Genomic DNA, 55,973 nt, shown 5'->3' with positions numbered 1-55,973 from the left:
AGGATGGCGCCTGCCGCGCGCAGCCGGCTGACCACGGTGGCATCCTGGTCCGGCATGTACGCAAAGTCCGGGCAGGCCGCCGTGGTGGGCCAGCCAGCGGCATCGATGTTGTCCTTGATGGCGAACGGCACCCCATACAAGGGCAAGCGCGCCAGGTCGCCGCCAGCGGCTTCCAGCAGCCCATGCAGGGCATCGAGCTGCCGAGCCAGCATGGCGCCGTCCACGCGTTTGATCCAGGCGTTGTCTGACGGGCCGCCGCGTTCGGCCCACGCGGCCAGCAAGGTCTCGGGCGTGGCGCCCTCCTCGCGATAGGCAGCCTGCCACTGCGCGATCGTCCAACCTACCGGGCCCTTCAGCGTTGCTACGGCGTTCATGCTGGAATCCTTTCTTGTATACAAGTACGGATTCCCAAGCAATCGGCGTGCCATGTTGGCCGACGCCCGGTGCTTGCCCCTTGTTCTCCCGGCGACGCCGCGCCCCGCGACCATCCGCGCGCATGCCGCCATCCCGCCCGCGCACCGCCAGCGGGCGGGACGCGCACCCATGTTGTGCACGCGGCACCACATCGATCCCTGCCGCCCGGGTTCCGCCACCGCCCGCGCGCGCACGCCGGACTGCCCCTTCCTATAGCGATCCCCGCCAGCTTGCGCGGCTGGCATGCCTTTTGCTTTGAGGTCCTTGTTGTCGGGTGTTGTTCAGATCGTTCTCGCCGGCCCAGCCGGCACATTCCATTCAGGAGTCACCATGAAACGCAGACTAGCCCTTAAGCAACTGACCGCCGTGAGCCTGTTGGCCATGTCCGGATGGATGCCGCAGGTACTCGCCGCCGAGGACACCATCAAGGTCGGCATCCTGCATTCGCTGTCGGGCACGATGGCGATCTCGGAAACGTCGCTCAAGGACGTGGCCCTGATGACCATCGACGAAATCAACGCCAATGGCGGCGTGATGGGCAAGAAGCTGGAAGCCGTGGTGGTGGACCCCGCGTCGAACTGGCCGTTGTTCGCCGAGAAGTCGCGCCAGTTGCTGTCCCAGGACAAGGTTGCGGTGGTCTTCGGCTGCTGGACCTCCGTGTCGCGCAAGTCCGTGTTGCCGGTGTTCAAGGAACTGAACGGCCTGCTCTTCTACCCCGTGCAATACGAGGGCGAAGAGCTGGAGAAGAACGTGTTCTACACGGGCGCGGCGCCCAACCAGCAAGCCATACCGGCGGTGGAATACCTGATGAGCGAGGACGGCGGCGGCGCCAAGCGCTTCGTGCTGCTGGGCACCGACTACGTCTACCCGCGCACCACCAACAAGATCCTGCGCGCGTTCCTGCATTCCAAAGGCGTCAAGGACAGCGACATCGACGAGGTCTACACGCCCTTCGGCCACTCCGACTACCAGACCATCGTCGCCAACATCAAGAAGTTCGCCACCGGCGGCAAGACCGCCGTCATCTCCACCATCAATGGCGACTCCAACGTGCCCTTCTACAAAGAGCTGGGCAACGCCGGCCTGAAGGCCACCGACGTGCCGGTCGTGGCCTTCTCGGTCGGGGAAGAAGAACTGCGCGGCGTGGACACCAAGCCGCTGGTGGGCCACCTGGCCGCGTGGAACTACTTCCAGTCGGTCAAGAACCCGGTCAACGAGGCCTTTATCCAGAAGTGGAAGGCCTATGCCAAGGCCAAGAACCTGCCCAACGCGAATACGGTGGTAACCAACGATCCGATGGAAGCCACGTACATCGGCATCCATATGTGGAAGCAGGCGGTCGAGCAGGCCAAGACCACGGACGTGGACAAGGTCATCGCGGCGATGGGCGGCCAGACCTTCAAGGCGCCGGACGGCTACACCATCGAGATGGACAAGACCAACCATCACTTGCACAAGCCGGTCTACATCGGCGAAATCAAGGCGGACGGCCAGTTCAGCGTGGTGTGGAAAAGCAAGGGCCCGATCCGCGCCCAGCCCTGGAGCCCGTACATCCCGGGCAATGAAGGCAAGCAAGGACTCTAACGCTCTCGGGACAAGCAGCCATGCGCATCGCGGCAATCACACTGTACTTGCGTCGTTTCCTGCTGGCATGGCTGTTGTCCGTGCCGCTCGCGGCCGCTCCGGCGGCCGCGGCGGGCGTGGACCCGGCCTTGCTTGCGGCGCTGGCCGGCGACGATACGGACGCCAGGCTGCAGGCGATTGCCGCGCTGGGGCAATCGCCCGACCCGGGCGCCGCCCAGGTGCTGCAGGCGTTGGGCGAAGACCGGCTCTATGCCACCGATGACGGCCGCGTGCTGATCGGCGACGGCGGCACGCGCGCCACCGACGCGGCGACGGGCGCCGCCGCCGAGCTGCCCGCGGGCACAGGCACCATCGGCATCAACAACCGGCTGCGCCGCGCTATCGAAGCCGCCCTGGCAAGCTCGCGCCTGTACTCCGAGCAGCCCGCCGAACGCCTGGCCGCGGCCCGCCGCCTGCAGCAGACCGGCGACCCCGCCCGCCTGCCCATGCTGGAAAAGGCGCTGGCTTCGGAAAAGAACGACGCCGTGCGAGATGCGCTGCTGATCGCGCAGGCCAATCTCGAACTCAAGAGCAGCGACCCCGCCAAACGGCGCCATGCGGTGGAGGTGCTGGGCGCCACCCGCAATGCCGCGTTCCGCCCCACGCTGGCCGCGCTCACGCAGGAGCGCGACGGCGTCCATGCAGAGCCCGATGCCGGCGTGCGCGAGGCCGCCGCGCATGCGCTCAAGCAGATCGACCGGCACCTGGCCACCATTGAATGGGCCGGCAACCTGTTTTACGGGATCAGCCTGGGCAGCGTGCTGCTGCTGGCGGCGCTGGGGCTGGCCATTACTTTCGGTTTGATGGGCGTTATCAACATGGCGCACGGCGAACTGCTGATGATCGGCGCCTATGCGACCTATATGGTGCAGACGGCGTTCCGCGCCTGGCTGCCGGGATGGCTGGACTGGTATGTGCTGGCAGCGCTGCCGCTGGCCTTTGCCGTGACCGCGCTGGTCGGCATGGCGCTGGAACGCACCGTCATACGCTGGCTCTATGGCCGTCCGCTGGAAACGCTGCTGGCGACCTGGGGCATCAGCCTGATGCTGATGCAAGGCGTGCGCACGCTGTTCGGCGCGCAGAACGTGGAAGTGGGCAATCCCAGCTGGATGTCTGGCGGCATCACCGTGCTGGGCGGGCTGGTGCTGACCTACAACCGCCTCGTCATCATCGGCTTCGCGTTCTTCGTGGTATTCCTGGTCTGGGCGTTGCTGAATCACACGCGCCTGGGCCTGTTCGTGCGCGCCATCACACAGAATCGCCGGATGGCCGATTGCGTGGGCGTGCCCACCGGCCGCGTCGACATGCTGGCCTTCGGGCTGGGTTCCGGCATCGCTGGATTGGCCGGAGTCGCGCTATCTCAATTGGGCAACGTGGGGCCGGACCTGGGCCGCGGCTACATCGTGGATTCGTTCATGGTGGTGGTGCTGGGCGGTGTGGGCCAGCTGGCCGGCACCGTCATCGCCGCGCTGGGCCTGGGCGGCGTAAATAAATTCCTGGAGCCCTATGCCGGAGCCGTCATGGCCAAGATCACCATCCTGGCGCTCATTGTGCTGTTCGTCCAAAAGCGGCCACAAGGCCTGTTCGCCCCCCGTGGCCGGAGCGTCGAATGAAACAGAACGCGCTGACTGACCTGAATCTGCTGACCCGCCGCCCGCTCTTCTCGGGCCGGGTCTGGACGGCCCTGGCGGCGGCGGTGGCCCTGCTGGCGCTGCTGCCCTTGCTGAATCTCGTTTTCCCGCCGGGCCATGCGCTGCACGTGTCCGCGTATGCCGTGGCGCTGCTGGGCAAGTTCATGTGCTACGCCATGGCGGCGCTGGCGCTGGACCTGGTGTGGGGCTATGCCGGCATCCTGTCCCTGGGCCACGGCCTGTTCTTCGCGCTGGGCGGCTATGCGCACGGCATGTACCTGATGCGCGCCATCGGCCGCGACGGCGTCTACCAGAGCGACCTTCCGGATTTCATGGTGTTCCTGGACTGGAAGACCTACCCCTGGTACTGGTCGTTCACGGAACACTTCTGGTACGCCATGCTGCTCGTCGTTCTGGTGCCCGGCCTGCTGGCCTTCGTGTTCGGCTACTTCGCGTTCCGTTCCCGCATCAAGGGCGTGTACTTTTCGATCATCACGCAGGCACTGACCTTCGCCGCCATGCTGCTGTTCTTCCGCAACGACACGGGCTTCGGCGGCAACAACGGCTTTACGGACTTCAAGCGCATCCTCGGCTTCGACATCACCGCGCCGGGCACGCGGGCGGCGCTGTACTGGATCACGCTGGGCGCGCTGGCCGGCGCGCTCATCCTGGCGCGCGCGGTCACGCAGAGCAAGCTGGGCCGGGTGCTGACCGCCGTGCGCGACGCCGAAAGCCGCCTGCGTTTCATCGGCTACGACCCGCTGGGCTTCAAGCTGTTCGTATGGACCCTGTCCGCCGTGCTCTGCGGCATCGCCGGCGCGCTCTACGTGCCGCAGGTCGGCATCATCAACCCCAGCGAAATGTCCACCGAGACCTCGATCGAAATGGTGATCTGGGTCGCCACCGGCGGGCGCGGCACGCTGGTCGGCCCCATCATCGGGGCAGGCGCGGTCAACGGACTGAAGACCTGGTTCACCAGCGTGCTGCCTGAGTTCTGGCTATACGCGCTGGGCCTCATCTTCGTGCTGGTGACGCTGTTCCTGCCCACCGGCATCGTCGGATTGGCACGCCGCGCCGCCGCCCGCCTTTCCGTCCGCTCCCAGGGGAAACAAGCATGACCAGCACGCACATCGAATCCGCCGCGCTCGACGGCGGCCCCAGCGGCGAGGCGGGCTACGGCCGCGTCAGCCCCAAGGGCCTGGACACGAGCCACGGCGCCATCCTCTACCTGGAGGGCATCACGGTCAGCTTCGACGGCTTCAAGGCCCTGAACGATCTGACGCTGGACATCGGGGTGGGGGAACTGCGCTGCATCATCGGCCCCAATGGCGCGGGCAAGACCACGATGATGGACGTCATCACCGGCAAGACTCGGCCCACGTCGGGCACGGCCTACTTCGGGCAGAGCATCGACCTCACCACGCTGAACGAAGCGCAGATCGCGCACGCCGGCATCGGCCGGAAGTTCCAGCGGCCCACGGTGTTCGAACAGCACACCGTCTTCGAAAACCTGGAACTGGCGATGAAAACCGACAAGCGCGTGCGACCGACGCTGTTCGCCCGGCTGAGCGGCGAGCAGGCCGACCGCATCGGCGAAACGCTGGACCTGATCCGGTTGCGGCCGGAAGCGGCCCTGCCCGCGGGGCTGCTGTCGCATGGACAGAAGCAATGGCTGGAGATCGGCATGTTGCTGATGCAGGAGCCGCAATTGCTGCTGCTGGACGAACCGGTGGCCGGCATGACCGATGCCGAGACCGAACGCACCGGCGAACTGCTCAACGAGTTGCGCGGACGCCACTCCCTGATGGTGGTGGAACACGACATGGACTTCGTCAACCAGATCGCGGGCGACGGCAAAGTCACGGTGCTCCATGAAGGCTCGGTGCTGGCCGAAGGGCCGATGAGCAAGGTACAGGCCGATCCGCGCGTCATTGAAGTCTATCTGGGGCGCTGACATGCTGGACGTGAACGCGATCGACCAATACTACGGTGGCAGCCACACGCTGCGCGGCGTGTCGTTGGCGCTGCGCCAGGGCGAATGCCTCGCGCTGCTGGGCCGCAACGGCGTGGGCAAGACCACCTTGCTCAAGTGCGTGATGGGCGTGCTGCCCGTGGCCCGCGGCCACATCGCCTTCGATGGCGCCGACGTCACGCGGCTGGCGCCGCACCAGCGCGCCGCGCGCGGCATGGCCTACGTGCCGCAAGGCCGCGATATCTTCGCGCGCCTGACCGTGGAAGAGAACATCCTCATGGGCATGGCGGCCAAGCCGGCGGCGCGCGCGCGCCGCATCAAGGAAGAAGTGTACGAACTGTTCCCGGTGCTGCGGACCATGCTGTCGCGCCGCGGCGGCGACCTGTCCGGCGGGCAGCAGCAACAGCTGGCCATTGCCCGCGCCCTGGTGGCCGAGCCCAAGCTCATCATCCTGGACGAACCCACCGAAGGCATCCAACCCTCCATCATCAAGGACATCGCCCGCGTCATCCACATGTTGCGCCAGCGCGGCGACATCGCCATCCTGCTGTGCGAGCAGTACTTCGACTTCGCCCGCGAACTGGCGGACCAGTTCGTGGTGCTGTCACGCGGCGAGGTGGTGGCGCGCGGCGACCGTGGCGCGATCGACGGGGAAGACGTGCGCCGCCACTTGTCGGTCTAGCGCCTCCGGCGCGAGGGCTGTTTTTATTGAGCCGCCTCTGGACGACGAGCCCATCTGCTCCGATATAATCGAGCGCCATGTGCTCCGCTGCCTTCCTGACCCGCCCCGCCCTGTGGATCGCGCTCCTCGCGATCCTGTGGGCGTCATTGGCGCCGTCGTTGGCCCATGCGCTGAGCCTGTCTCCCGCCAGCCACAACGCCCATCGCGTCAGCGTCGACTTCTGCACCACCGAAGGCGCCGCGCAAGCTTCCCTGACTCTGGACGTGCCGGGCAAGAGCGATGATGGCACGCAGGCCGCCGACCATGGCGACGGCCATCACTGCCCGCTTTGCCGCAACCCCAATGCCGACGTGGGCATCCTGCCCGCGCCCGTGCCCGTCGTGCCGGCCCCCCTTGGGCGCGCCATCACGTATCCGCCGCTGTTCTTCCTGGCGGCACACTCCCTTCATGCCTGGAGCGCGGCCCAGCCGCGCGCGCCGCCAGCAGCCTGAGCCGGCGCGCCCCGCCGCCTGAGCGCGGTTGGTCTGCGTCCGCACGCCGTTATTGCACCGCCACGTCCCGTCCGCGCCTGCCCGCGCGTGCGGATGCGTGCCGTCATTCAGGCTTGACGCGCCCCCTGCCCGCCTCCGTGGGCGGGCATCCGGGCGCGCGGGCCGGACCACCGGTTTCAGACATGAAGACAACCACGATCCACTCCCTGCTGCTGGGCGCGCTTGCCAGCGGCCCCGCCCTTGTGTTGGCCGCGGAACCCGCCGTGCCTACCCTGGCGCCCACCACTGTGCATGGCGCCGCAGCCGAAACGCCCGCGCCCAACGGCCCCATCGATCTGAATATCCGCGACACCACCGGCAGCCGCCTGGGCCTGACCCTGCGCGAAACGCCGGCCAGCGTTACCGTGATTTCGCGCGAACAGATCGAAGCGCGCGGATCCCTGAACACACAGGAAATCGCCCGCGGCATCCCGGGCGTGGACAACGCGTCGCCTCCCGGCAACGCCGGCGCGGTCAGCTACCGCGGCTTCTCCGGCGGCCAGGTCTCGCAGCTGTTCAACGGCATTTCCGTGCAGTACGACTCCATTGCCGCGCGGCCCGTGGACAGCTGGATCTATGACCGGGTGGAAGCGATAGGCGGCCCCTCCACCTTCCTGTTCGGCGCGGGCGCCGTGGGCGGCGCCATCAACTATGTCACCAAGCTGCCCGAGCGCGACACCTTCTACGATGGGCAACTGCGGCTGGGCTCGTTCGACAGCCGCCAACTGTCGATGGGCCTGAATCAGCAACTGGCCGGCGAACCCGGCGGCCGCGGGCACTATCTGCGCATAGACGCCAACACCGGATCCAGCCACGGCTGGGTCGACGGCAACCATTCCCGCGCCAGCCAGGTCGCCGCCTCGCTGCTGTCCGACCTGGGCGCGGACGTGACCCAGACGTTTGCCTTCGAGTATCAGCGTGAACAGGTCGACCGGCCCTATTGGGGCACGCCGCTGAAAACGGATGCAAATGGCGTGGTGCAGGGAACCGGACGCATCCTGGATGGCACACGCTTCAAGAACTACAACGTCAACGACGGCCTGTATGAGCAGGAAGTGCTGTGGGCTCGATCTCTGACGGAATGGCGCGCGGGCACCAACCTGACCTTCAAGAACACGCTCTACTACTATCGCGCCGAACGCGACTACCGCAACCTGGAGAGCTACCGCCTGAACGCCGGCAACAGCCTGGTGCTGCGGTCCGGCGCCCTGCTGCAACGCCACGAACAGAGCCTGATCGGCAATCGCGTGGAGGGGCTGTACCGCTCCACACTGGCCGGCCTGCCCAGCGATTGGTCCTTCGGCGTGGACGTCAGCCAGAACAAAATCACGCGCTATCCCACCAGCCTGCCGGGCCAGGTGGACGCGGTGGATCCCTATGACTTCTCTGCCGGAGACTTCTACGACATACCCGGCATGACCCGCGGCCACGTCGCCGACCGCGACAACCGCATCCGCACGCTGGCGCTGACGATGGAAAACCGCACCACGGTGCTGCCGGGCGTGGCCATCGTATCGGCGCTGCGCAAGGACTTCATCGACGTGGACCTGACCAACCGCCGCGCCGTCACGGCAGCCTCGCCCGCGAGCGCCCAGCGCAGCTACTCGCCGCTGACCGGCCGCCTGGGCGTCAACTGGGAGCTGAGTCCCGAGGCCTCGCTATATGCGCAGTACGCCACTGCGGCCGACCCTCCTTCGGGCCTGCTCGCGACCGCGTCGTTCGCGGACGTCCTGAACAATGACAAGCTCACCACCGGCAGACAGGCCGAGGTGGGCGGCAAGTTCAACTTCTGGGACGGCCGAGGATCGGCCACGGTGGCGGTCTACGAGATCAAGCGCAAGAACATGGCCACCTCGGATCCCGACAATCCCGGGGTCAGCGTGCCCGTGGGCGCGCAATCGGCGCGCGGCATCGAACTGGCTGGCGGCCTGCAGCTGACCTCCCAGTTGTCCCTGCAGGGCAACGTGGCCTTCGTAGATCCCAAGTACGACGACTTCTCGCAGTCCGTGGGCGGCGTAGCGGTTTCGCGCAATGGCAATGTGCCGACCAACACCCCGCGCCGTCTCGCCAATGTCTGGCTGGATTATGCCTTCCTGCCTGACTGGACGGCGAGCATGGCCGCGCGCTACGTGGGCCGCATGTACGCGGACGCCGCCAACACCGTCTGGACACCGTCCTACACCGTGTTCGACGCGGCCCTGTCGCACCGGATCAACCGCAACCTGAGCGTGACGGCGCGCGTGCGCAACCTGACCGACAAGGTTTACGCGGCAAACGCGACGCCCACCATGTACTACCTGGGCGCGCCGCGCTCGGTGGAGCTCACGCTGCAGGCCCGCTTTTGAGCGGCGCGCCAGGACAGACCACCATGAACACGACGCTACCCTCCTCGTCCCGCCGTCGCGACGGGCCGCCACTGTCGGCGCGCGCCAAGCGCTGGCTGTACCTGATCCATCGCTGGGCAGGAATAGTGCTGTGCCTGTTCTTCGCCATGTGGTTCATCTCCGGCGTGGTGATGATGTACGTGGGCTATCCCAAGCTCACGCCGCAGGAGCGCCTGGCGCACCTGCCCGCGCTGGATTCCGCGGCGATCACCGTCACGCCCGCGCAGGCGCTGGCCGCGGCAGGCGCCCAGGACTCCGCCGGCATGATCCTGGCCGCCGCCCGCGGCGGCGCGCCGGTCTACCTGGTGCCGGGCGAGGCTCGCCGCGCTCCAAAGGTGGTGGACGCCGCCAGCGGCGTCCTGCTCCCTTCGGCCGATGCCGCGACCGCGCTGGCTACCGCGCGCGCCTGGTCCGGCGGCCAATACACCGCCCGCTACCAGGACACGGTGGAGGAAGACGCCTACACCCATTCGCGCGCGCTCGGCCCCGACCGGCCGCTGCACCGGGTGGACCTGGACGATCCCGCGCAGACGCGGCTCTACATCTCGTCCGCCACGGGCATGGTGGTGCTGGACGCCACGCGCGCCGAACGCGTGTGGAACTATGCGGGCGCCTGGATCCACTGGCTGTATCCCTTCCGCGGCAACGCGCTGGACGGCTGGTGGCACGACATCGTGGTATGGCTGTCGGTGGCGGGCGTGCTGCTGGCGCTGACGGGCACGGTGGTCGGGATCCTGCGCTGGCGCTTCTCGCGGCCCTACGCCAGCGGCAGCCGCTCGCCCTATCGCGAGAACATGATGCGCTGGCACCACCTCAGCGGCCTGCTGTTTGCCGCCATCACGATCACCTGGATCTTCAGCGGGCTGATGTCGATGAACCCCTGGAAGGTCTTCGCAAGCGGCGCGCCGCCCTTGGCCCAGGCAGCTTATGCAGGCAAGCCCGGGACGACGCTGGCCCCGCCCCGGGACTTGATCGCGGCCTTGCCCGCCCCGCCACGCGAATTGCGCTGGGCTCGTGCCGACGGCCATGACGTGGTGCTGGCGCGCAGCGCGGCGGGCGCGCCCGGGGTGTTGTCCGCCCGCGATGCCCGCCCTCATGCCTACGACCCGGCAGCGCTGCGCGCCGCCGCGGCCCGCCTGGTTCCCGGCGCGCGGCTCGCCAGGATCGAAACACTGGACGCCTACGACTTTTATTACTACGCCCGCGATGAGCATGCGATGCTGGGCCATGTCGAAAAGCCCTTGCCGGCATGGCGGCTGATCTATGACGACCCGCACTCGACCTGGGTCTACCTGGATCCCCGCACCGGACAGATCCTGAGCCGGCAGGACAGCGGATCGCGCGCCAGCCGCTGGCTGTTCGCCTTCCTGCACAGTTGGGACTGGACCGGACTGCTGTCGCGCCGCCCGCTATGGGACGCCCTGCTCGTGTTCCTGAGCCTGGGAGGCGCGGCGCTCAGCCTGACCGGCGCGGTGATAGGCTGGCGGCGGCTGGGCAGGAAGCTGCGCGCCTGAACCGCCGGCGCGGATGCACTATGCTCACAGCCTTGCATGACGATCTACCGGAAAGAGGAGCTTCCATGTCCGACGTAACCATCTACCACAACCCCAAGTGCGGCACGTCCCGCAATACCCTGGCGATGATCCGCAACGCCGGCATCGAACCCGAGGTCGTGCTGTACCTGGAAACGCCGCCCTCGCGTGCCACCCTGAAGGCGCTGTTCAAGAAAGCGGGCATCAGCGTGCGCGACGCCTTGCGCGAGAAGGGCACGCCCTACCAGGAACTGGGGCTGGACGACGCGTCCCTCACGGACGAGGCGCTACTGGATGCGATCGAGCAGCATCCCATCCTGCTGAACCGTCCCTTTGTCTCCACGCCCCTGGGCGCGCGCCTGTGCCGCCCGTCGGAGCTGGTGCTGGACATCCTGCCGGCCCCGCAGCAAGGCGCGTTCAGCAAGGAAGATGGCGAAGCCGTGATCGACGCGCAAGGCAAACGCATCCAGAAGTAAAAGAGCGCGCGCCGGCGCCTTTTGTAAGCGGACTGACGGCTGGGGTCATTACCATCGCGGCAATTGCTTTATTACGCGGTGATGACAAGCCATGAATTCCCTGGAAAGCCTCAACCAGTCCCTTTTTCTGCTGATCAACGCTGATCCGGCCACCCCGGTCTGGCGCATTCACGCCGCCATGCTGGTGGCCAACCGCTTGATCCTGCTCGTGCCGGCGGTGCTGGCCGCCCTGTGGCTGTGGGGCGGCCGGCCGCAGCGCGATCTGGCGCTCAAAGCGCTGGCCAGCATCGCCGTGGCGCTCTTCGCCAGCTATCTGTGCGGCGCGCTGTGGCCACATGCCCGGCCCTTCGTTCTGGGCCTGGGACAGGCGTTCTTCCCGCACAAGGCGACATCGTCGTTCCCCAGTAACCACACCATCATCATCGCCACATTCGCGTTCGCGTTGGTGTTCGACCGGCGCTGGGCGGGCTGGGGCTGGCTGGCGCTGGCCACCTCCGCCATCGTCGGCGCCTCCCGGGTCTACCTGGGCGTGCACTTTCCCATGGATATCCTGGGCGGACTCCTGCTGGCGCCCCTGGCCGCGGCCCTGACCGCCACGGCATGGCGCCGTTGCGGCGAGCCCCTGACTGGCATGGCCCAGGGCCTGTACCGCAAGATACTGGCCCTGCCCATCGCGCGCGGCTGGATCCGCGCCTGACCGCGCGGCGCTCAGTTGATCGCGACCTTGGCGTCCTTGACCAGCTTGGCGTAGTTTTCGGTGTCGGCGCCGATGCGCGCCTTCATCTCGGCCGGAGTATCTCCGATCGGCACCGCGCCGATCTCCGCCATCCGCCGCGAGAAGTCGGGCGAATGGATGATCTTCACCATCTCTGCGTTCAGGCGCTGCACGACGTCCTTGGGCGTGGCCGCGGGCGCCAGCACGCCGAACCAGGTTCCCATGTTGAAGGGCTTGAGGCCGGCCTCCTCCATCGTTGGCACGTCCGGCAGCGCGGCCGAGCGTTGATTGGTGGTGACGGCCAACGCGCGCAGCTTGCCGCTCTGGATATGGGCCAGCACCGGCGTCACGGTATCGAACGACATGTCGATCTGCCCGCCCAGCAGGTCGGTGGTCAATGGGCCGCTACCCTTGTAGGGCACGTGCAATAGCTGCACATGCCCTTCTTTTTCGAACTGCGCGCCGATCAGGTGCTGGCCCGTGCCCATGCCGTTCGAGCCATAGGTCAGCTTGCCCGGCGCGGCCTGCGCCAGTTTCAGCAACGACTTCACGTCCTGGGCCGGCAGCTTGGGATTGACCACCAGCACATTGGGCACCAGCGCCACCGTGGTCACGGGCGCGAAATCCTTCTGGAAGTCGTAATGCAGGCTCTTGTAGACACTGGTGGCGATGGTATGGTGCACGGCGCCCATCAGCAGCGTGTAACCGTCAGGCGCCGCCTTGGCCACGTAGTCCGCGCCCAGCGTCGAGCCCGCGCCCGGCTTGTTTTCAACCACCACCGGCTGGCCCAGGCTCTTCGCCAGTTCTTGCCCCAGCGCCCGCGCCAGCACGTCGGTGGTGCCGCCCGCCGGAAACGGCACCACCAGGTTCACCGGCCGCGCGGGATAGGTCTGCGCCAACGCGCCGCCGGCGAAGGACAGGCCCAGCAGGCCGGCAACTGCCAGTACGCGCGCGGATGTTGTTCTCTTGTGCATGCTTGTCTCCTCGGTACGAATGGAATTCGCTTCTTGTCGTCGAGCCCGCCGCAGGCCGGGAGTCTGTGCCCCGGTCCTGCCACGCGCCTGCTTCGCCTAGGCGGCCTTGGCTCTCGCCGAAGCCGCCAGCTTCGCGCACACCGCCGCCGTCACCTGTTCCGTCGTGGCGTTGCCGCCCAAGTCCCTGGTGTGCAGCGAGGGATCGGCCGTCACGCTTTCGATGGCCTGCATGAGGCGCGCGGCGGCCTGGGTCTCACCCAGATGCTCCAGCAGCATGACCACCGACCAGAACGTACCCACCGGGTTCGCCAGTCCTTTGCCCATGATGTCGAAGGCGGATCCGTGGATGGGCTCGAACATGGACGGATAGCGGCGTTCGGGATCGATGTTTCCCGTGGGCGCAATGCCCAGGCTGCCAGCCAGGGCGGCCGCCAGGTCGCTCAGGATATCGGCGTGCAGATTGGTGGCGACGATGGTGTCCAGGGTCGCGGGACGGTTGACCATCCGGGCGGTAGCCGCATCGACCAGTTCCTTGTCCCAGGTAACGTCCGGGAACTCGCGGCTGACCTCCAGGGCGATCTCGTCCCACATCACCATGGCATGGCGCTGCGCATTCGACTTGGTCACTACCGTGAGCAGCTTGCGCGGGCGGGATTGCGCCAGCTTGAAGGCAAAGCGCAGGATGCGCTCCACGCCGGCCCGGGTCATCATGGACACGTCCGTCGCGGCTTCCAGCGGATGCCCCTGGTGCACCCGGCCACCCACGCCGGAGTACTCGCCTTCCGAGTTCTCGCGCACGATGACCCAGTCCAGCTGGCCCGGCGCGCAACGCTTGAGCGGCGCGTCGATGCCCGGCAGGATGCGCGTGGGACGCACGTTGGCGTACTGATCGAAGCCCTGGCAGATCTTCAGCCGCAGGCCCCACAGCGTAATATGGTCGGGAATGTCCGGATCCCCCGCGGAACCGAACAGGATGGCATCCTTGCCGCGCAGCGCGTCCAGGCCGTCGGCCGGCATCATTACGCCATGCCTGCGGTAATAGTCGCCGCCCCAATCGAAATCCTCGAACTCGAAGCTCAGGCCGCCGTCCCGCGCCAGCTCCTGCATGATGCGCTGTCCTGCGGGGATCACTTCCTTGCCGATGCCGTCGCCAGGAATGGTTGCGATGCGATAGGTCTTCATGTGCCGACTGGCTCCTTGCTGATGAAAGTCTGTCGGCACTGTACTGACGCCCCCAAGCCGCGGGCGCAATGGAATTCAAAACATTTTTTACCTGGAGTTGAAGGTGGCGCATCCTGGCGCTACGCCGGCCGAGCATGAAAAACAGCGCCCGCATGGGGCGCTGTTTCAGGTCGCGGCCATGAACCGGCCGCAGGCGCGCGCTGGGATCAGCAGCGGCCGATGTTCAAGTCGGAGATCAGGTTGTTGAAGTTCTGGCGCAGGCTGTTGGCGTCGTCTTCGATGGTGGGACGCATCATCTTGAACGCGCCGGTGCGCGCCGCATCTTCCTTATAGCGGCCATTATTGGTGTGCTCCAGGATCTTGCGGCCGGAGGCCAGGAAGCCGTTGACGTTCATCATCATGCCCGTGCAGCCCTTGGGATCGGCTTCGCGCGTCTTCTTGTCAAAGCCCAGCGCCATTTCGTTCATCTTGTCCAGTTGCTGCTTGAACGCCTCCTGGTCGGCGCCCAGGCCCTTGCCGTCGAACACGCCCGACGCCTTGTCCATCGTGGCCTTGCCGTAATAGACCATGCCCGCGCGGTAGTAGGCGACCGTGTCCTTCTTGGCCTTCTCGAAGGCTTCCTTGGTGTTGGCCGTGTCCTTGATGGAGATGCCGCGATAGAAGCCGTTTTCCGCCTTCACGACCTCCGTCAGCGCCGCCACGTAGGCCGGGCTTTTCTCGCGCGCCAACGCGCCGTTGTCCGACAGGAAGGTCTTGGCGGCCGAATAGTTCTGCAGTTCGTTGCTCAGCGGCGCCAGCTTGCCCAGCGCATCCGAGAACTCCTTGGCCGGCGCGTCGATCTCGGCGATGGGCGTGGTCATCGCCAGCGCGCGGTCGAGTTTCTCTTTGGTGCGCAGGATCGCCGTGTCATTGCTGATGACGAAGTCCTTGAGCGGCTTGTCGCTCTTGAGCGCCGGGACGGCATAGGTTTCGTAGCGGTCCAGCGCCTGCTCGAAAGTGGTGGAGATGCTGTTGGCGGTATCGACGTACTGGTTGTACTTGACGATCTCGGCCTGGGCCGTGGTCGGCTCGGGCGCCTTCGCTTCCTTCTTGGCGCTATCGTCGCCGCACGCGGCGAGCGCCAGCGTGAAGGCCAGAACTGCGGACATGCGCAAGGGGCGCGGCATAAACATCTTTATTTCCTGTTGCGGGTTGCTCTGAAGGGGACGCATGATATGCCCTTCAGTTGCTTAACACGCTACAAAGTCATACTGCGCTGTCACAAGAGTTTTCAAGCCATCTCTGCTCGTGATCCAGCAGCCAACGCTTGCGATGCAAGCCGCCGCCGTAGCCGGTCAAGGACGCGTCCGCGCCCACGACCCGGTGGCAAGGCACGACGATGCCTATGGGATTCGCGCCATTGGCCATGCCCACGGCCCGCACCGCGGCGGGACGCGCGATGCGGTTCGCCAGCGTGCCATAGCTGATCGGCTGGCCGCCCGAGATGCCTCGCAAGGCCCGCCACACTTCGCGCTGGAAATCGGTGCCGCCGGTGGCTACGTCGAGGGTATCGATAGCGCGCACATCGCCATCGAAGTAATCCAGCAGCGCTCGCCGCGCGGGCGAGGACCGGCTCGCGTCGCGCAGTTCGACCTGCCGGCCGCGGTACTGCCTGCGCAGCAGCAGGTGCATGCGCGGCTCGAAATCCTCCCAGTCGACCGCCCGCAATCGCTGCTGCTCGTCGCTCAAGACCAGCATCAGCCCGAGGGGCGTGGGAACGCGTTCAAGAAAGAATGCCTGGGTTCGGGCGGACATGGGGAAAAGCTCCAGGGGATGTGATCGACGCCAGCAATATAGGCGGGGAAGCTGGCCTGGCGCTGGCGGTTTTCGGACAGGAATGCCGCATCCACAACACTGTCCGAAAACCGCTAGATCCGACGCCCGCCGCAGCGGTAGCATCACCCCATGGAACTGAACCACGACGCCTGCTACAGCGCCATCCAGGTGCGCGACGCCCGTTACGACGGCCGCTTCTTCACCGCCGTGAAGACCACGCGCATCTATTGCCGGCCGGTCTGCCCAGCCCGCACGCCGCTATCCAAGAACGTGACGTTCTACACCACCGCCGCGGCGGCGCAGGAGGCGGGCTATCACCCCTGCCTGCGTTGCCGGCCCGAGACCGCGCCGGAAGTGGGCCCGGGACACGAACTGCCCGACAGCGTAACCCGCGCGCTGCAGCTGATCGAGCTGGGCGCGCTGGACGAGGACGGCGTCGACGGACTGGCGCAGCGCCTGGGGGTGGGCGAACGCCAGCTGCGACGCCAGTTCCGCCAGCACCTGGGGGCCTCGCCCGTGGCCGTGGCCCAGACCCGGCGCGTGCTGCTGGCCAAGCAACTGATCCACGAAACCCGGCTGCCGATGGCGGAGATCGCCTTCGCATCGGGTTTTGGCAGCATCCGCCGCTTCAATGAAATTTTCCACGACCTGTTCGCCCGCGCCCCTGGCGAGCTGCGTCGCACTGGAAAGCCTGACGTGTCCGCAGCGCAGGAAGGCGAAATCAAACTGCTATTGCGCTACCGCCCGCCCTACGACTGGACGGCCATGCTGGACTTCCTGCGGTTGCGCGCGATTCCCGGCATCGAGCAGGTCACGGACGGCTGTTATGCGCGCACGGTCCTGCTGGACGGTCATCAGGGCACGATAACGGTCCGCCCGGCGCGCGGCGATGCGCTGGAGGCCACGGTCCGCTTTCCGCGCTTGCAGGCGCTGCCGGCCATCATCGCGCGCCTGCGCCGCGTATTCGACCTGGCCAGCGATCCGGTCGCCATTGCCGCGCAGTTTTCCAGCGATCCCGTCATGACCGAACTGATCCGGGCCCGGCCCGGCCTTCGCGTGCCTGGCGCATGGGACGGCTTCGAGCTGGCCATGCGCGCCGTGCTGGGGCAGCAGATCACGGTGGCGGCGGCCATCCGCCTGGCCGGCAAGCTGGTGGCGGCGCACGGCGCGCCCATGGCAAGCCCGGAAGGTCCGTTGACGCATGTGTTTCCCCTGCCCGAGGCCGTGGCTGCTGCCGAACTGGCGTCGCTGGGCATGCCTCGCAGCCGCGCCGCGACCCTCTCCGCGGTCGCCGCGGCCGCGGTCGCGGACAAGCATCTGTTCGACGCCGCCGGCGGTCTGGAGGACGCGGTGCGGCGCCTGCGCGCGATACGGGGCATCGGCGAATGGACGGCTCAGTACATTGCCCTGCGGCAATTGCGTGAGCCGGATGCGTTTCCTTGCGCGGACATCGGCTTGATACGCGCGCTGGAGCGGCTGGAATCGCGCGCCTACACGCCTGCGCAATTGCTGGCACGCGCCGAAACGTGGCGGCCCTGGCGCGCCTACGCCGCCCAGCATCTCTGGACGGCCTGAGCTACGCGGCCCTTACCACTGGCCTTCCTCACCCCGCTGGAAATAGGCGACCAGGAAATCCACGAACACCCGCACCTTGGCCGACAGGTGGTGGCGCTCCGGAAACACCGCATAGATGTCGGCCTGCGGCAAGGCATAGTCCTCCAGCACGCGCACCAGGCGTCCGCTGCGCAGATAGCGGGCCAGGTCCCATTCGGCGCGCTGCAGGATACCCAGGCCCGCCAGTCCCCAGGTCAGCGTCACTTCGCCGTCATTGCTGCTGAGGTTGCCTCGCACCTTGACGGTTTCGCTGCGTTGCCCTTTGGTAAAGCGCCATAGCCCGTACGTGGCTTCGTTCTGGCGCAGCACGATGCACTGGTGCCGCGTCAGGTCGTGCGGCGTGGCGGGAATTCCATGGATTTTGAGATAGCCCGGCGATGCGCAGACCAGGCGCCGGTTGGGCGCGATCTTGCGGGCGATCAGGCGGGTGTCGGGCAGGTCGCCGAAGCGCACTGCCACATCGAACGCGTCCTGCACGAAGTCGGCGGGGCTGTCCGTCAGCTGCAGTTGCAACGAAACTTCGGGATACTTCTGCGCGAATTCCGCGATGGCCGGCGCGATATAGCTGCGGCCGAAGCCCAATGGCGCATTGACCTTGAGCAGGCCGCGCGGGCTGTCCTGGCGGCTGGCGATGAGCTGGTCCAGGTCTTCGATTTCGCCCAGGATGCGGCGGGCGTTTTCCAGGTAGACCTCGCCTTCCGCCGTCAGGCTCAAGCGCCGTGTGCTGCGGTTGACCAATCGAACGCCCAGCCGCGCCTCGATCTGGGCCAGCCGCTTGCTGACCGCGGCCGGGGTGACGCCCAGTTCGCGCGCGGCCGCTGACATGCCGCCGGCGCGCACCAGTTCCACAACCAGCTGCAACTCATTGGAATGTCCCATGGCCCCCTCGAGATCCGCTGGGTGCCAGGCACCTTGGCGCGGAGCCGCTCAGTCGCGGAAGTTCTCGAACTGCAGGGGCAGGTCGACGTCGGTCTTCTTGAGCAGGGCGATGGCGGTCTGCAGGTCGTCGCGCTTTTTTCCGCTGATGCGCAGCTTGTCGCCGTTGATCTGCGACTCCACCTTGAGCTTCGCGTTTTTGATGGCGGCGATGAGCTTCTTGGCCACCGGTTGTTCGATGCCCTGCTTGATGGTGATCTTCTGGCGGGCGCCGCCCAGGTTTTCAAGCGGATCGGCCACGTCCAGGCAGCGCACGTCTATGCCGCGCGCCGACAGGCGACCGCGCAGGATGTCCAGCATCTGCTTAAGCTGGAACGCGCTGGAGGCGACCTGGGTCACGACAAAGCCTTCCAGCTCGAACTTGGCGTCCGAACCCTTGAAATCGAAGCGGGTGGCCAGTTCGCGGTTGGCCTGGTCGACAGCGTTGGAGAGTTCGTGTTTGTCGACTTCGGAGACGACGTCAAAAGTAGGCATGACACGGGGTCCTGTAATGGATGGGAAAAATGCTTATCGACGCCATTTTACCGACCCCGCGCCCAGCGTCACGTCGTCACCACCAGCAACCGGTCCGGCCGCAGCGGATGCGCGATGACCTGCGCGTCGATCCCGTAGGCCAGATACAGATTGGCGGGTGTGAGGACCTGCTCAGGGGTGCCCGCAGCAATGGCGCGGCCCGCGCACAGCAGCAGCAGGCGGTCACACCAGCGGGCGGCCAGGTTCATGTCGTGCAGGATCACCAGTACGCCCGTATCGCCAGCATGGGCCATTTCAGCCGCGACCCGCAACAGGTCGCCCTGATGCTTGGGATCGAGGCTGGCGGTGGGCTCGTCCAGCAGCAGGTAGCGCGGCTCGCCCGGCGCGCGCGCCGCCTTGCATTGCACCAGCACCCGCGCGAATTGCACGCGCTGTTGCTCGCCGCCCGACAGTTCGGGATAACGCCGCGCCCGCAGATGGAATACATCGGCCCAGCCCAGCGCCTGGTCCACCAGCGCATCCACCTCGACTGGCGACAGCTCCGGAAAGGGATAGGCGCCCATCGCCACTACCTCGCGCACATCCAGGTCGAAGGTCAGGCCGGGCTTTTGCGGCAGCACGGCGCGCTGCCGCGCCTGCTGCCGGTGCGGCAACCGCGCCAGCGCCGCGCCGTCCAGCCGCAGTTCGCCGGCATCGGCTGCCAGTTCGGCGGACAGTGCGCCCAGCAGCGTGGACTTGCCCGCGCCATTGGCGCCCAACAACCCCACGACTTCGCCGGGCCGCAGGGCGAGCGACACGCGGTCCAGGATGCGGTTGCCGCCGCGCGTCAGTATCAGGTCGTCGGCTGCCAGCATCACCCATGCCTCCGGCCGCGCGCGAGCAGCCACAGGAAGAACGGCCCGCCCACCAGGCTCGTGACCAGTCCGATGGGCAGTTCGGCCGGCACCACCGCGACGCGCGACAGCCAGTCCGCCAGGACCAGCGCCAGCGCCCCGCCCAACACGCACGCCGGCAACAGCCAGCGGTGATTCGCCCCCAACGTCATGCGCACCAGATGCGGCACCACCAGGCCCACGAACGCGATTCCGCCCGTCGCGGCCACCAGCGGGCCTATCATCAGCGCGCAAGCCAGGACCAGCTGGGCGCGCACGCGCTTAAGCGCATAGCCCAGGTGCTGGGCCTCGCGTTCGCCCAGCAACAAGGCATTCATGACCCGCCACTGCCCCATCAGCCACAACGACATCAGCAGCACCCACGGCCCAAGGAACGCCAGCAGCGTCCAGCTCGCGCCCGCCAGGCTGCCCATGCTCCAGAAAGTCAGGTCGCGCAACTGGGCGTCGTTGGCCACGAAGGTGAACAGGCCGATCAGGGAGCCCGCCACCGCGTTGATCGCGATGCCCGCCAGCAACAGCCCCGCCACCCCGGGCACCCTGCGGCCCAGCGCGTAGGCGCAAAAGGTGGCCAGCAGGCTGCCGGCGAAAGCCGCGGGCGCCAATATCCAGAACCCGCCCGACGTCAGGACGATGGCCCCCACCGCCCCCAGCGCGCCGCCCGCGGAAATGCCGATCAGGCCGGGTTCGGCCAGGGGGTTGCGGAACAGCGCCTGCATGGAGGCGCCCGAGACCGCCAGCGCCGCGCCGGCCACCAGCGCGAACAGCACCCGCGGCAGGCGGATGTCGATCAGTACGTTGCGCCAGAGTTCATTGCCTGGAACCGGCTGCCCCCATAGCAGCGCAGGCAGTTCGCCCAGCGGAATGCGCACCGCGCCGCTGCTGCTGGCGGCCAACGCGGCAACTGCGAGGGCCGCGCCCAACAGCAGCAAGGCCAGCGGCGCGGCCGTGCGGCCCGCGCTAGCGCGCCATGACACCGGCAGCCTCCCGCTTGAGTTCCGTGAGCGCCTGGGGCAGCCGCGGCCCCATGCCCAGCAGCAGCAGGTCGTCCATGACGATCACCCGCTTTTGGGCGGCGGCGGGCGTGGAGGCCAGGCCCGGCAAGGCCAGCAGCTTGTCCAGGCCGCCCGAGGCTTCCAGCGACGTCTTGGTCACGACGATCACATCGGGCGCCAGCGCGCTGACGGCTTCGGCGGACAAAGGCTTGTAACCCTGCTGGTCCTTCAGCACGTTGACCAGGCCCGCCATCGACATCACTTCATTGGCAGCCGTGCCGCGCCCCGCGCCTTGCATGGCACCAGTGCGGTTGAGCAGCAGGATGGCGCGGGCATTCGTGACTGGAATGGCCTCCACGGCCTTGAGCTCGCGCGCGATGCGCTCCACCAGGCGTTCGCCCGCGGGCGCCACGTCCAGCGCCTCGGCAATGTTGCGGATGCGTGCCTTGAGCGAATCGACCGAAGGCGAATCCGGCACCGTCACCACGCGCACGCCGACATCGCCCAGGCGCTTGAGGGCGTCAGGAGGCCCCGCCTGTTCGGAGGCCAGCACCAGGTCTGGCTTGAGCGCCAGCACGCCTTCAACAGGCACCGAGCGGTAGTAGCCCACGCGCGGCAGCCGGGTCGCCGCGTCGGGGTACAGGCTGGAAAGATCGTCTCCCACCAGGCGCGCGCCCTGCTCCAGCTGGTAGACGATCTCGGTCACGCTGCCCCCCAGCGTCACCACCCTTTCGGGCGGCGCCGCCTGGGCAGCGCCCGCCAGCGTCCATCCGATAGCCACTGCCAACCATTTCTTCATCGCATCGTCCTCAGGCGGCCAGCGGCACGCTGCACAGGCTGGCCATCAGTTCGCGCCATTGCGCCAGCTCCGGCTTGCCCGGCTTGCGCTCGCCGAAGAACTGCGCAATCAGGTCGCCCGTGGAGGAATACAGCTCCAGCGACGTGACCCAGCCATCGGACGTGGGCTTGTTCACTACCCAGGCCGAAGCGATGGCAGTGGTATCCAGGTGCAGGTTGAACTTCGGATCCAGCACGTTGTACCAGGGACCGGTGCGGCGCAACTGCTGCACGGGGCCGGTGTGGATCTGGATCATGCCGCGGTTGCCCACGAAGCACATGATCGACAGCCCCGATCGGGCGGCCGATTCCAGCATGCGTTCGACGGATTCGGCAGGCACCGGCTGCGCCAGGTCTTCGCCCGCGGCGGCCAGGGCGGCCAGGCGCGACACCTTGAATTTGCGCAGCAGGGGGAAGAACTCGTGCGTATCCTGCATTCCCAGCCAGGCTTCGCGCCAGAGTGCGCTGTCCTCGACCTTGTCAGCGTCGGCCGCAGGTGCGTAGGGCTGGGTTTCGGGCCACCGCGCCTCTCCCGCGAACTTGGCTACCAGGGCGTCGTAGGCGGCCGTGTCGGTGGCCTCGGTGCGGTAGACCTTGTGCACCGCCACGCCCGCGCCATCGAAGAACTGCAGACTGTGGCGGCCATCCTGCTCGACCGCCCAGGCCGACTTCCATGCCGTGAAAAAGACCCGCAGGTCGATGTCCGGGCCCAATACCAGGCCTACCGGACCCTCGGCCTGGATGTCCTCGTACACGCCATGGCGTTCGTGCACACACCAGTCGTTGCGGGTCAACGCCATGACGTGCCCCAGCGTGCCCAGCTCGCGGAAGATCTCCTGCGGCGTGCCGTGCAGGGCCGTGGCTTTCAGGCCGCTGCATTCGGCAGCCACCCATTCGGCTTCGGACACGCCGAGCGCCTGGGCCAGGTTGCGGGCGCGCAACTTGGGTTGCGTAGCGGCCAGGGCATCGTTGCGGGCGCGCAGTTCCTGGGCGCGGGACGTGAAATCGTTGTTGCTCATCGTGGGCCCTCCGGCCGTTGCTAAAGTTCGCGTGGACCGCCGCCGCCCCGGCATGAGCCGGACCGGCGGCGGGTCTGGATCAATACTGGTATGTCAGTGAGACGCGCAGACTGCGCCCCGGTTCCGTGTACCAATCGACCGGACGCGGAATCGCTATCGCGCCGGCGGTCGGCACATTGATGGCCTCCCAATACTTCTTGTCGAACAGGTTGAACACGCCTGCCTGCACTTGCAGCCCCTTTACGGCGGCCGGGCGCCAATAGCCCATCAGGTCCACCACGCCGTAGCCCGGGGCCTGGAAATCCGCATTGGGGGCCGTGGCGCTGGCATCCGGGTATTCGACCTTGTTGCGCTTCAGCGCGGTGGTCAGCAGCGCATCCACGCCCCACACGTCGCGGCTGTAGCCCACGCCCAGCACCGCCTTCAGCGGCGCCACCGAGTTCAGGTACTGCCCCGTGCCTTCGTCCTTGCCCACTGCCCACGCCAGCGACCCCCAGGTCCGCCAGCCAGGCGAAAACTTCCAGTGCGCGCTGGCCTCCGCGCCGTAGATGCGCACCTTGGCGCGGTTGACGTTGCCCGTCACGCCCAGCGGATACTGGCCCGTCCAGCCCGGTTGCCACTGCGGCGAAGACGCGTTGAGCGGCACGTCGCCATCGATGAAGTTCTGATAGCGGTTGTCGAACAACGATACCGCGCCGCCCAGGGAATCGGAACCGATCTTGGCCCCCAGTTCCCAGCCCTTGCTGGTTTCGGGCTTCAGGTATGGGTTGCCCACGCGCAGGTAGGTGCCCGGGCCGCCATAGTTGGTATAGAGCTGGGTCGGGCTGGGCGCCTTGAAGCCGTAGGCGTACTGCGCATAGAGGCTGAGTTCGTCCGCGGCCTTCCACGTCGCCAGCAGCTTGGGCGAAAAGCGGCTGCCGCTATTGGTCGGCGGCAACGGCCCCGCGTTCGGGTTGCTTTCGTAGCCGGGCGTGGACTGCGGCTTCTGTTCGTAGTGGTCGTAACGCAGCGCCGGCATGATGGTGTAGCGGCCATCGGCGAAGCTGAATTCGTCCTGCACCCACAGGGCCCATTGGTTGCCCTTGGACTGCGGTACGTCGGCCTGGTTGGTGTGCAGCATGTCGCAAGCGCGCGGGCCCATCGGCGCCCGTGTGCCCGGGGGAATCACCGGGCAATTGTCGTAGCCGCTGGAGTACTGCTCGGTCTTGTTGCCGTACCACTCCCCGCCCACGGTCCACAGTTGCGACACCGTTGCGCCCGTCAGGCGCTTGGTAATTTCGGCATTGGCGCCGAACATGGTCTGCCGGATGGAGTTGCTACGGCCATAAGGCCCGCTGGGATAGCCGTAACGGAACGGATCGCCCGGTATGGCGTAGGCACGGGAATCCACGCTGCGCACGCCGCTCAGCGAGCTGTCCAGCTGCAGGCGCTGCCAGTAAATGACCGCGCTGGCCATGTCGATCAGGCTGTCTGCGTCTGGCGCCTTGTACGAATAATCGAAGGACACGCGCTCGCGCTCGGTTTCCTTGCGGGTGCTGTTTTCGCCGTAGAGATAGCTGGTGCCGGCACCCTGTTCGAACATGCTGTCGATGTCCGCGTTGCGCTTGAAGTACTCGCCCGTCAGGCCAAAACGGTGGCCGCCTTCGACGCGTTGCTGCAGCTTGAGCAGGAAACTGCGCTGATCGTAGTCTTCCGGACTGGGCTCGCTGCGCTTGGACCCATAACCGCCCACGTCACCGCGGTTGTCCAGGGCATGGCCATTGCGCACGCCGGCCTGCACCAGCCAGAACGTATTGCTGTGGATCTGGCCGGCCAGCGCCGCGTTGGCGCCCCAGCTGGAATCGGCCGTGTCGTAGTCGGTCTTGGCCAGCGCGCCGAAGGTCTTGCCATCGGTCAGCAGGTCCGACGGTTGCAGCGTGTACAGGTCGGCAATGCCGGAAATCGCGCCCGAGCCGCCGCCGCTGGCGTCCGCCCCGCGCACAATGTCCAGCCGCGACAGGCTGTTGAAATCCACCGCTTCCAGGCCGCCCTTCAGACCGCGCGCGCCGTCGTCCAGCCACGGCAAGCGGATGCCGTCCACGCGCGTCAGCACGCGGTCCTGGTCCAGGCCGCGGATGTTGATGCTGTTGGTCGTGCGGTTAAAGCTCACGCCCGGTTCAGCGCGTTTACCCAAGTCGCTCCAGTTCCTGACTTGCAGCTCATCCAGACGCTTGCGGTCGGTGCTGGTTTGCCACGCCGGCGTGACCACCGCGCCCTCTCCTTCCACCTGGACGGGCGCCAACTGCGTAACGTCCGGGGCCGTCACTGCATGCAGCACGTAGACCCGCGGGCTGCGCTCCTGCACGCCCAGGCCGCTGCCCGCCAGCAATCGCGCGAATCCCTCATGCACGGAGTAGGTCCCCTGGAGTCCCGCCGTGCGGCGCTGCCCCACCAGCGCCGCATCGAACAGCACCGTCACGCCCGCGCTGTCGGCAAAGCGCGGCAACGCCTCGGCCAACGTGCCCGCCGGGATGCGGTAGCCGCGGGCCTGCGCCTGCTCCGCAGGCTGCGCCCAGGCGCCGCTTGCGGGCAGCAGGGCGGCAGGCAGGGCGGCCAGCATCAGCGCGGCATGCACGGCGGCGGCAAGGCGGGTCATTCGGCATTGCGGGCCTCGAGCGGGTCGGGAGCCGCTTGCGCGGCCGGCGGAAAAGTAAGCCATGGTCGTCCTTTCGATCCAAAAGGTGTCGGCATTCGTGTGCCTCTACTGACCATGACCCTCGTGAAATCCGAATCGGACAGCTGACCCTCCAGTTTTTTGTAACAGCGCGGATTCAGGCCTCGGCGGGCGCGCGCAAGGCGATCGTGACCCAATACGGCGTGCGGTAGCGCACCTGCACCGGCAAAGTCGCGGGCAAGGCTGCGAGCACGGCATCGGTATCGCGCACCTGGAACGCGCCGGATATGCGCAGGTGCGCGGCGTCGGGGTCGCAGCGCAGGATGCCCGGCCGGTAACGGCCCAGCTCTGCCGCGAAGGCGGTCAGCGGCATGCGATTGGCGTACAGCACGCCGCGCTGCCAGTCGCTCGCATGCGGATCGGCGGCGGATGGCGCCGACGCGCCCTCGTCCATCAGGCTGCTCTGTTCGCCCGCCGCCAGGCTGACGGGGCTGCGCGGATGCGCGGCGCTGCTGAGCCGCACCCGCCCTTCCTGCACGCTGACCCGGCACAACCCGCCTTCCTGCCGCACGCAGAAGCGCGACGCCTGCGCCTCGATGTCTCCCAGGCTCGTGCGCACCACGAAGGGACGCGGTTGCGGCGCCGTGTCGGCCACCGCGTGCACGGCGATCTCGCCTGCGCGTAAGCGCAGCAGGCGGACCGTGGAGCCAAACATCACATCGACCGCGCTGGCCGTGTTCAGAAGCAGCGTGGAACCGTCGGCCAGCGCCACCTCGCGCCGTTCGCCCGGCGCGCTGCGATAGTCCGCGGTCCAGTCCAACGGGTCGACGCGCCAGGCAGCCCATGCGGCAGGCCCCGCCACGACCAGCGCGATCAGCGTCTTCAGCGCGGCGCGGCGGCTGTTTAGCTCGGGGCGATTCAGCGTCGCCATCCCCAGCGCCGCCGGGATCAGGCCGAATCGTTCATTCACCCGTTGCGCGCGCTGCCAGGCATGCTCGTGTTCGGCCTTGCTGGCGCGCCATCGTTCACAGGCGCGCAGGTCGGCGTCCGTGGCGCGGCCCGATCCCAGCCGCAGCAGCCAACGCGCGGCTTCGCGCGCCACGCTGCGCTCGACGGGCGGCAATTCGGGCATCGCCTCGCCCGCCCCTCTCAGATCGACGCCATGATGCATTGCTCGTATCCCTTGGCGATGTAGCGGTGCACCGTGCGCAGCGACACGTTCAACCGGGCGGCGATCTCGCCATGGCTCAGGCCTTCCAGTTGCGCCATCAGGAATGCCTGACGGGCCGGCAGGGACAGCCCCGCCAGCATCTCATCGATTTCCTGCAGCGTTTCCAGGATGATCAGGCGCTGCTCGGCCGACGGGGCCATGGCCTCCGGAACCAGGGCCAGGGCTTCCAGATAGGCCTGCTCCACCGAGCGCCGCCGGTGGTGATTCAGCAGCAGGCGCTTGGCGATGGTAGTGAGATAGGCGCGGGGTTCACGCAGGGCGTCGAGTTCATGGCGGTGCCGCAACACCCGCACGAAGGTGTCCTGCGCCAGGTCGGCCGCATCGAAGCTATTGCCCAGCTTGGCGCGCAACCAGCCATGCAGCCATCCGTGGTGAGCGCGATACAGCAGATGGACGTTGTCGCTGGCGGCGACCGCGGGATTCGGCACGGAAGGCTCCCTGTACTTTCAATCACAAATAGAAATCAATCTCATTCTAAATGCAAAACCATGATCCCGGTCAAGCCCGCGCGCAACGCTTGACGGCGATATGATGGGGACGGATTCCTCCCTACAGGCCTGCCCCATGTTCTATGCCGCGCTCAAATTCATCCACGTGATGGCCGTGATCCTCTGGGTCGGGGGCATGTTGTTCGCCCACTGTTTCCTGCGGCCCGCGGCCGCCCAACTGGAACCGCCGGTCCGTCTGCGGCTGATGGCCTCGGTGCTGGGCCCGTTCTTGAACGCCGTGCTGGCGGCCATCCTGCTGATCCTGGCAAGCGGCGCGGTGATGATCGGCCAGGAAGCCAGCCAGGCGGCGCAGACGGGTGGCGCCTTTTTCATGCCTCGCAGCTGGACCCTCATGGTTTCCGGCGGCCTGGTCATGACAGCCATCTATGCCTACATCCGGTTCTTGCTCTACCCGCAATTGAGAGCCGCGGTCTCGGCGTCCGACTGGCCCCGCAGCGGGCAGGCCATGGGCGGCATCCGCCGCTGGGTGGGTGTGAACCTGCTGCTGGGCATCGCCATCGTGGCCATCGTCTTTCTGGGGTAGGCGGATGCCAGCCGGCCCGTGCCAGGTATCGGGCATGCGCAGGCTGGTATCGGAATTCTTTTGCTTGGTGCAATACGCAGTACATCCGTGCTCGCCACACTGCGGATGACTTTCGCGGGCCTACACAAACAAAAGGAATTTCCATGATCAAGCGTGTCTTCCAATTGGCCGCCCTCGGCCTGTTCGCCTCCGCAGCGCATGCCGCGGCCCCCATCGACAACAGCGCCCTGGACAAGGCGGAATTCCGCGAACACAAGGCCACCTACGGCGTGGTCTACCGTCTGCCCCAGGACGTCAACGCCATCCTGGATGCCAAGGTCAACGGCACGCTGAAGGCCGACCTGCTCAAGCTCGGCCTGAAGACCGAGGCCGACACGCCCAACATGCCGCACGTGACGGTGGTGCACATCCACAGCGCCGACCCCGAAACGCCGGCCCGCATGCTCAAGGCCCTGCCCAAGCCGCCGGCCCCGCTGCAGGTCACCCTGAAGAATTTCTATCCCACCGAGGCCGCCAAGGGCGCGGGCCATCCGTGGTGGCTGGACCTGGGCGTGGTCAAGAGCGGCCAGGGATTCGAGGACATGATGCGCTACAACACCGTGGCCACCGCCGCCCTGGCGCCGTTGCGCGACGGTCCGCTGCCGCGCGTCACCGGCCCTGTCTACGCCAAGATGGCCGATGCCGGGCGCGACCTGGTCAAGACCATGGGCGTGAGCGGCGTGAACGTCATGCAGGACGGCAAGGAAGTTCGCGCACACAACCCGCACACCACGCTGGTCTACAGCATGGCGATGTACGACGCTCGCCTGCAGGACGCCATGAAGCAGGAAGCCGACAAGTTCAACGCCGTGCTGCCCGAAGGCATCAACACTACCTTCAAGGACGTGTCCATCGTCGAGATCGGATTCGCCGGCAACGTGGTGCGCGAGATCTATCGCGTCAGCCTGGAAGACGGCTCGGCCATCGACGTGGCCAGCGGCAAGAAGGTCGGCTCCTAAGCGTCCGGCGCTGCAGGATCGCCCGCGCGCTCTTGCAGCACTTCGCGGATCTGCCCGCGCAGCCACGCCTGCAGCGGCGACGTGTGCAGACGCCGCGGCCAGACCATCACCAGCTCGATCTTGCGCAAGCTGGCGGGCAGTTCCAGCGTGGCCAGCGGGAAATGCTGGCCATGCACGCGCGCGACGCTGGCGGGCATGGTCGTGGCGTAGTCGGTATCCAGCAATACATACGGCGTGATGCCGAACCCCGACAGGTAGGCCGAAAACTCCAATCGGCTGGCGTCCGGCTTCAGCGCGCGGTCGAAGTTGGTCTCCCGCCCGTACATGTGCGCGAAGGCAAACCATTTGATGGACGGCAGATCGGCCAGCGACAGCGCGCCCCGTCCGGCCCATGGATGCCTGGCCGACACCACGCACACGCGCCGGTCTTTGAGCAGCGTATCGCGGTGGAAGCGCGCCGGCACCTTGCCAAAAAGGCCGATGGCCATGTCCAGGCGTTCCGCATCGAGATCATCCGGCATGAAATCTCCGTGCACGGACTGAAAGCGCAGGGTAATGCCCGGCGCGGCACGGTGCAGCCGTTCGATCAGCGGCGCAGCCAGCAGGATTTCGCTATGCGCGCCGGTGCCGATATTGACCACGCCGCTGGCCTTGACCGGATCAAAGGCTTCGGGCGGACGCAACGCGGATTCGATTTGCGACAACGCGTCGTGCACCGCCGAATGCAGTTCCAGCGCGCGCTCGGTCGGAATGAAGCGGCCCTTGACCACCACCAGCAAGGGGTCTTCCAGCCGGCGCCGCAAGCGCGCCAGATCGCGGCTGATGGCCGGCTGCGTCTTGTGCAGCAGGGCCGAGCTGGCCGTGGCGCTGCGGGTGCGCATCAGGACGTCGAACGTCAGCAGCAGGTTCATGTCCAGCCGGCGCAGATAGGGCAAAGGTTGGGAGTCGCTCATGCGGGCAATACTATGCCTGAAGTGCATGCATCGAAAACTTCATATCGTTTTTGACATATCGCCCTTGCGCAACCGGCATTGGGCAAGGCGGCCGGCCTTGGCTACAGTCCGCGGCAGATCGGGACCTTTCGCACCCGACCCCGACTTTCCGGAGACTGCCGCAATGAACCCCTTGGGCCCGAACGCCGCGCGCTGGCGCGCCTACTCCCGCCGCTGGACGGCGGCCGCGTTGGCAGGCGCCGCGCTGTTCCTGGGCGCAGCCCAGCCGGCCGCGGCCGCCGGCTTTCCCGACCGCCCCGTCACGCTGGTGGTGCCCTTCCCTGCTGGCGGCACGCCCGATATCCTGGCCCGCATTCTCAGCGACAGCCTGGCCAAACGCCTGGGCCAGCCGCTGATCGTGGAGAACCGGGCGGGTGCCGGCGGCAATATCGGCGCGCAGGCCGTGGCCCGCGCCGCGCCCGACGGCTACACGCTGCTGATGTGCGCCTTCGGCTGCACGGTCGCGCCGTCGCTCTACCAGCCCGCGCCCTACGACATCGTCAAGGACTTCGCGCCCGTCGCCATGGTCGGCACGGTGCCCAGCGTGCTGGTCGTCAACCCGAAAGTGCCGGCACGGACGGTGGCCGAACTGCTGGCCTACGCCCGCGCCAATCCGGGCAAGCTGAACTCGGCCTCGTCGGGCGTGGGCGGCTCTGCCCACCTGGCCACGGAACTGCTCAAACTGCGCACCGGCATCGATGTGGCGCACATCCCCTACAAGGGCGCCGGACAGGTCGCCGCGGACCTCCTGGGCGGCCAGGTCGACATGTACTTCGACAACCTGCCGGCGTCGCTGGCCAACATCCGCGCGGGCAAGCTGCGGGCGCTGGCCGTGGCCAGCGACAAGCGCGCGCCGGCCATTCCGGACGTGCCGACCTTCGCGCAAGCCGGCGTCCCCGATTTCCTGATCACGCCCTGGTTCGGCATCATGGCGCCGGCCCGCACGCCGGATGCCACGCTTGCCACACTGCACGGCGCCTTCAACGAGGCCTTGCAGGCGCCCGAGGTCGCAGCCAAGATGCGCGAGCTGGGCGTGGAAACCGCCGCCGGCCCGCGCCAGGCGCTGGGCGATTTCGTGGTGGCCGAGACCGCGCGCTGGAAAGACGTGATCCAGGCCAACCATATCCGGGCCGAATGATGGCGGACGATTCCGGCCACGCCGCAGCCGACGCGCGCGCGCCCATCCGGTTGCGCGACATGGGATCCTTCCATGTCGGCGGCCGCGACGCGCGCCTGTCCGGCCTGCCGCGGCGCGAAGTGGTCATGGCCGAGGGCGGCCAACCCGTGGCCCTGGATCCCAACGGCACCTACCGCGTCGAGCAGATGTACGCGCAGTATTTCCTGGCCGAACCCGCCAGCGGCAGACCGCCACTGGCCTTCTGGCACGGCGGCGGCATGACGGGCGCCGCGTGGGAAACCACTCCCGACGGCCGCCAGGGCTGGCTGCATGCTTTCCTGCGCCGCGGCTGGGACGCCTATCTGTGCGACGCCGTGGAACGGGGCCGCTCCGGCTTTGCGCCGGTCCCCGAGATCTGGCGGGAAGCTCCCATCGTGCAGGCGCAGGAAGACTGCTACACGCGCTTTCGCATCGGACGCCCCGGCACCCGGCCCGGCCCCGACAGCGCCTATGCCAATACGCAGTTCCCGCTGGAGGCGTTCGGCGAACTGGCGGCGCAGATGGTCCCGCGCTGGGTGCATACCGACGCCGCCATTCTCCGCGGCTATCTGGCCCTGCTGGAGCGGGTCGGCCGCATGATCGTCATCTGCCACTCGCAAGCGGGGGTGTTCGGCATACGCGCGGCCGCGGCGCGGCCCGACCGCGTACGCGCCGTCGTCGCGCTGGAACCGGCCAGCATCCCGGAACTGGACACCGATTACCGCACGCCCACCCTGATCCTCATGGGCGACAACATGGACACGGACCCGCGCTGGCCGCGCATGCGCGAGCGGGCCCGCGACTTCGCGCGGCGGCATCCCTGCGTCACCCTGCTGTCGCTGCCGGAACTGGGCATCGCGGGCAATTCCCACATGCTGATGATGGATCGCAACAGCCTGGACCTGGCCGCGCGCGTGCATGACTGGCTGATCGCCCTGCCCCCGGCCTGAACGACCTGCGGCAGAGCCGGCTGGGCGCCCCCCGAATGCTGCCATTTCGTGGCAGCATTATGGATCCGTCATTCCCTGCCCCGCCCCATGTCCCGCACCGAACGCCTCCTGGGCCTGATGCAGACCTTGCGCTGCCATCGCCGCCCCGTCAGCGGCCGCCAGCTGGCCGCCGACCTTGGCGTCAGCATACGCACGCTGTATCGCGACATCGCCACCCTGCAGTCGCAGGGCGCCGAGATCGAAGGCGAGCCAGGCGTGGGCTACGTCCTGCGGCCTGGCTTCATGTTGCCGCCGCTGATGTTCAGCACCGAGGAAATCGAAGCGCTGGTGCTGGGCACCCGCTGGGTGGCGGACCGCGCCGATCCGCGCCTGGCGCAGGCTGCGAGCAACGCGCTGGCCAAGATCGGGGCCGTGCTGCCCACGGAACTGCGCGACGGGCTGGATGCGATACCGCTGCTGGTCGGCCCCAGCGCGATGCGGGTGATCGATCGCGTGGACCTGTCGCTGATCCGCCAGGCCATACGCAATGAACTGAAGATCGACATTACCTACCGGGATGACAAGGGTGCCGATTCCGCGCGAGTGATCTGGCCATTTGCATTGGGGTTTTTCGACAGTGTGCGCATCGTCATGGCCTGGTGCGAACTGCGGCAGGATTTCCGCCATTTCCGCACCGACCGCATCGCCACGCTCACGCCCGGCCCACGCTATCCCAAGCGTCGTCATGCGCTGCTCAAGGAGTGGCGCGCAATCGCCCATGCGCCCCAAAAAAACTGATGCAGGCTACTGCCAAAAACTGACAGCACCCCTGTCTAAGATGAGCGCCTCAACCACCCGGAGCGCATCATGTCAGACACCAATTTCGTCATTTTCTACGTCGAAAAGCCCGCAGCCAGCGCCGCCTTCTACAGCGCGCTGCTGCAGCGCCCGCCTCTCGAAAGCTCCCCCACCTTCGCGCTTTTCAGGCTCGATTCCGGCCTGATGCTGGGTCTGTGGTCGCGTTACACCGTGGAACCGGCCGCCGCCGGCCGCGGCGGCGCGACCGAGCTGGCCTTCACCGTCCCCGATGCCCAGGCACTGGACCGCCGCCACCTGGACTGGAGCCTGCGCGGCCTGCCCATCCTGCAGGCGCCCACCGACATGGATTTCGGCCGCACCTTCGTGGCGCTGGACCCCGACGGGCACCGGCTGCGCGTGTTTGCGCCGGCGCCGCAGGAACAGTCCATCGAGCAGTCCGCGCCGGCCGTGGCCAGCGCTTGATCGCAGTCCGCCGGAATCAGGAGCGCTGACTGCGCGGGGTCAGCGCCACGGTTTCCCCACGCCGGCGAAACAGCAACTGGTACAGCGCAGCCAGCACCAGCAGGAACGGCACGCCGAACACCAGCGTCATCTTGAAGACGCTGGTGAAATAGGTCGTGGCCAGAATAGCCAGCATCGCGCCCGCGCCCAATAGCGTCAGCACCGGAAACCCCGGCATGCGGAATGACAAGTGCCCGCCGCCTTCGCGCGCCCAGCGGCGACGGAAGCAATAGTGGGTCACGAAGATCATCATCCACGTAAACAGCGCGCCAAACATCGAAATCGCCATCATCAGCGTGAACGAGGTTTCGGGATAAAGCACGTTCAGCACCGCGGCGATGGCGATGCCGCTGGTCGACAGCAGCAGCGCATTCAAGGGCGTGCCATTGCGGCTCAGCCGGCCAAGCGCGGACGGCGCATGGCCTGCGCGTGACAGGCTGAACATCATGCGCGTAGTGATGTAGAGCTGGCTGTTCATGGCCGACAGCGCCGCCACCAGCACAATGAAGTTGATAACGCCGGCCGCGCCGGGAATCTCCAGCGCCTGCATCACTTTGACGAAGGGGCTGCCGCCCTTGCCCGCCTCGTCCCAGGGCACGATGGCCAGGATCAGCGCCAGCGTCAGCAGGTAGAACACCACCAGCCGCACGATGGTGGCGCGAAAGGCCTGCTTGACCGCACGCTCTGGGTCTTCGGCCTCGCCCGCCGCCACCGCGATCATCTCCACGCTGAGATAGCTGAAGATCGAGATGACCACCGCGATCCACATGCCCCACACGCCGTTCGGGAAGAACCCGCCGTGCGAGGTGTACAGCGCCGTGCCGTATTGCGGGCTGCCCCAGACCACGTAGGCGCCCAGGATGATGAAGGCCACGATGGCGGTGATCTTGATGGTGGAGAACCAGTATTCGACCGTGCCGAATGTCTTGACGCTCATCGCGTTGATGAAGATCAGCGCCGCCGAGAACAGGCAGACCCATTGCCAGCCTGGCACGTCCGGAAACCAGAACTTCATGTATTCGGCCACGGCGGTGACCTCGGTACCCACTGCCAGCACCACGCAAGACCAGTACGCATAGCGCACCAGAAAACCCGCCAGCGGACCGACATAGTGTTCGGCATAGGCGCCGAAGGAACCCGAGGTGGAGTGCGCCACCGTCATTTCCGCCAGGCAGCCCATCAGCAATAGCGTGATCAGGCCGCCGATGGCATAGCTGATGATCACGCTGGGCCCGGCAAAGCCGATGGCGAACTTGCTGCCCAGGAACAGGCCCGTGCCAATGGCGCCCCCAATGGCGATCATGCTCATCTGTCCCGAGGTCAGCCGTCGTTTCAGGCCCTGCTCACGTTCGGCGATCTGGCCGAATCCTTTCTGTTGTTGCATTGTCTCCTCCAGGTCCTGCGCTCTCTTCTTTTATGGATATAGGGCCGTTATGGCCCGCGCAATATCGCTGTGTCGCGGCCCGCTCAGGTCACGGCGGCGCGATGCTTGAATTCCGGCTTGTCCCAGGCGCGCGTGTCCAGCACGTCCTTGAGGATGTCGACGGCATCCCACACATCGGCATAGCCGAAATACAACGGCGTCAGGCCAAAGCGCAGCACCTCGGGTTCGCGGTAGTCGCCGATCACGCCGCGCGCGATCAACGCCTGCATCACTTCGAAGCCGTTGGGGTGACGGAAGCTGACGTGGCTGCCGCGGTCCGCGTGGTTGCGCGGCGTCACCAGCGTGAGCGGATGGCCCTCACAACGCTCCTCGACCAGCGCGATGAACAGGTCACCCAGCGCCAGCGACTTCTTGCGCACTTCGGCCATGTCGGCGGCATGCGCCACGTCCAATCCGCATTCCACCAGCGACAGCGACACGATGGGCTGGGTACCGCACAGGTAGCGGCGCACGCCGCCCGCCGGCTCGTAGGCCACGGCCATGTCGAACGGCCGCGAGTGGCCCCACCAGCCCGACAACGGCTGCCAGAAGTCCTTGCTGTGGCGCGGCGCCACCCAGATGAAGGCGGGCGAACCCGGGCCGCCGTTCAAGTACTTATAGGTGCAGCCCACGGCAAAGTCGGCGTCGGCGCCATTCAGGTCGACCGGCACCGCGCCCGCGGCGTGCGCCAGATCCCAGATGGCCAGCGCGCCGCGCTCATGCGCGAGCGCCGTCACGGCGGCCATGTCGTGCATCTGGCCGCTGCGGTAGTTCACGTGCGACAGCAGCATGACCGCCACGGACTCGTCCAGCGCCTTGTCCAGGGGCAGGTCATCGTCGATCAGGCGCATTTCATAGCCCTGCTGCAGCAGGTCGATCATGCCCTGGATCATGTAGAGGTCAGTGGGGAAATTGTCGCGCTCGGACAGGATGACGCGGCGCTCGGGATGTTGGTGTTGCTGGATGCGCAGGCCCGCGGCCAATGCCTTGAAAATGTTCAACGAGGTCGTGTCGGTCACGACCAGCTCGCCTTCGCGCGCGCCCAGCAGGCGGCCCAGCTTGTCGCCCAGGCGGCTGGGCAAGTCGAACCAGCCAGCGGTGTTCCAGCTGCGGATCAGTCCCGTGCCCCATTCCTGGCCGATCACCGAAGCGGCGCGGGCGGCGGCGGCCTTGGGCAGCACGCCCAGCGAATTGCCGTCCATGTAGAGGACGCCCGGCGGCAGATCGAAGCGGTCCTTGAGGGCCGCCAGAGGGTCTAGGCGGTCTGCGTCCACGCAGGCTTCACGGGTGTTCATTTCCAGCTCCTTGAGGCTATATTCCGGATACATACTATCAGCGTGATCAGGCTGATAAATTGCAAATTCAGGCGCGGATTACCCTAGGTTTTCGCATTGGATTGCACATGATTCATTTTTTTGGAATTTGATTGCATCATGCAGATCGACGCGATAGACCAGCGCATTCTTTACCGGTTGCAGGAAAACGGCCACCTCAGCAACCAGGACCTGGCCGAGCAGGTGGCGCTGTCGCCCTCGGCCTGCCTGCGGCGGGTCCGCGCACTGGAAGACAGCGGCTTGATCCGCAGCTACCGCGCCGTGCTGGACGCCGAAAAGCTGGGTTTCGAACTGGAGGCCATCGTCCACGTGTCGCTGGACCAGTCACGTCCCGGCTGGCACGAGGAATTCCTGGCGGGGATCGCGCTGCATGATGAAATCACCGAGGCCAGCATCGTGACCGGCGCGTCCAACTACATTCTGATGGTGCGCACGCGCAACCTGACGGCGTTCTCGCAATTCGTCGAGGACAAGCTCAGCAAGATCCCCGGCGTGCGCGACCTCTGTTCGCATATCGTCATGCGCAAAGTGAAAAACCGCGGCGGCATGCTGCCACTGGCAAGCTGGCGCTAGGAACGGCGGCGCTCAGGCCGGGCTCAGCCGCAGGAAGCCGAATACCGTCACGAAGTGGCAGGCCGTGCCGCCCATGACGAACAGGTGCCAGATGCCGTGCGCGTGGGGCCAGCGCTTGTCATTCACGTAGAAGAGCGTGCCGGCGGTGTAGACCGCCGCCCCGGCCAGCAGCCAGGCCAGCCCGGCCGCGGACAACGCGCCCGCGATCGGCGCGGCAAACATCACGCCCAGCCATCCCATCGCCAGATACAAGGGCAATGCCGGCGCCGCGCCGCGCGCCCACCACAGTTCGCGGCTGATGCCGACCGCGGCCAGCAGCCAGATCGCCACGCCCATGGCGGCGCCCCAGCCATGTTCCACCGGCCCGTAGGCCAGCGGCGTATACGTGCCTGCGATCAACAGGTAGATGGCGCAGTGGTCAGCCTTGGCCCACGTAGCCTTGCGGCGCCCCCTTGTGCAATGGAACAGCACCGACGACGCATAGACCGCGATCATCGACGCGGCGAACACGGCGCAGGCGATGACCTGCCGCGTATCAACTTTCAGCTCAGCCGCGCGGGCAATCAGGGCGCCCGAGGCGGCCACCGCGAGGGCCAGGCCGGCCAGGTGCGTCGCGCCATTGAATCGTTCGCCCTTGTACATGCACGCCCTCCGCCCGCCGGCCACGCGCCGGCGCCCCCCATGATGGCGCCGTTGTGTGACAGTCCGAGGTCAGGACGCGAAGCCGTCAGGCGACGAAATCCACTGCGGCGGGATAGCCTTCAAGCGCGCGCGCCGACAGGATGGCGCGCTGCACCGCAATTGCCATCGCCTCCGCCGCCATGACGCCCAGCAGCATTACGTTGCCCGGCTTGCCAGAGGTGCCTGTGCCCAGCGCGAAGATGGTGTCGCCGTCCAGCATGGTGTGGATGGGATTGATGGTGCGCGCCAGCCCATCATGCGCCATGCCCGCGATCTTCTGCGCCTGCGCCTTGGTGAGCTTGGCATCCGTGGCGACCAGGCCGATGGTGGTGGCGGTGCCGGGGCGCATGGACTTGGGCAGGTCGCCCGCCAGGATGGCCGCGCGGGTATCCAGCAGCATTTTGCCGTCCGCGCTGCGGGCGCCGGCCAGGATGCGTCCGGTGGCCGGATCGACCACATCGCCCACGGCATTGACCGCGACGATGGCGCCCACCGTCACGCCCGCCACGGTCAGCGACGCGCTGCCGATGCCGCCCTTCATGGCACGCTTGGGGCCGTACAGCTTGCCCACCGTCGCGCCCGCTCCCGCGCCCACATTGCCCTCTTGCGGCGCGGCTTCCGTGGCCGACTTGCAGGCCTGATAGCCCGCGGCCGCGTCCGGCCGGATGGAGGCGTCGCCCACGCCCAGGTCGAACAGAATGGCCGATGGCACGATGGGCACGTGCGCCACGCCCACGTCGAAGCCGATCTTCTTTTCCTCCAAATAGCGCATGACGCCGGAGGCCGCGTCCAGACCAAAGGCGCTGCCGCCCGACAGCACCACGGCGTGCACCTTCTCCACCATGTTCACCGGATTGAGCAGGTCGGTTTCCCGCGTGCCGGGCGCCGCGCCGCGGACGTCGACTCCGGCGGTCGCGCCGGCCTCGGCGATGATGACCGTACAGCCCGTGGGGCGGCGCGTGTCGGTGTAGTGCCCCACCCGCAACCCCGCCACCTGCGTGATGCTGCCGCTGCCCGGCATCAGCCGCGAGGCGTCCGCCGCCTGGGCGGGCATTGCGCTTGCTGCTGCCGCGCCTGCCGCAGCCATCATGAAAGCCCGCCTATTCCATTGCTGTTCCACACCGATCTCCATTGAAGTCCTGCCTGGATGCACCCCGACGGCATCGCGCCGGAGCAGGGGTATTGCCATATGACTTGCCGCTATATTTTTACTATTCCTTATGCTTTGTGGAAAAATAGGCGCGTTGTTAGAGTGCGGCTACGCCGGAGGGCATCGCAGGCACGGATGCTCTCCCCCGAGATATCTGCCATCCGTGGAGCACCGCCATGAAACTCTTCCGTACGCTGTTCGTCGCCGGCCTCGTCCAGGTCGCCGCATTGTCCGCGGCTCATGCCCAATCCGGACTGGACCAGATCAAATCCGCCGGCGTGTTCAAGATCGGCACCGAAGGCACCTACGCCCCTTTCACTTTCCATGACGCATCCGGCCAGCTTACCGGGTTTGACGTGGACATCGGCCGCGCGATCGCCGAGCGCTTGGGCGTCAAGGCGCAATTCGTCGAAGGCAAATGGGACGGCCTCATCGCCGGGCTGGACGCCAAGCGGTACGACGCGGTGATCAACCAGGTCGGCATCACCGACGCGCGGCGCGCCAAATACGATTTTTCGGATCCCTACATCTCCTCGGCCGCCGTGCTGATCGTGCGCGACGACAACACCAGCATCAAGTCCTTCGACGACCTGAAGGGCAAGAAATCGGCCAACACGCTGACCAGCAACTTCGGCAAGCTGGCGCAAAGCCATGGCGCCGAAGTGATCGCGGTACAGGGCTTTAACGAAGCCATCGACCTGCTGACCTCGGGCCGCGTCGAAGCCACGGTGAACGACAACCTGTCGTTCCTGGACTTCAAAAAGCAAAAGCCCAACGCCCGCGTGAAAATCGCCGCCACCGACAAGACCGCCGAGTTCAGCAACTCGGGCGTGCTGATCCGCAAGGGCAATCCCGAGCTGCAGGCCGCCATCAACAAGGCGTTGGCGGACATCAAGGCGGACGGCACCTACAAGACCATCTCGGTCAAATATTTCGGCACGGACCTGTCGGCGCAATAAGCGAGCGGAGCGCACATGACGCTACCCCCCTGGCTGCAATCCGTCCTGCCTGACTGGCTGCTGGCGCAACTTGGCAACTGGGCGGTGCCTGCCTGGGTGCAGTTGATGGTGGATTCGTTCTGGCCCCTGCTGCATGCGGGGCTGATGTTCACGGTCCCCCTGACGCTGATGTCGTTCGCGCTGGGGCTGGCGCTGGCCTTCGTGGTGGCGCTGATCCGCCTGTTCGGCCCCGCCCCGCTGGTGGCGGTTGTGCGCTTCTACGTCTGGCTGATCCGCGGCACGCCGCTGCTCGTGCAGCTATTCGTGATCTTCTACGGCCTGCCCAGCGCCGGCATCGTGCTCGACCCGCTGCCCGCCGCGCTGATCGGTTTCACTCTCAATGTGGGCGCCTACAACTCGGAAGTGATACGCGGGGCCATCGAATCCATTACCAAGGGCCAATGGGAAGCCGCCTATTCGCTCAGCATGACGCGCGCGCAGGCGCTGCGCCGTACCATCCTGCCGCAGGCGGCGCGCGTGGCGGTGCCGCCCTTGTCCAACTCCTTCATCGCGCTGGTCAAGGACACCTCGCTGGCGGCGGTGCTGACCGTGCCCGAAATCTTCCAGGCGGCGCAACGCATCGCTGCGGTCACCTATGAACCGCTGATCCTGTACACCGAGGCAGCGCTGATCTACCTGGTGTTCAGCTCCGTCCTGTCCGCCGCGCAGGTCCGCCTGGAACGGCGCTTTGGCCAGCACGCGGTCTTTAACGAGAAGAACCGATGATCCGCCTGGAAAAAATAGAGAAGGCATTCGGCGGCAACCCCGTGCTCAAGCAGGTGGACGTAAGCATCGCCGAAGGCAGCGTCACGGCCTTGATCGGGCCGTCCGGCAGCGGCAAGAGCACCTTGCTGCGCTGTGTGAACCTGCTGGAAGTACCCGATCGCGGCACGCTGGAGATCGGACCGGAAACGGTCGAATTCGAACCTGGCCGAAAGCTCTCTCGCGACCAGGTCCAGCGCGTGCGCAAGCAGACCGGCATGGTGTTCCAGAACTTCCAGCTGTTCCCGCACCAGACCGTGATCGGCAATGTCATGGAAGGCCTCTTGACCGTGCAGAAGTGGCCCCAGGACCGCGCGCGTGCCCGCGCCGAGGAACTGCTGCGCAAGGTCGGCATGCTGGAAAAGGCGGACGCCTGGCCCGCCAACCTGTCGGGCGGCCAGCAGCAGCGCGTGGCCATCGCCCGGGCGCTGGCGCCGGCGCCGCGCGTGCTGCTGTGCGACGAACCCACCTCGGCCCTGGATCCGGGCCTTGCGGCCGAAGTGGTCGACGTGCTGCGCCAGCTGGCGGCCGAAGGCATGACCATGCTGATGGCCACCCACGATCTGCGGCTGGCCGCCAGCGTCTCGCGCGAAGTGGTGTTCCTGCTGGATGGCAGCGTGGTCGAATCCGGCGATTCGCGCACCCTGTTCGGCCAGCCCGCCGATCCGCGCACGGCCGCCTTCATCTCGACGCTGACGCAGGAAACCCCACGCTAGGACGACGGCAGCCGCTGGCGCGCACCCAGGGCCGGCAACTGCCCGGGGACTCCTACTTCGGCGGCAAGGATCCCGCGGGATCGACCGCCTGGCCGTCATAGCGCAGCTCAAAGTACAGGCCGACCTGCTTGCTGTCGCTATTGCCCATCTCGGCGATCTTCTGGCCCTGGCTGACGCGCTGCCCTTCCTTGACCAGCAGCTTGCTGTTGTGGGCGTAGATGCTCAGGAAGCTGGCGTTGTGCTTGACGATGACCAGATGGCCGTAGCCGCGCAGGCCGCTGCCGGAATAGGCCACCGTGCCCTGCGCGGCGGCCACGACCGGCGTGCCCGAGGAATTGCTGATGACGATGCCGTTGGAACCCGATCCGTCGTAGCCGCGCGTGACCTTGCCCTGAGCGGGCCAGACCAGCGAGATCGCGCCCGGCGGAGCCGTGCGCCGCCGCGCGCTGGAAGTGGACGACTTGGGCGCCGGCTTGCTGCCCGCCTTGCTGGGCGGCGGGGAGGTGCGAGCCTGTCCGGCCGGCGGCTCGACCCGCAGCAACTGCCCGACTTCGATCGAATTGGAATTCGAGAGTTTGTTCCAGCGCACCAGGTTGCTCACGCTGGTGCCCTGCTTGCGCGCAATCTGGGTCAGCGTGTCGCCCGACTGCACGCGGTAGTACCCAGGCTGGACCTTGGTGGTGCCGCAGGCGGACAGCAAGGCCAGCAACGCCACCGCCAGCACGCACATCCACAAGCGGAAGGATCGCCTGTCCTGGCGCGCGTCGGCAGACGCCGCGGCAGCGGGCAAGGCGGAAATGGGCAAGGTCGAGGCGGACGGGGAAAGCACTGAAACCTGGGGCACTGAGTGGGATGTCGGGATCTGAGTGCGTTAAAGGGTACCAAGATTTTGACGCGCCATGGGCGCTGGGGCCAGATGCTTGCGTCGGCGGCGCGGGATAGAATGCCGCCATGTCCCGCCTGACCCGCCTCCAGTCTCTCGGCAGCGCCGCGCGCGCGCGGGGCGTGCTTTGGCTGGCGCTCCTGGCCCTGGTGCTGCGCGCGCTGGTGCCCACAGGCTACATGCCCGACACCCGGGCGCTGCATGACGGCCGGCTGGAGGTCACGTTCTGCTCGGCCGCCGGCGATGTATCGGCGCTGACCCTCGCTTTGTCGTCCGAAGACAAAAGCAAGACCGCGCATGACACCGCCGATGTCGGCGCCCTATGCCCCTTCGGCCTGCTGGCGCACGTGGCGCCGGCTCCCGCCCCGGCGCTGACTCCCCTGTTGCTGGCAGCCGGCCTTCCCGCGCTGCCCGCCCCCGCCGGCAATGCCCCGGCCGCGCGAACCGCCTCGGGTCCGCCGCTAGGCTCCCGCGCACCGCCACTCGCCGCCTGACTCCGCCTGAACGCGCGGCCCTCGCCGCGCCCCTGGACGACACGTCAACCGACGAGGTTTTCATGCATTCCCCCCTTCCGCGCGCGCGCTTCGGCGCGACGCACTCCCACGCGCCCGACCCGCGGCGCCGCCTGCTGCTGTCCTCACTCGCCCTTTTGGCCCTGACGGGCTGCGGCCCCGATGCGCCCAAGCTGCACGGCATGGATCTTTCCGGCATGCCGTCCGGCGACTTCCAACTGCAGGACACCGATGGCCGTGAACGCAAGCTTGCCGACTACGCCGGCCAGCCGGTGATGCTGTTCTTCGGCTTCACGCAATGCCCGGACATCTGCCCCACGGCGCTGACCCGCGCGGTCGAGATCAAGACCCTGCTGGGCGCGGACGCCAGCAAGCTGCGGGTCCTGTTCATTACCGTCGACCCCGAACGCGACACGCCGGAGATCCTGCGTGCCTACACCCAAGCCTTCGATCCGGACTTCGTGGGCCTGCGCGGCAATGCCGAGCAGACCCGCGCGGCCGCCCAATCGTTCAAGGTTTTCTATCAGAAGGTCGCCACCGGCTCGTCCTACACCATGGACCACACCGCGCTGACCTATGTCATCGACGCGAACGGCAAGCTGCGCATCGCCCTGCGCCACCAGCAGAGCGCGCAGGAATGCGTGGACGATCTGCGCACCGTGCTCTGACCCAAACTCTCAAAGAGACCAGTCTCATGAAAAAAATCGCGATCAAGTCCCTGGCGGCCGCCGCCTTTGCTTTCTGCGCCCTGGCCGGCGCCAACCATGTTGCGCTCGCCCAGGACGCCGGCATCAAGGTCGATGACGCCTGGGTGCGCGCCACCGTGCCCAGCCAGCATGCCACGGGCGTCTTCATGCGCCTGACGTCCAACGCCGCGGGCCGCCTGGTCGGTGTGGAATCGCAAGCCGCCAAGCACGTGGAAATCCATGAAATGGCGATGCAGGACAACGTCATGAAGATGCGCCAGGTGCCAGGCATCGATCTGCCCGCGGGCCAGCCCGTTGAGCTCAAGCCCGGCGGCTACCACGTCATGCTGATCGATCTGGCCGGCCAGATCGCGGCGGGCGATCACGTCGCCCTGACGCTGATCGTCGAAGATGCCGCCAGGAACCAGCGGCGCGTGCCGGTCGATGCGGTAGCGCGTCCGCTGAATGCGGGGGCAGCCCCGGCCGCCGGCCATGGCCATGGCCATTGATGCCCGGCCCGCAACGTCCCCATGAAAGTGGCTTGACAGCTGTGCTGCACGGCTGAAACAGCTTCCTTGCAACAAGGCCGCCTGGCGTGCAACGCCGCGCCGCGCGCCGGGTCGAATTGAAAAAGGTCCGGCGCGCGCCCTTGCGGCGCCGCCGGCCAGGCTTTTCCGCATCCAGGAATCGTCCGCCGACAGCATCGTGGACGTAGGCGCGGCCGCCCTCGGCCGCAAGCTTTGATTGCCAGGAGCGTTTCATGAAGACCTACAGCAAGACCTTATTGCTATGCGCCGGCTTGGCCGCCGCGGGCGCCGTCCAGGCCCAGACCACGCAGTATTCTCGCGACCTCTACGGCGACTGGCGCGTCACCTACGCCGCCCCCGCCGCCAAGACGGCGGGCCAGGTCAGCGCCGAACTGGCCGAGGCCAAGGCCAATGGCCAATACACCTTCGGCCAGGAAGACTATCCTCCCCCCGTCGTCTCCCGCCAGAGCGAAACCCGCGCGCAGGTCGAGCAGGAGCTGCAGCAGGCGCAGGTCCAGGGCCAGATGGCGTCCGACCAGGAAGACTACCCTCCTGCCGCGATGGCGCACAGCGGCACCTCTGATATCCATTAATACAGAGGCAGGCGCAACGGCGGACCGGCACTGCCGGCCGAAATTCGGGGACATATAAGCCGGGGGCCGGCCGGCGGCGGTTGCTGATTCACCATACAATGCCAGCACATCCACCGTCCGCGTCCTTGCCGGCGCGGCGGCAGCCGGCTCCCCCCGCCGCGCCCGGATGCCAGCGTTCCGCGCAGCCGGGCGCCCGTACCCGCCGGCAGCCAGCCGGCACCTCTGTGTCTGGATATGCCCGGTAGTTCCGCCTTTTCCTTCCTGCGTACCCTCTGCAGCCTGCGCTGGCTCGCCATCGCGGGCCAAGCCGCCACCATCCTGCTGGCCAGCAGCGTGCTGGGCCTGGCCCTGCCGCTGGAGCCGCTGTGGATCGGCGTCGGCGCGCTGATCGGCTTCAACGTCTACGCAAGCCTGCGCCTGCGGCACCGCCGTGACCTGTCCCATGCCACGGCATTCGGCCATCTGTTCGTGGACATGGCGGTGCTGGCATGGATGGTGGGCTGGAGCGGCGGAATCAGCAATCCGTTCGGCATGATGTTCCTGATCCTGACCGCGCTGGCGGCCCTGGCCTTGCCGCGCAACTGGGCGCTGGCCGCGGCGGTGGCGGGCATCTCGGGCTATGCGGCGGCGGCGATCTTCGGCCAGCCGCTGCGCGGCGAGGTCGACACCCACACGCTGCTGCTATGGGGCATGGGCGCCAATTTCCTCATTTCCGTGGTGGTGGTGCTGGTGTTTTCGACCCGCCTGGCCTCGGACCTGCGCGACCGCGAACGCGAACTGGCGCGGCTGCGCGAACGCTTCACCCGCAACGAAGGCATCGTCGCCCTGGCCACTCACGCCGCGGCGATGGCGCATGAACTGAACACCCCGCTGGCGACCATGACGCTGCTGGCCGACGAGATCGCCGCCGAGGTCAAGGACGACGACCTGCGCGCCGACGTCTCCACGCTCAGCCAGCTGCTGGCCCTGTGCCGGGAACGTATCCGCAATCTGGCGGTCCCAACCGCGGTGGACCTGGTCCGGGTGGTGGGACAGTGGCGCCTGATCCGGCCGACCATCGACCTGCAGCGCTCGGGCAGCCTGCCTGGCAGCCTGCGGGTGGATCCGGCCATCGCCCACCTGCTGCAGGCCCTCTTGAACAACGCGGCCGATGCCGGCGAAGCCGCCGGCGCCCCTCGCGTGGATCTGCATCTGGAGTACGGTTATGGCGCCCTGCGCGGCGAAGTCAGGGACTACGGCCGGGGTTTCGATCCCGACCAGACCCTGTTGCCGGCGACCAGCCTGTTCAACAGCGGCAAGCCGGGAGGGCTGGGCGTGGGCCTGGCGCTATCGCACGCCACGGTGGAACAGATGGGCGGCGAAATGACCATGACCGCCGCCGAAGATGGCGGCACGCGTATTCGTTTTTACCTCCCGCTAGGGAACCCCGGGACTTGAGTGCAATGAACCCAACCGATCTTGGCCTGCTGATCGACGACGACGAGCTGTATGTGCGCACCTTGCAGCGCAGCCTGTCGCGCCGCGGCCTGGAAACCCGAACCGCCACCGGCATCGCCGAAGCGCTGCGCGTGGCCGAGGAAATCCGCCCCGCCTTCGCCCTGGTGGACTTGCGCCTGGGCGAAGACTCCGGCCTGACCTTGATCCGGCCGCTGCGCGCCCTGCGCGCCGACATGCGGATCCTGCTGGTCACCGGTTACGCCAGCGTGGCCACCGCCGTCGAGGCCATCAAGCGCGGCGCGGACGACTACCTGCCCAAGCCCGCCACGGCGCCGATGATCCTGCGCACGCTGGGCCTGGTGAAGCCGGAAAACGTTACGATCGAAACCACCATGACACCGTTGCACCGCCTAGAATGGGAGCACATCCACCAGGCCCTGCACGAAACCGGCGGCAATGTTTCGGCGGCCGCTCGCCTGTTGGGCATGCACCGGCGCTCCCTGCAGCGCAAACTGGCCAAAAAACCGGGGCCGGAACGCGAGGTGCTCATCGACTGATTTGTGCAGATGCGACAAATCGTCGCATATCCCGCATGTGCAGGTGCGACATATCGTCGCACCCTGGAACCCTGCAGCAGCCCCCTGCCCCCCTAGGAAAACCCTAAATCTGTTTCCCTTGGGGCGGAATCCCCCCAGGCAATGCGACCATTCGTCGCATGCTTGACCCATATCAAGCCGATAGGATGGACGTTGCTGCCTAGCAGCACTTCCGCTTGCTGCTACGCAGCATTTTCCACCTTCCATCCAAGGCTGTACGTGAAACACCCCCTCCTTGCGACCCTTACGCGCATTCTTAGCGTCGGCGCGGTCATGCTGCTTGGCGGCTGCAACATGGAAATCCTCTCCCCCAAGGGAGATATCGGCATCCAGGAAAGGACTTTGCTGTTCACGACGACCGGGCTGATGCTCATCGTCGTGATTCCAGTCATCGTCATGATCCTGGCTTTTGCCTGGAAATACCGCGCCTCCAACACCAAAGCTGACTACCAGCCCAAGTGGGCCCACTCCACGGCGATCGAAGTCGTAGTCTGGACCATCCCTTGTATCATCGTGGCCATTCTGGCCGTGATCACCTGGCGCTCGACGCATGCGCTGGATCCCTACAAGCCGCTCGTGTCCGAACACAAGCCGGTGACCATCGAGGTGGTTTCGCTGGATTGGAAGTGGCTGTTCATCTACCCCGAGTACGACATCGCCACGGTCAACGAGATCGCGTTCCCCGTCGATGTGCCGGTCAACTTCCGGATCACCTCGGCCACGGTCATGAACTCGTTCTTCATCCCCCAGCTGGGCAGCCAGATCTACTCGATGGCTGGCATGGAGACCAAGCTGCACCTGAACGCGCGCGAAGCCGGCACCTATGCGGGCATCTCGGCCAACTACAGCGGCGCCGGCTTCTCCGGCATGCGCTTCAAGGCCATCGCCATGCCGCAGGAAGGGTTCGACAACTGGATCAAGGAAGCCAAGGCCGCCCCGGCCGCGCTGACCCCCGAGGTCTATGCGGAGCTGACCAAGCGCAGCGAGCACAACCCGGTCGTCAAGTACTCCTCGGCGCCCCCCGCCATGTTTGATTTCATTCTTGGCAGCACCATGACCAAGATGGCCGGCGTGGACTCCGCCACGTGCACCCCCACGTCGAACAATCTGATCGCAGGAATTAACTAACAATGCTCGGGAAACTCACCCTCGAGGCCATTCCGTACCATGAACCCATCGTCATGGTTACGCTGGCCGCCGTGTGCCTGGGAGGCCTAGCGGTCTTCGGCGCCATCACCTACTTCCAGAAGTGGAAGTATCTCTGGACGGAGTGGCTGACCACGGTCGACCACAAGCGTATCGGCGTGATGTACATCATCGTCGCCCTGATCATGCTGCTGCGCGGCTTCGCCGACGCCATCATGATGCGTACCCAGTTGGCGGTCGCGTCCGCCGACTCGGCGGGCTTCCTGCCGCCGCACCACTACGACCAGATCTTCACCGCCCACGGCGTCATCATGATTTTCTTCATGGCGATGCCCTTCATCACCGGGCTGATGAACCTTGTCGTGCCGCTGCAGATCGGCGCTCGCGACGTGGCCTACCCGTTCTTGAACTCGCTGAGCTTCTGGCTGTTCGGCGCCGGCGTCGCGCTGATGATGATCTCGCTGTTCGTGGGCGAATTCGCCGCGACCGGCTGGCTCGCCTATCCGCCGCTCTCCGGGCTGGACTACAGCCCGAGCGTGGGGGTGGATTACTACATCTGGGCGCTCCAGATATCCGGGTTGGGCACCACGCTTAGCGGTATCAACTTCATCGTGACCATCCTGCGCATGCGCGCGCCGGGCATGAGCCTGATGAAGATGCCGATCTTCACCTGGACCTCGCTGGTCACCAACGTCCTGATCGTCGCTGCCTTCCCCGTGCTGGCCGCAACGCTCGCGCTGCTGACGATGGACCGCTACCTGGGCACGCACTTCTTCACGAACGACATGGGCGGCAACGTCATGATGTACGTGAACCTGATCTGGATCTGGGGCCACCCCGAGGTCTACATCCTGGTGCTGCCGGCGTTCGGCGTGTATTCGGAAATCGTTGCCACCTACGCCCGCAAGACCCTGTTCGGCTACAAATCCATGGTTTACGCCACGGCCGCCATCGGCGTGCTGTCGTTCCTGGTCTGGCTGCACCACTTCTTCACCATGGGCGCGGGAGCCAACGTCAATGCCTTCTTCGGCATAGCGACAATGATCATCTCGATCCCGACGGGCGCGAAGATCTTCAACTGGCTGTTCACCATCTACCGCGGCCGCCTGCGCATCACCACGCCGGTGCTGTGGACGCTGGGCTTCATGATCGTCTTCGTCATCGGCGGCATGACCGGCGTGATGCTGGCCATCCCCGGCGTGTCTTTCGTGCTGCACAACAGCCTGTTCCTGATCGCCCACTTCCACAACACCATCATCGGTGGCGTGGTGTTCGGTTGCATCGCCGGCATGACCTACTGGTTCCCCAAGGCCTTCGGCTTCAAGCTGAACGAACGCCTGGGCCGCTATTCGTTCTACTGCTGGTTCGTCGGCTTCTTCCTGGCCTTCATGCCCCTGTACATCCTGGGCTTCAAGGGCATGACCCGTCGCCTGAACCACTACGACAACCCCGAATGGCAGCCCTACCTGCTGGTCGCCCTGGCCGGCGCCGCGCTGATCATGCTGGGCATCTGGTTCCTGCTGCAGCAAGTTTTCGTGTCGGTTCGCCAGCGCAAGCAGAACCAGGACATCACCGGCGATCCCTGGGATGGCCGCACGCTGGAATGGTCGATCTCTTCGCCCGCTCCTTTCTACAACTTCGCCCACGTGCCGCACGTTGACTCGCTGGACCAGTTCTGGGAAGACAAGCAGAACGGCAAGGCTTACAAGCGCCCGGCCAAGTACGAAGACATCCACATGCCGAAGAACACCGCCGCCGGCGTATTCATCGGCGCCTTTGGCCTGGTCATGTGCTTTGCCCTGATCTGGCACATCTGGTGGCTGTCCATCGTCGGTTTCGTCGGCATGATCGGTTCGTTCATCGTCCGCGCCTATGACCGCGACGTCGACTACTGGGTCCCGGCCGCGGAAGTCGAACGCATCGAAAACGCTCACTTTGACAAAATGCAGAAGGCCGCCTGAGCCATGATTCAAGCCGTAGCCACTCACCCCCACGCGGGTCACGACGATCACGCGCATCACGACGATGGATCCAAGACCGTTTTCGGTTTCTGGGTCTATCTGATGAGCGACTTGCTGATCTTCTCGGTGCTGTTCGCCACGTTCGCGGTGTTGTTCAACGCCACCGCGGGCGGTCCGACGGGCAAGGAACTGTTCGATCTGAAGTTCGTGCTGGTCGAAACGCTGTTGCTGCTGTTCTCCAGCTTCACGTTCGGCATGGCCAACCTGAACGTGCACGCCAACAACAAGAGCCGCGCCATGGGCTGGTTGATGGTGACGTTCCTGTTCGGCGCGGGCTTCATCGCGATGGAAGTCTATGAATTCCATCACCTGATCTCGATCGGCGCCGGCCCCGGCCGCAGCGCGTACCTGTCGGCGTTCTTCACGCTGATCGGCACGCACGGCCTGCACGTCACCTTCGGCCTGATCTGGATCATCGTCCTGCTGGACATGATCCGCCGCCATGGCCTGGATTCGATCAACAAGCGTCGTCTGGCGTGCCTGAGCCTGTTCTGGCACTTCCTGGACATCGTCTGGATCTGCGTCTTCACCTTCGTCTATCTCATGGGAGCCATCTGATGTCGCACTCCGCTGCGGCCGCACACGGCCACGACGACCACGCCGCCGACCACGGCAGCCTGAAGTCCTACATCATCGGTTTCGTGCTCTCGCTGCTTCTCACCTTCGGCTCCTTCGGCCTGGTGATGAACGGCGGACTGTCCCACACCATCACCATCATCGGTGTGGTGGCGCTGTGCGTGATCCAGCTGCTGGTGCAGCTGGTGTACTTCCTGCACATGGGCGCATCGAAGTCGGCCCGCGACAACCTGGCCACGTTCCTGTTCACCGTCATGATCATCGCCATCATCGTTGGCGGTTCGGCATGGGTGCTCTACAACATGAACGTCAACATGGGTCACGCCATGTAATGACGGCCTGCCGTTGAAGCAAAATACAGGCGCCTGCGGGCGCCTGTTTTTTTTTACCCGGCGATACGCCGATCGCGCGGCCCCGGAACCATGCCAGACAACGCGGACGCAGCGCGGGTTTCGTTATATATTCAACACCATAACGATTTGATTAACAGTTTAATCATCGGCAACCACCGCCTTCCGACCATGAACGCCGTCTCCCTCGCTCCCGTAGCAACCCCGGCCGACAGGACCGACCTCGCCTCGCGGTTCTGCGGCGCGCTGCTGCGCCATGCCCCACCGGGCCATCCGGACGCAGGCTTCTTCGCCACCGTCATCGGCAAGAGCCTGGCCGGCGGCGACCTGGGCCGCTGCGGCCTGGCGCCGCGCGAACTGGAAAGCCTCGCGGCGTGCCTCTTCCCCGGCGCACTGACGGGCCACGACCCGGCGTTGGCGAGCCTGCGCGAGCAGGCCGCCATCTACCCGGCCCGCCGCGCAGATACGGCCCAGACGGAATTCATGCGCCTGATGCGCGCGCTGCTGGACACCTGGGCAGCGCCCGGCGCGGGCACGACACCCTGGGTCACCAGCGTGCTGGCGCATGCCTGTCTCCGGCCCGACCATCTGTGGCGGGACCTGGGCCTGTCGGGCCGCGAGGACGTGACCTTCCTGCTGGCACGGCACTATCCCGGCCTGATGGTGCGCAATGTGCGCAACCTGCGGTGGAAGCAGTTCCTGGCCTATTCCGCCTGCGAGCAGGCGGGCCTGCCGCCAACCGCCGCGCCGGGCTGCCCGGCCTGCGAAGACTATGGTTTCTGCTATTCGGACATGCCGGACTGAGGACCGTTCTCAGAACCGGTATGTCGCGCCCACGCCCGCTCCCAGGCTGCGCCCGGCAGCGGGTTCGTAGTAGCGTCCGTTGGTCTCGTTGACGATCACGGATCCGGCGTAGCGCCGGTCGAACAGGTTGTCTACACGCCCGTAGGCGTTCAGCTCCCAAGCCCCCGCCTTCAATACATACCCCGCGCCAAGTGCCGCCACGAAGTAGGCAGGCGCGTCGCCGTCGTTGGCATCGTTCACGTAGATCTTGCTGAGAAAACGCCCTTCCATCGATGCCTGCCAACCCTCCGGCGGCGCCCAGGCCAGCGAGGCATAGGCTGCCTGGCGCGCGATGCCGGGGATCTTGTTGCCGGCGCGGATATCGCCTGGCCCGTCGTCGGCATACCGCGCATTCAGCCAGGTGTAGGAGAGTTGCGCGCGCCCATGTCTGGCGAACTCGCCGGACCAGCCCAGCTCCACGCCATCGCGCCGCGTGCGGCCGGCGTTCTGGTACGTGGTCCGTCCGCCGGAGCTGCCCGCGGACACGATCTCGTCGTCGGTGCCGGTATGGAACACCGCGGCCGTCAGCAAGCCGCCCGCCAGGTTCGCCTTCACGCCCGCCTCCAGATTGGTGCTGAGCGCCGGCGCCAGCCCGAAGTTCAGGCCGGGCTGGCCGCCGGGACGGTAAGAGATCTCGTTGAGCGTCGGCGTCTCGAATCCCCGCCCATACGACGCGTAAAAGCTCAGATCCGGATTCGGCGCATAACGGACGGCCGCGACCGGCAAGGCCTTGCGATAGCGCGCGTCGCCACTGTCGTCGACATTGCCGGCCGCAATGTAATGATCGTTGGAATCGAAGCCGACCGTGCTGTAACGCAGGCCGGCATCCAGCGTCCAGCGCTCCGTCACCTGCCAGGATGCCTGCAGGTAAGGATCCGCGTTGTAGACGGTATTGGTCTCGTCGCGCCGCAGCGCGCCCTGCACGCCCAGTTGCCGGCTGGCGCCCTCACCCGTGTAGTTCTGGTAGCCCTTGCGGTCTTCGCGCATGGAGTCATAGGAAAAGCCGCCGATCAACGTCAATGGCCGGCCCGCCATCGTCTGCTCGGAGGTCCAGCGCAGATCGGCGCCGCCGTACTGACGCTTCAGGTCTATCACCCCGCCAGCCTGGGTGGGCGCCATCTGCGCGGCCGGGGGAATGGCCTGGTATTGCGTAGTGTCCCGCTGGCCGTAATAAACCATCACGCGCAAGGTATTGCGGCCGTCCACCTGGCGCTCGTAGACCGCGCCGCCCTGGGTCTGCCTGACCGTCTTGCGGGTGTCGTACTGCCGGGCCAGTGGAGCCGCGCGCGGATCGTCCTGGAACTGCTGGTAGGTCAGACCCAGCGGATCCTGCGCCTTGAGGTCCACGCTGTTGGCCACGATGGTCAGGCGGCTGGCGTCGTCCAGTTGCAGGCCGAGCTTGGCATTGCCCAGGTTCTTGCGGGCGGCGCTGTGGTCGCGATAGCCGTCGGTGGTGAAACGGGTCAGGTCCAGCACGTAGTCCAGCGCGCCGGCTGCGCCGTGGGCGCGGGCGCCGTAACGCCAGGTGCCGTAGCTGCCGCCCCAGCCGCTGGTCGCGAGCGAGGGCGGCGCCGCGCCATCCTCGGTAAACACCTGGATCACGCCGCCCGAGGAATTGCCGTACAGCGCGGAAAACGGTCCGCGCAGCACTTCGACATGGCCGATGGACCCGATATCGATGTTCGACGTCTGCCCCTGTCCGTCCGGCATGGTGGCCGGAATGCCGTCCACGTACAGGCGCACGCCGCGCACGCCGAAAGTGGAGCGGGCGCCAAAGCCGCGGCTGGATATCTGCAGATCCTGGGCGTAGTTCTGGCGGTTCTGGATCTGCAGGCCCGGCACGCCGGCCAAGCCCTCGGACAGGTTGATGCCCGGCTGGTTCAGGCGCATGGCCGCGCCCTCCACCACGTTGACCGAGGCCGGAGTATCCAGCACCGTGGTGTCCAGGCGCGTGCCCGTCACAACGACGGCAGGCAAAAGCGGTTCCGCTTCCTGCGCCCAGGCGGTCCCAGCCGGAAACGACGCCAGCAGGCCATGCACGGCCCAATGCCCCACGCCCGTACGCCACCATTGCCGCTGCGTCAAACACGCCTCCTGTAGGGGCCGCGGCGGGAATCGGTTCTAATACCCGCCATGGATAACTTGCAAGACATCGAACGCCGCCTGCTGGAGCTGGAGGTCAAGGCCAGCTTTTCGGACGACATGCTGGAACAGCTCAACCAGATCATCGTGCGCCAGCAACAGCAGATAGACCGGCTGATGCGCGAAGTGGCCGACCTGCGCCAGCAGGCGCCCGAGGGCGGCGCCCCCTTCCGCAGCCTGCGCGACGAGATACCGCCGCACTACTGATACGGGCCGCGCCTCTTCGCCGCCCTTCCCCGCCTGCGCCCAGTGCTTCATGGAATCGCCGTATTCCAGGCATTCCTGCGCCTGAAAATCCGTCCCCGATTCCATCAATGGAAAATATATCCTAAGAAATTGCCTATCTTTCCACTGATGGGAATATCTTTTACCAATATACGGGTTTATCCCTAGTCCGATTCAGCGCACTATTGAGCCATCGGGAAACAGCAACGAACCAGACGGATAGGCCGCCGATTCGCTCCCAAAGCTCTTGAAATCGGAGATTTACCATGAAGACCCTCGCTACCGCTTTGATGATGTCCCTGGCCGCGCTAAGCGCTGGCGCCTACGCCGCCTCGCCCAACATCGAACCCAACAACGTTCCGTTCCAAGGTGTTTACGGCACCCCCTACGAAGGCCCGACCCGCGCCCAGGTGCAGGCTGAACTGGCCGCCGCCAAGGCTGCCGGCCAGATGGCTGAAGTGGAACCGAACAACGTGCCCTTCCAAGGTGTGTACGGCACGCCCCACACCGGCAAGACCCGCGCCGAAGTGCGCGCTGAATTGGCGGCAGCCCGCGCCGCCGGCCAGATGGCCGATGTGGAACCGAACAACGTGCCCTTCCAAGGCGTCTACCACGCCAACTGAGCGCACGCGGATTTACCCCTCCCCTTGTTGTACCTTGGCCGCCAGTCTCTGGCGGCTTTTTTTCGCCTATGCGGAAAGCGCCAGCCGCGCTTCTTGTGACCGGACGCTTCGGGCCCAGGTGTGGCCTCCAGGCAAAAACCGCTGGTTTCAGCGCGCCGCGCAGAGCATTGTTCCATCCGTTCGCGTACTATCGCCCCAAGATCAGGCATAACACTACGACTCAACAGGGAGCCCATCTTGAAACACACCCGCGTTCTCGCCTCTTTGCTCGTGGCTTGTGGCATGGCCGCGCCTGCGATCGCCGCGCCTCCGGTGATGCTGAACAATGCCATCATCACGCAAATCCCCAAGGGCGATCAGCCCTCGTTCCACGAAGCCGTGGCGCAGTCCCTGAACACGTCGGCCGACGGCCAGCGCACCCAGTGGAGCAGCACGCACCAGCCCAGGAAGGCTCCGCCCATCACCGTCCAGCTGACGCCTACGCAGACCAGCAGGGTCAAGGACGACCGCGTCTGCCGTTTCCTGGTTGGCGATTTCGCTCGCGGCGCCACCACCGAAAAATGGCAGTTCTGGTTCTGCAAGCAGCCTGACGGCACCTGGAAGGCCAGCCGCAACTAAGCTCGCCCCGCGCCGGACTTCAGCGCAAAAAAGCCGCGCCATCCGGAGATGGCGCGGCTTTTTGTCTTTTTGCCCTGGCGTGGCCCGGCGGTGAATGCGCGCCGGGGCTGGATCAGGCCGAGGCTTCGACCCGGTTGGCGTCCAGCACCGTCATCGCAGTCATGTTGATGATGCGGCGCACGGTGGAGCTGGAGGTCAGAATGTGCACCGGCGCATTCGCGCCCAGCAGGAACGGGCCCACCGCCACGTTGCCGCCCGCGGCCGTCTTGAGCAGGTTGTAGGCGATGTTGCCGGAGTCCACGTTCGGGCACACCAGCAGATTGGCCTCGCCCTTGAGCGACGACGAGGGCAGGATGCGCATGCGCAGCGCTTCGTCCAGCGCGCAGTCGCCATGCATCTCGCCATCGATTTCCAGGTCCGGCGCGGCCTGGCGCACCAGTTCCAGCGCGCGGCGCATCTTCGCGCCCGACGCCGAACTACCCGAACCGAAGTTCGAGCGCGACAGCAACGCGACCTTGGGCGCCAGGTTCATGCGGGCCATTTCCTGCGCCGCCATCACCGTGAATTCGGCGATCTGTTCGGCCGAGGGTTCATCGTTGACGTGCGTGTCCACCAGCACCACCGTGCGCTCGTTGAGCAACAGGATGTTCATGGCCGCGTACACATTGTGGCCGGGGCGGCGGCCGATGACCTCGTCCACGAAGCGCAGGTGGTCGTGGTAGGCGCCAACCGTGCCGCAGACCATGCCGTCGGCATCGCCCAGGTGCACCATCATCGCGCCGATCAGGGTCAGGCGGCGGCGCATTTCGACGCGCGCCATTTCCTTGGTGATGCCGCGGCGGCACATCAGTTCCCAGTACGTGGTCCAGTACTGATGGAAGCGCTCGTCGTATTCCGGATTGGTGACCTCGACGTCCTCGCCCAGGCGCAGGCGCAAGCCGAATTTCTCGATGCGTGACAGCAGCACGGACGGCCGGCCCACCAGGATGGGACGGGCCAAGCCTTCATCCACCACCACCTGCACCGCGCGCAGCACGCGCTCGTCCTCGCCTTCCGTAAACACGATGCGGGCCTTGCCGCCTTCGCGCACGATGCGTTTGGCTGCCGAGAACAAGGGCTTCATGAAGGCGCCCGAGTGGTACACGAACTGCTGCAGTTGCTCTTCGTAGGCTTCCAGGTCCGCCAGCGGACGCGTGGCCACGCCGCCATCCATGGCCGCCTTGGCCACCGCCGGGGCAATGCGCACGATCAGGCGCGGATCGAAGGGCTTGGGAATCAGGTATTCGGGGCCGAAGGAGATGTCGTAGGTGCCATAGGCCGCCGCCACGACTTCATTCTGTTCTTCCTCGGCCAGCTCGGCGATGGCGTACACCGCCGCCTTTTCCATCTCGCGGGTGATGGTGGTGGCGCCCACGTCCAGCGCGCCACGGAAGATGTACGGGAAGCACAGCACGTTGTTGACCTGGTTCGGATAATCCGAACGGCCGGTGGCCATGACCACGTCGTCGCGCACCGATTGCGCCACTTCCGGCAGGATCTCGGGCGTGGGATT

At 66.4% G+C, this 55,973-nt stretch carries 57 protein-coding genes (1 of these 57 running past the window's edge); 35 read left to right on the top strand and 22 right to left on the bottom strand.

The window, feature by feature from the left end; all coding sequences use genetic code 11:
• Nucleotides 1-374, bottom strand: the beginning of a protein-coding gene (atzF, locus tag CEY08_RS27935; RefSeq protein WP_076815170.1) for an allophanate hydrolase. 1,456 nt of this gene lie to the left of the window's left edge; only the first 374 of its 1,830 coding nucleotides appear in the window; the start codon lies at nt 372-374; its stop codon lies beyond the left edge, outside the window.
• Nucleotides 375-744: 370 nt separating this feature from the next.
• Between atzF and urtA the strand changes: the two genes are divergently transcribed.
• From urtA to CEY08_RS27885, 10 genes are all read left to right on the top strand, one after another.
• Nucleotides 745-1,998: an urea ABC transporter substrate-binding protein gene (gene urtA, locus CEY08_RS27930; protein ID WP_042794862.1), complete on the top strand. Its 1,254-nt coding sequence runs from the start codon at nt 745-747 to the stop codon at nt 1,996-1,998.
• Nucleotides 1,999-2,018: 20 nt separating this feature from the next.
• Nucleotides 2,019-3,650 carry an urea ABC transporter permease subunit UrtB gene (gene urtB / locus CEY08_RS27925; protein WP_042794863.1) on the top strand — a complete coding sequence of 544 codons (1,632 nt, stop codon included), beginning with the start codon at nt 2,019-2,021 and terminating at the stop codon, nt 3,648-3,650.
• Nucleotides 3,647-4,786 (top strand): urea ABC transporter permease subunit UrtC, encoded by a 1,140-nt coding sequence (gene urtC / locus CEY08_RS27920; protein WP_042794864.1) that lies wholly within the window; start codon nt 3,647-3,649, stop codon nt 4,784-4,786. Before urtB ends, urtC begins: the two co-directional genes overlap by 4 nt.
• The gene (urtD, locus tag CEY08_RS27915; protein WP_042794865.1) at nt 4,783-5,622 is read left to right on the top strand and encodes an urea ABC transporter ATP-binding protein UrtD; all 840 of its coding nucleotides are present in this window, start codon (nt 4,783-4,785) and stop codon (nt 5,620-5,622) included. Before urtC ends, urtD begins: the two co-directional genes overlap by 4 nt.
• Before the next feature lies 1 nt (nt 5,623).
• Nucleotides 5,624-6,322 carry an urea ABC transporter ATP-binding subunit UrtE gene (urtE, locus tag CEY08_RS27910; protein ID WP_063643452.1) on the top strand — a complete coding sequence of 233 codons (699 nt, stop codon included), beginning with the start codon at nt 5,624-5,626 and terminating at the stop codon, nt 6,320-6,322.
• A 77-nt stretch (nt 6,323-6,399) separates the two neighbouring features.
• Nucleotides 6,400-6,813, top strand: coding sequence for a DUF2946 family protein (locus CEY08_RS27905; protein ID WP_063643453.1), 414 nt, complete (start codon nt 6,400-6,402; stop codon nt 6,811-6,813).
• Nucleotides 6,814-6,995: 182 nt separating this feature from the next.
• Complete coding sequence (locus CEY08_RS27900; protein ID WP_063643454.1) at nt 6,996-9,197, top strand: TonB-dependent receptor; 2,202 nt, start codon at nt 6,996-6,998, stop codon at nt 9,195-9,197.
• Between the two features lie 23 nt (nt 9,198-9,220).
• Complete coding sequence (locus CEY08_RS27895) at nt 9,221-10,750, top strand: PepSY-associated TM helix domain-containing protein (protein WP_076815173.1); 1,530 nt, start codon at nt 9,221-9,223, stop codon at nt 10,748-10,750.
• A gap of 65 nt (nt 10,751-10,815) precedes the next feature.
• Nucleotides 10,816-11,244, top strand: coding sequence for an arsenate reductase (glutaredoxin) (gene arsC / locus CEY08_RS27890; protein ID WP_063962234.1), 429 nt, complete (start codon nt 10,816-10,818; stop codon nt 11,242-11,244).
• A gap of 91 nt (nt 11,245-11,335) precedes the next feature.
• Nucleotides 11,336-11,941, top strand: coding sequence for a phosphatase PAP2 family protein (locus CEY08_RS27885; protein ID WP_063962233.1), 606 nt, complete (start codon nt 11,336-11,338; stop codon nt 11,939-11,941).
• Between the two features lie 11 nt (nt 11,942-11,952).
• Here CEY08_RS27885 and CEY08_RS27880 read toward each other — a convergent pair whose 3' ends face one another.
• The 4 genes from CEY08_RS27880 to ogt all read right to left on the bottom strand — a co-directional run bounded on the left by CEY08_RS27880 (nt 11,953) and on the right by ogt (nt 15,909).
• Nucleotides 11,953-12,933: a Bug family tripartite tricarboxylate transporter substrate binding protein gene (locus CEY08_RS27880; RefSeq protein ID WP_076815175.1), complete on the bottom strand. Its 981-nt coding sequence runs from the start codon at nt 12,931-12,933 to the stop codon at nt 11,953-11,955.
• A gap of 96 nt (nt 12,934-13,029) precedes the next feature.
• Entirely contained in the window at nt 13,030-14,115 is a 1,086-nt protein-coding gene (locus CEY08_RS27875; RefSeq protein WP_042794871.1) for a tartrate dehydrogenase, read from the bottom strand.
• Between the two features lie 206 nt (nt 14,116-14,321).
• The gene (locus CEY08_RS27870) at nt 14,322-15,287 is read right to left on the bottom strand and encodes a DUF3829 domain-containing protein (RefSeq protein ID WP_042794872.1); all 966 of its coding nucleotides are present in this window, start codon (nt 15,285-15,287) and stop codon (nt 14,322-14,324) included.
• Between the two features lie 73 nt (nt 15,288-15,360).
• Complete coding sequence (ogt, locus tag CEY08_RS27865; RefSeq protein ID WP_076815177.1) at nt 15,361-15,909, bottom strand: methylated-DNA--[protein]-cysteine S-methyltransferase; 549 nt, start codon at nt 15,907-15,909, stop codon at nt 15,361-15,363.
• A 150-nt stretch (nt 15,910-16,059) separates the two neighbouring features.
• Between ogt and CEY08_RS27860 the strand changes: the two genes are divergently transcribed.
• Complete coding sequence (locus tag CEY08_RS27860) at nt 16,060-17,505, top strand: AlkA N-terminal domain-containing protein (RefSeq protein ID WP_076815179.1); 1,446 nt, start codon at nt 16,060-16,062, stop codon at nt 17,503-17,505.
• A 12-nt stretch (nt 17,506-17,517) separates the two neighbouring features.
• Here CEY08_RS27860 and CEY08_RS27855 read toward each other — a convergent pair whose 3' ends face one another.
• The 9 genes from CEY08_RS27855 to CEY08_RS27815 all read right to left on the bottom strand — a co-directional run bounded on the left by CEY08_RS27855 (nt 17,518) and on the right by CEY08_RS27815 (nt 27,007).
• On the bottom strand, nt 17,518-18,423 hold the full coding sequence (locus CEY08_RS27855; RefSeq protein ID WP_042794874.1) for a LysR family transcriptional regulator: 906 nt from the start codon (nt 18,421-18,423) through the stop codon (nt 17,518-17,520).
• Nucleotides 18,424-18,471: 48 nt separating this feature from the next.
• Nucleotides 18,472-18,954, bottom strand: coding sequence for a YajQ family cyclic di-GMP-binding protein (locus CEY08_RS27850; RefSeq protein WP_042794875.1), 483 nt, complete (start codon nt 18,952-18,954; stop codon nt 18,472-18,474).
• Nucleotides 18,955-19,022: 68 nt separating this feature from the next.
• Entirely contained in the window at nt 19,023-19,811 is a 789-nt protein-coding gene (locus tag CEY08_RS27845) for a heme ABC transporter ATP-binding protein (protein WP_042794876.1), read from the bottom strand.
• A complete protein-coding gene (locus tag CEY08_RS27840) occupies nt 19,808-20,782 on the bottom strand; it encodes a FecCD family ABC transporter permease (protein WP_232033865.1) in 975 nt (324 codons plus the stop codon). Before CEY08_RS27840 ends, CEY08_RS27845 begins: the two co-directional genes overlap by 4 nt.
• 22 nt (nt 20,783-20,804) lie before the next feature.
• The gene (locus CEY08_RS27835) at nt 20,805-21,638 is read right to left on the bottom strand and encodes a heme/hemin ABC transporter substrate-binding protein (protein WP_076815183.1); all 834 of its coding nucleotides are present in this window, start codon (nt 21,636-21,638) and stop codon (nt 20,805-20,807) included.
• A gap of 10 nt (nt 21,639-21,648) precedes the next feature.
• Nucleotides 21,649-22,695 (bottom strand): hemin-degrading factor, encoded by a 1,047-nt coding sequence (locus tag CEY08_RS27830; RefSeq protein ID WP_076815185.1) that lies wholly within the window; start codon nt 22,693-22,695, stop codon nt 21,649-21,651.
• 79 nt (nt 22,696-22,774) lie between these two features.
• Nucleotides 22,775-25,330 (bottom strand): TonB-dependent receptor, encoded by a 2,556-nt coding sequence (locus tag CEY08_RS27825; RefSeq protein ID WP_232033804.1) that lies wholly within the window; start codon nt 25,328-25,330, stop codon nt 22,775-22,777.
• A gap of 175 nt (nt 25,331-25,505) precedes the next feature.
• Nucleotides 25,506-26,519 carry a FecR domain-containing protein gene (locus CEY08_RS27820; RefSeq protein WP_076815189.1) on the bottom strand — a complete coding sequence of 338 codons (1,014 nt, stop codon included), beginning with the start codon at nt 26,517-26,519 and terminating at the stop codon, nt 25,506-25,508.
• On the bottom strand, nt 26,498-27,007 hold the full coding sequence (locus CEY08_RS27815) for a sigma-70 family RNA polymerase sigma factor (protein WP_042794882.1): 510 nt from the start codon (nt 27,005-27,007) through the stop codon (nt 26,498-26,500). Before CEY08_RS27815 ends, CEY08_RS27820 begins: the two co-directional genes overlap by 22 nt.
• 136 nt (nt 27,008-27,143) lie before the next feature.
• Here CEY08_RS27815 and CEY08_RS27810 point away from each other — a divergent pair, with 136 nt between their 5' ends.
• Complete coding sequence (locus tag CEY08_RS27810; RefSeq protein ID WP_076815191.1) at nt 27,144-27,611, top strand: CopD family protein; 468 nt, start codon at nt 27,144-27,146, stop codon at nt 27,609-27,611.
• A 143-nt stretch (nt 27,612-27,754) separates the two neighbouring features.
• A complete protein-coding gene (locus CEY08_RS27805; protein ID WP_076815193.1) occupies nt 27,755-28,609 on the top strand; it encodes a hypothetical protein in 855 nt (284 codons plus the stop codon).
• Here the strand turns inward: CEY08_RS27805 and CEY08_RS27800 are convergent.
• A complete protein-coding gene (locus tag CEY08_RS27800; protein ID WP_042794883.1) occupies nt 28,606-29,562 on the bottom strand; it encodes a LysR family transcriptional regulator in 957 nt (318 codons plus the stop codon). The two genes, CEY08_RS27805 and CEY08_RS27800, sit on opposite strands and share 4 nt — an antisense overlap.
• 163 nt (nt 29,563-29,725) lie before the next feature.
• Here CEY08_RS27800 and CEY08_RS27795 point away from each other — a divergent pair, with 163 nt between their 5' ends.
• From CEY08_RS27795 to CEY08_RS27780, 4 genes are all read left to right on the top strand, one after another.
• Nucleotides 29,726-30,739: a tripartite tricarboxylate transporter substrate binding protein gene (locus CEY08_RS27795; protein ID WP_084738595.1), complete on the top strand. Its 1,014-nt coding sequence runs from the start codon at nt 29,726-29,728 to the stop codon at nt 30,737-30,739.
• Nucleotides 30,736-31,707, top strand: a complete 972-nt coding sequence (locus CEY08_RS27790) for an alpha/beta hydrolase (protein WP_076815195.1) — start codon at nt 30,736-30,738, stop codon at nt 31,705-31,707. Before CEY08_RS27795 ends, CEY08_RS27790 begins: the two co-directional genes overlap by 4 nt.
• An 87-nt stretch (nt 31,708-31,794) precedes the next feature.
• Nucleotides 31,795-32,484 (top strand): helix-turn-helix transcriptional regulator, encoded by a 690-nt coding sequence (locus tag CEY08_RS27785; RefSeq protein WP_042794885.1) that lies wholly within the window; start codon nt 31,795-31,797, stop codon nt 32,482-32,484.
• Between the two features lie 69 nt (nt 32,485-32,553).
• On the top strand, nt 32,554-32,967 hold the full coding sequence (locus tag CEY08_RS27780; protein WP_042794886.1) for a VOC family protein: 414 nt from the start codon (nt 32,554-32,556) through the stop codon (nt 32,965-32,967).
• Between the two features lie 16 nt (nt 32,968-32,983).
• Here CEY08_RS27780 and CEY08_RS27775 read toward each other — a convergent pair whose 3' ends face one another.
• On the bottom strand, nt 32,984-34,390 hold the full coding sequence (locus CEY08_RS27775) for an amino acid permease (RefSeq protein ID WP_042794887.1): 1,407 nt from the start codon (nt 34,388-34,390) through the stop codon (nt 32,984-32,986).
• A gap of 83 nt (nt 34,391-34,473) precedes the next feature.
• Complete coding sequence (gene kynU, locus CEY08_RS27770; protein ID WP_076817878.1) at nt 34,474-35,724, bottom strand: kynureninase; 1,251 nt, start codon at nt 35,722-35,724, stop codon at nt 34,474-34,476.
• Between the two features lie 138 nt (nt 35,725-35,862).
• Here kynU and CEY08_RS27765 point away from each other — a divergent pair, with 138 nt between their 5' ends.
• Entirely contained in the window at nt 35,863-36,336 is a 474-nt protein-coding gene (locus CEY08_RS27765) for an Lrp/AsnC family transcriptional regulator (RefSeq protein WP_042797301.1), read from the top strand.
• Between the two features lie 12 nt (nt 36,337-36,348).
• Here the strand turns inward: CEY08_RS27765 and trhA are convergent, their stop codons facing one another.
• Nucleotides 36,349-36,978 (bottom strand): PAQR family membrane homeostasis protein TrhA, encoded by a 630-nt coding sequence (trhA, locus tag CEY08_RS27760; RefSeq protein ID WP_042794888.1) that lies wholly within the window; start codon nt 36,976-36,978, stop codon nt 36,349-36,351.
• A gap of 85 nt (nt 36,979-37,063) precedes the next feature.
• Nucleotides 37,064-38,149, bottom strand: coding sequence for a P1 family peptidase (locus tag CEY08_RS27755; protein WP_170946344.1), 1,086 nt, complete (start codon nt 38,147-38,149; stop codon nt 37,064-37,066).
• A 194-nt stretch (nt 38,150-38,343) separates the two neighbouring features.
• Here CEY08_RS27755 and CEY08_RS27750 point away from each other — a divergent pair, with 194 nt between their 5' ends.
• The 3 genes from CEY08_RS27750 to CEY08_RS27740 all read left to right on the top strand — a co-directional run bounded on the left by CEY08_RS27750 (nt 38,344) and on the right by CEY08_RS27740 (nt 40,643).
• Nucleotides 38,344-39,126 carry an amino acid ABC transporter substrate-binding protein gene (locus CEY08_RS27750; protein ID WP_076815199.1) on the top strand — a complete coding sequence of 261 codons (783 nt, stop codon included), beginning with the start codon at nt 38,344-38,346 and terminating at the stop codon, nt 39,124-39,126.
• Nucleotides 39,127-39,210: 84 nt separating this feature from the next.
• A complete protein-coding gene (locus CEY08_RS27745; protein WP_042797302.1) occupies nt 39,211-39,891 on the top strand; it encodes an ABC transporter permease subunit in 681 nt (226 codons plus the stop codon).
• Complete coding sequence (locus tag CEY08_RS27740) at nt 39,888-40,643, top strand: amino acid ABC transporter ATP-binding protein (protein ID WP_042794891.1); 756 nt, start codon at nt 39,888-39,890, stop codon at nt 40,641-40,643. The genes CEY08_RS27745 and CEY08_RS27740 overlap by 4 nt, the downstream gene beginning before the upstream one ends.
• Before the next feature lie 52 nt (nt 40,644-40,695).
• On the opposite strand, the gene CEY08_RS27735 is transcribed toward CEY08_RS27740, so the two are convergent.
• Nucleotides 40,696-41,373 (bottom strand): M23 family metallopeptidase, encoded by a 678-nt coding sequence (locus tag CEY08_RS27735; protein ID WP_042794892.1) that lies wholly within the window; start codon nt 41,371-41,373, stop codon nt 40,696-40,698.
• A gap of 221 nt (nt 41,374-41,594) precedes the next feature.
• On the opposite strand from CEY08_RS27735, the gene CEY08_RS27730 reads away from it, so the two are divergent.
• The 11 genes from CEY08_RS27730 to CEY08_RS27680 all read left to right on the top strand — a co-directional run bounded on the left by CEY08_RS27730 (nt 41,595) and on the right by CEY08_RS27680 (nt 50,774).
• Nucleotides 41,595-42,020 carry a DUF2946 family protein gene (locus CEY08_RS27730; protein ID WP_063643473.1) on the top strand — a complete coding sequence of 142 codons (426 nt, stop codon included), beginning with the start codon at nt 41,595-41,597 and terminating at the stop codon, nt 42,018-42,020.
• A 62-nt stretch (nt 42,021-42,082) separates the two neighbouring features.
• Entirely contained in the window at nt 42,083-42,706 is a 624-nt protein-coding gene (locus CEY08_RS27725; protein WP_076815201.1) for an SCO family protein, read from the top strand.
• 26 nt (nt 42,707-42,732) lie between these two features.
• On the top strand, nt 42,733-43,233 hold the full coding sequence (locus CEY08_RS27720; protein ID WP_076815203.1) for a copper chaperone PCu(A)C: 501 nt from the start codon (nt 42,733-42,735) through the stop codon (nt 43,231-43,233).
• Nucleotides 43,234-43,484: 251 nt separating this feature from the next.
• A complete protein-coding gene (locus CEY08_RS27715; protein ID WP_063643476.1) occupies nt 43,485-43,844 on the top strand; it encodes a DUF4148 domain-containing protein in 360 nt (119 codons plus the stop codon).
• A gap of 234 nt (nt 43,845-44,078) precedes the next feature.
• Nucleotides 44,079-45,281 (top strand): HAMP domain-containing histidine kinase, encoded by a 1,203-nt coding sequence (locus CEY08_RS27710; protein WP_042794893.1) that lies wholly within the window; start codon nt 44,079-44,081, stop codon nt 45,279-45,281.
• Between the two features lie 5 nt (nt 45,282-45,286).
• The gene (locus CEY08_RS27705) at nt 45,287-45,838 is read left to right on the top strand and encodes a response regulator transcription factor (RefSeq protein ID WP_042794894.1); all 552 of its coding nucleotides are present in this window, start codon (nt 45,287-45,289) and stop codon (nt 45,836-45,838) included.
• A gap of 258 nt (nt 45,839-46,096) precedes the next feature.
• Nucleotides 46,097-47,005 (top strand): ubiquinol oxidase subunit II, encoded by a 909-nt coding sequence (gene cyoA / locus CEY08_RS27700; RefSeq protein WP_042794895.1) that lies wholly within the window; start codon nt 46,097-46,099, stop codon nt 47,003-47,005.
• A gap of 2 nt (nt 47,006-47,007) precedes the next feature.
• Entirely contained in the window at nt 47,008-48,984 is a 1,977-nt protein-coding gene (cyoB, locus tag CEY08_RS27695; protein ID WP_042794896.1) for a cytochrome o ubiquinol oxidase subunit I, read from the top strand.
• 3 nt (nt 48,985-48,987) lie between these two features.
• The gene (cyoC, locus tag CEY08_RS27690; protein WP_042794897.1) at nt 48,988-49,602 is read left to right on the top strand and encodes a cytochrome o ubiquinol oxidase subunit III; all 615 of its coding nucleotides are present in this window, start codon (nt 48,988-48,990) and stop codon (nt 49,600-49,602) included.
• Nucleotides 49,602-49,952 carry a cytochrome o ubiquinol oxidase subunit IV gene (gene cyoD, locus CEY08_RS27685; RefSeq protein ID WP_042794898.1) on the top strand — a complete coding sequence of 117 codons (351 nt, stop codon included), beginning with the start codon at nt 49,602-49,604 and terminating at the stop codon, nt 49,950-49,952. The genes cyoC and cyoD overlap by 1 nt, the downstream gene beginning before the upstream one ends.
• 189 nt (nt 49,953-50,141) lie before the next feature.
• Nucleotides 50,142-50,774, top strand: a complete 633-nt coding sequence (locus CEY08_RS27680; protein ID WP_076815205.1) for a nitrogen fixation protein NifQ — start codon at nt 50,142-50,144, stop codon at nt 50,772-50,774.
• 9 nt (nt 50,775-50,783) lie between these two features.
• Here the strand turns inward: CEY08_RS27680 and CEY08_RS27675 are convergent, their stop codons facing one another.
• Nucleotides 50,784-52,868, bottom strand: a complete 2,085-nt coding sequence (locus CEY08_RS27675; RefSeq protein ID WP_076817880.1) for a TonB-dependent receptor — start codon at nt 52,866-52,868, stop codon at nt 50,784-50,786.
• A 78-nt stretch (nt 52,869-52,946) separates the two neighbouring features.
• Here CEY08_RS27675 and CEY08_RS27670 point away from each other — a divergent pair, with 78 nt between their 5' ends.
• The 3 genes from CEY08_RS27670 (at nt 52,947) to CEY08_RS27660 (ending at nt 54,421) form a co-directional block, all read left to right on the top strand.
• A complete protein-coding gene (locus CEY08_RS27670) occupies nt 52,947-53,162 on the top strand; it encodes a SlyX family protein (protein WP_059377677.1) in 216 nt (71 codons plus the stop codon).
• A 284-nt stretch (nt 53,163-53,446) separates the two neighbouring features.
• Nucleotides 53,447-53,803: a DUF4148 domain-containing protein gene (locus tag CEY08_RS27665; protein WP_042794901.1), complete on the top strand. Its 357-nt coding sequence runs from the start codon at nt 53,447-53,449 to the stop codon at nt 53,801-53,803.
• Between the two features lie 237 nt (nt 53,804-54,040).
• On the top strand, nt 54,041-54,421 hold the full coding sequence (locus CEY08_RS27660; protein WP_084738596.1) for a hypothetical protein: 381 nt from the start codon (nt 54,041-54,043) through the stop codon (nt 54,419-54,421).
• A gap of 112 nt (nt 54,422-54,533) precedes the next feature.
• Here CEY08_RS27660 and CEY08_RS27655 read toward each other — a convergent pair.
• Nucleotides 54,534-55,973: phosphate acyltransferase (locus CEY08_RS27655; RefSeq protein WP_249278897.1), on the bottom strand; the 1,440-nt coding region annotated here is incomplete at its 5' end.

Origin of the sequence: Achromobacter insolitus, assembly GCF_002209555.1 — a bacterium.
Classification (GTDB): Bacteria; Pseudomonadota; Gammaproteobacteria; order Burkholderiales; family Burkholderiaceae_B; genus Achromobacter; species Achromobacter insolitus.
The sequence above is the reverse complement of the archived record's forward strand: the minus strand, read 5'-3'. Positions and strand labels throughout refer to the sequence as shown.

Bases quoted from the DNA above. Each gene is read 5' to 3' on its own strand.
- ogt (WP_076815177.1), bottom strand. From the start codon at position 15,909: ATGTCCGCCCGAACCCAGGCATTCTTTCTTGAACGCGTTCCCACGCCC.
- urtA (WP_042794862.1), top strand. From the start codon at position 745: ATGAAACGCAGACTAGCCCTTAAGCAACTGACCGCCGTGAGCCTGTTG.
- CEY08_RS27850 (WP_042794875.1), bottom strand. From the start codon at position 18,954: ATGCCTACTTTTGACGTCGTCTCCGAAGTCGACAAACACGAACTCTCC.
- CEY08_RS27900 (WP_063643454.1), top strand. From the start codon at position 6,996: ATGAAGACAACCACGATCCACTCCCTGCTGCTGGGCGCGCTTGCCAGC.
- cyoC (WP_042794897.1), top strand. From the start codon at position 48,988: ATGATTCAAGCCGTAGCCACTCACCCCCACGCGGGTCACGACGATCAC.
- CEY08_RS27735 (WP_042794892.1), bottom strand. From the start codon at position 41,373: ATGTGCGTGCTGGCGGTGGCGTTGCTGGCCTTGCTGTCCGCCTGCGGC.
- urtB (WP_042794863.1), top strand. From the start codon at position 2,019: ATGCGCATCGCGGCAATCACACTGTACTTGCGTCGTTTCCTGCTGGCA.
- CEY08_RS27680 (WP_076815205.1), top strand. From the start codon at position 50,142: ATGAACGCCGTCTCCCTCGCTCCCGTAGCAACCCCGGCCGACAGGACC.
- CEY08_RS27885 (WP_063962233.1), top strand. From the start codon at position 11,336: ATGAATTCCCTGGAAAGCCTCAACCAGTCCCTTTTTCTGCTGATCAAC.
- CEY08_RS27855 (WP_042794874.1), bottom strand. From the start codon at position 18,423: ATGGGACATTCCAATGAGTTGCAGCTGGTTGTGGAACTGGTGCGCGCC.
- CEY08_RS27830 (WP_076815185.1), bottom strand. From the start codon at position 22,695: ATGAGCAACAACGATTTCACGTCCCGCGCCCAGGAACTGCGCGCCCGC.
- CEY08_RS27895 (WP_076815173.1), top strand. From the start codon at position 9,221: ATGAACACGACGCTACCCTCCTCGTCCCGCCGTCGCGACGGGCCGCCA.
- CEY08_RS27780 (WP_042794886.1), top strand. From the start codon at position 32,554: ATGTCAGACACCAATTTCGTCATTTTCTACGTCGAAAAGCCCGCAGCC.
- CEY08_RS27725 (WP_076815201.1), top strand. From the start codon at position 42,083: ATGCATTCCCCCCTTCCGCGCGCGCGCTTCGGCGCGACGCACTCCCAC.
- CEY08_RS27875 (WP_042794871.1), bottom strand. From the start codon at position 14,115: ATGAAGACCTATCGCATCGCAACCATTCCTGGCGACGGCATCGGCAAG.
- CEY08_RS27740 (WP_042794891.1), top strand. From the start codon at position 39,888: ATGATCCGCCTGGAAAAAATAGAGAAGGCATTCGGCGGCAACCCCGTG.
- CEY08_RS27805 (WP_076815193.1), top strand. From the start codon at position 27,755: ATGATCAAGCGTGTCTTCCAATTGGCCGCCCTCGGCCTGTTCGCCTCC.
- CEY08_RS27825 (WP_232033804.1), bottom strand. From the start codon at position 25,330: ATGACCCGCCTTGCCGCCGCCGTGCATGCCGCGCTGATGCTGGCCGCC.
- CEY08_RS27860 (WP_076815179.1), top strand. From the start codon at position 16,060: ATGGAACTGAACCACGACGCCTGCTACAGCGCCATCCAGGTGCGCGAC.
- urtD (WP_042794865.1), top strand. From the start codon at position 4,783: ATGACCAGCACGCACATCGAATCCGCCGCGCTCGACGGCGGCCCCAGC.
- CEY08_RS27870 (WP_042794872.1), bottom strand. From the start codon at position 15,287: ATGTTTATGCCGCGCCCCTTGCGCATGTCCGCAGTTCTGGCCTTCACG.
- CEY08_RS27810 (WP_076815191.1), top strand. From the start codon at position 27,144: ATGTTCTATGCCGCGCTCAAATTCATCCACGTGATGGCCGTGATCCTC.
- CEY08_RS27730 (WP_063643473.1), top strand. From the start codon at position 41,595: ATGTCCCGCCTGACCCGCCTCCAGTCTCTCGGCAGCGCCGCGCGCGCG.
- CEY08_RS27880 (WP_076815175.1), bottom strand. From the start codon at position 12,933: ATGCACAAGAGAACAACATCCGCGCGCGTACTGGCAGTTGCCGGCCTG.
- urtC (WP_042794864.1), top strand. From the start codon at position 3,647: ATGAAACAGAACGCGCTGACTGACCTGAATCTGCTGACCCGCCGCCCG.
- CEY08_RS27835 (WP_076815183.1), bottom strand. From the start codon at position 21,638: ATGAAGAAATGGTTGGCAGTGGCTATCGGATGGACGCTGGCGGGCGCT.
- CEY08_RS27790 (WP_076815195.1), top strand. From the start codon at position 30,736: ATGATGGCGGACGATTCCGGCCACGCCGCAGCCGACGCGCGCGCGCCC.
- arsC (WP_063962234.1), top strand. From the start codon at position 10,816: ATGTCCGACGTAACCATCTACCACAACCCCAAGTGCGGCACGTCCCGC.
- CEY08_RS27795 (WP_084738595.1), top strand. From the start codon at position 29,726: ATGAACCCCTTGGGCCCGAACGCCGCGCGCTGGCGCGCCTACTCCCGC.
- CEY08_RS27715 (WP_063643476.1), top strand. From the start codon at position 43,485: ATGAAGACCTACAGCAAGACCTTATTGCTATGCGCCGGCTTGGCCGCC.
- CEY08_RS27765 (WP_042797301.1), top strand. From the start codon at position 35,863: ATGCAGATCGACGCGATAGACCAGCGCATTCTTTACCGGTTGCAGGAA.
- cyoD (WP_042794898.1), top strand. From the start codon at position 49,602: ATGTCGCACTCCGCTGCGGCCGCACACGGCCACGACGACCACGCCGCC.
- CEY08_RS27750 (WP_076815199.1), top strand. From the start codon at position 38,344: ATGAAACTCTTCCGTACGCTGTTCGTCGCCGGCCTCGTCCAGGTCGCC.
- CEY08_RS27665 (WP_042794901.1), top strand. From the start codon at position 53,447: ATGAAGACCCTCGCTACCGCTTTGATGATGTCCCTGGCCGCGCTAAGC.
- trhA (WP_042794888.1), bottom strand. From the start codon at position 36,978: ATGTACAAGGGCGAACGATTCAATGGCGCGACGCACCTGGCCGGCCTG.
- kynU (WP_076817878.1), bottom strand. From the start codon at position 35,724: ATGAACACCCGTGAAGCCTGCGTGGACGCAGACCGCCTAGACCCTCTG.
- CEY08_RS27705 (WP_042794894.1), top strand. From the start codon at position 45,287: ATGAACCCAACCGATCTTGGCCTGCTGATCGACGACGACGAGCTGTAT.
- cyoB (WP_042794896.1), top strand. From the start codon at position 47,008: ATGCTCGGGAAACTCACCCTCGAGGCCATTCCGTACCATGAACCCATC.
- CEY08_RS27755 (WP_170946344.1), bottom strand. From the start codon at position 38,149: ATGGAGATCGGTGTGGAACAGCAATGGAATAGGCGGGCTTTCATGATG.
- CEY08_RS27710 (WP_042794893.1), top strand. From the start codon at position 44,079: ATGCCCGGTAGTTCCGCCTTTTCCTTCCTGCGTACCCTCTGCAGCCTG.
- CEY08_RS27720 (WP_076815203.1), top strand. From the start codon at position 42,733: ATGAAAAAAATCGCGATCAAGTCCCTGGCGGCCGCCGCCTTTGCTTTC.
- CEY08_RS27670 (WP_059377677.1), top strand. From the start codon at position 52,947: ATGGATAACTTGCAAGACATCGAACGCCGCCTGCTGGAGCTGGAGGTC.
- CEY08_RS27785 (WP_042794885.1), top strand. From the start codon at position 31,795: ATGTCCCGCACCGAACGCCTCCTGGGCCTGATGCAGACCTTGCGCTGC.
- CEY08_RS27775 (WP_042794887.1), bottom strand. From the start codon at position 34,390: ATGCAACAACAGAAAGGATTCGGCCAGATCGCCGAACGTGAGCAGGGC.
- urtE (WP_063643452.1), top strand. From the start codon at position 5,624: ATGCTGGACGTGAACGCGATCGACCAATACTACGGTGGCAGCCACACG.
- CEY08_RS27820 (WP_076815189.1), bottom strand. From the start codon at position 26,519: ATGCATCATGGCGTCGATCTGAGAGGGGCGGGCGAGGCGATGCCCGAA.
- CEY08_RS27905 (WP_063643453.1), top strand. From the start codon at position 6,400: ATGTGCTCCGCTGCCTTCCTGACCCGCCCCGCCCTGTGGATCGCGCTC.
- CEY08_RS27800 (WP_042794883.1), bottom strand. From the start codon at position 29,562: ATGAGCGACTCCCAACCTTTGCCCTATCTGCGCCGGCTGGACATGAAC.